Raw genomic sequence first — 57,671 nt, forward strand, 5'->3', positions numbered from 1 at the left:
TATCTGCGTTATTTTCCTTGTTTGACTGCAATTTATCTCATTTTAAGCCTCACAATCTAAATGATGACACGCCCTAGCTTACTTTACTTAGAATACTGCATTAATTTATATTTTACTTAGGCTATTACTCAGTAAAGCTTTGAAAGTTGGCTAAGCTCATTGCATTCAAACGATCCAAGTCTTCTTGAGTATCGACACCTGCTGGTAGCTGACAGGCTGCTGCTGCAATCGAGATATGTCCGCCATTTTCTAAAACACGTAACTGCTCTAGACTTTCGAGCATCTCAAGTGGTGTCTGCGGCCAATGTACAAATTTCTGTAATAGACTAACGCGATAAGCATATAAACCCAAATGGCGATAAGCGTTTTTTGGCGGTTGTTTGTCACTCTGATTAGCCAATACAACATCACGGTCGCAAGGAATTGGCGCTCGGCTAAAATACAGCGCACGCTGTTTGCCTTCAGAATATTGACTGACCACTTTTACCACAGAGGGACGCTGAAAAGTCTCATAATCCTCTATAGGCTCGCATAAGGTCGCCATGACGCTGTCATTATCTGCTATCAAAAGCGCCTTAACTTGCTCCAATAGTAACGGCGGCACGAGTGGTTCATCACCTTGCATATTAACCACAATATCGTGGTCAGCCCAGCCTTTGATAGCAGCCACTTCTGCCAATCGGTCAGTGCCTGATGCGTGCTCAGCGCTGGTCATAACGACGTCAAAACCTGCATCGATACAGACTTTTGCAATGCGTTCATCATCGGTCGCGATACACATATCGTCAGCAAATTGCGCTGCCTGCGCCTTTTCAGCAACCCAAAGAATCATTGGTTTGCCATGAATAGTCAATAACGGCTTGCCGGGTAGCCGCGTACTTTTAAAGCGTGCAGGAATGACAATATGAGTTTTGGCAGGTGTGATGATTGGCGACATGGTTTATTCCTATAGCATTTTTATATGGTTTAAAACATTATCCATGAGTGGCAGTTAATCTCATTTAAAAGTGATACCTAAGCTATTCAGTTGTTGCTGTAATTGTTGATAACAGCCATCAGAGAGTACAGCGGTTACGGGTAAGACCCATAAATTATTTATCAGCTTTTTATAATCATCGGTGAGCGCCTGCTCGGCTGTGTGTTTCAATAATAATGCTCTTATTTTTACCGCATCTTTAGTGGTTACGACAATTGGATGATCGCTATACTGAAACAGCTCAGCCAAGCTAAAGTAATAATGGTCAGGATAAGGATGCCCAATGACATCGAAGCCAAGCAAATCTAAGGTATCAAAAAAGCGTTGCGGGTAACCAATACCGCTCACTGCATGTACCCTACTACCTTTTTCAGGCGCTTCATTGTTTGTCCTGTTAAATGATACAGGTTGCCATAAGCGCTGCATTTCATCAGCTTTTAGGTGCATCGTCAGACGATGGGATTGAGACTGATTGGTATCATTTTTCTTATCAATTGAGACAGCCTCTAAACTTTCATGATAAATGACGTTTGCACCCTTTAACCGTGATATTGGCTCACGTAAGAAGCCCGTTGGCAGTAATTGCTGGTTACCGAAACCACGTGCGGCATCTACCACAATCCATTCTATGTCACGTTGTAGTGCATAATGCTGCAAGCCATCATCGGCAATAACCAATTGCAAATCAGGATGAGACGCCAATAGAATAGCAATGGCTTGCTCGCGATTGGGGCTTACGGCCATTGCCACTCCTGTCGTATTTACGATCAGACAGGGCTCATCCCCTACTACACTGGGCAAACTGGTGGCACTGACAAGCATTGGCATCTGACTGGTATCACCACCATAACCACGACTAATAACACCAATGTTGATGCCTTGGTCTTGCAAATGACCGACCAAAGCAATAATTAACGGGGTTTTACCGCTGCCACCAACACTGATATTGCCAATCACCATGACAGGTACAGTCGCGCGATAGCTTGATAATACACCAGTCCTATAAGCATGACGACGGATCATCGTAATGAGTCCGTATAACCAGCTAATAGGTAGCAGTAGCCATAACCAAACGGCTTGACGTTGCCATGCGCGCGTGACTGTCGTCTCAATGCTCATTAATATTGGTCACTTATCCTATCTGTTTAGCGATGCTTAAATATCAAAGTTGTCCCAAGATATCATTCAATAAAAAGTATCATTCAATAAAAGATGTTCTTGAATAAAAGACACCATTCAATAAAACTATGCAAAATCTCGGGCATACATTTGTGCATAATGACCTTGCCGCTGTATCAACTCATTATGCGTGCCAAGCTCAACTATCTGACCACCATCCAATACAGCGATACGATCGGCAGATTCAATAGTCGTCAGGCGGTGAGCAATGACCAATGTTGTACGGTCTTTCATCACATTATCAAGCGCTTGCTGAATATAATACTCTGATTCGTTATCAAGGGCGCTGGTCGCTTCATCCAAGATTAAAATAGGGGCGTCTTTTAGTAGAGCACGAGCAATCGATAAGCGCTGACGCTGTCCGCCAGACAATTGCAAACCTTCAGCTCCGATTTCACTTTGGTAGCCATTTGGCATCTTCATAATAAAATCATGGGCAAAAGCATCTTTCGCCGCTTTTTCGACTTCAGCTTGTGTCCTATTGGCCAAACCACCATAAGCGATATTGTTAAATACCGTGGTATTGAACAGAACCACTTGCTGGTTGACCATCGCAATTTGAGAACGTAAGCTCTCTAAAGTAATGTCTTCAATTGGCATTCCGTCTAGGGTAATGTGCCCTGAGGTGGTCGATAACGTACGGGTCAGTAAATTCACCAATGATGATTTACCAGCGCCACTTCGCCCGACCAATGCCACTGTCTCACCCGCTCGTACATCTAACGTAAAATCACTCAGTGCTACGGTCGAATCTGGATAAACCAAGCCAATATTGTCCAGACGAATCTCACCAGATAATGCGGGGCTAAGCACACCTGTATCTTTTTCTTCTGGCTCATCCAATAATGCAAATATCGATTCACCAGCGGCAATACCTTTTTGTAATTTTTGATTGATATCGGTAAGTGAGCGCACCGGCTTACTCAGCAAACCTGCGGCAGCAATGTAAGAGATAAACTCACCAGCGGAGATATTGTCTATCACTGCTGGACGCAAGGCGAGCCAAACCACAACCGACATTGCCACTGCCATTAACAGCTGCACGGCTGGCGTATTAATGCTGTTGGTGACCACTACCTTCATACCTTGACGTAAATTCTTTTTTGATGTTTTATCAAAACGCTTGGCTTCGTACGCTTGTCCGCCATAGTTTTTGACCACTTGATAGCCACCAATGACTTCATTGGTGATATGACTGACATCGCCCATCGTTTCTTGAATACCTTTGGATAGCTTTAGATAACGCTTAGAAGCCACCCGAATCAATACTAATATCGGCGGTAGTACGACAAATAAAATTAACGTCAAACGCCAATTGCTATAGAGTAAAAAACCGACCAACGCCACAACTGTCAAACCATCACGCAGTAAAGTTTTCATTGAATCCGTACTGGCAGCCGTGACTTGCTCAACATCAAATATCAGTTTGGACGAGATGGTACCAGCGGGATTGGCCAGATAAAATGAGCTTGGCAAGCGTAGTAATTTATTAAAAACTTGCACTCGTAGCTCATAAACCAAGTTACGTGACACCAAAGCGGAATAATAATTACCCAAAAAGCTACCGACACCGCGAATAAAAAATAGTCCAATAATTAATAAGGGAAACATATCTTGTTTGCTTTGATCGTTCTGATTAATGGCATCAGTGATGTATTGCAATAGCTTAGCAATCCAAATTTCTGTCCCCGCATTAATAGCGAAACCCAAAACTGTCAGCAGTAACGCCCACCAGTAGGGTTTCAGATAGCTCAGTAAGCGCAGTAACGTCGCACGCTTAGGTACGCTTAATGGCGCTGCTGATACTGTTTTAGCAGAAGTTTTTGTAGAGTCAGGTTGATATGCTTGGCTCATAAAAGCCTCAATTTAGGTGTCATAATATGAATGGGCTGCGCTTATTACACAGTTTGATGAGAGTATCTATAGCAAAATTTGCTATATATTATTGCGGTAACGGCTGACCAAGTGGCACGACCGTACTGATATTAAGGTTTAAAAAACCCAGTTTACCAGCGACATCCATCACTCGCATGACTGATTGATGTTTTTTTATAACTGACGAATTTGCACGCTCTCGCGATTCTACATGTGCATCGTCATCAACCAACCACCCGCTTTTACCAACTCCCACATACTAACTTCTCTTCTATGTTCTTGTAAAAACAGTGGTTGCCAAGATTATTTACAATAATGACCAAGATGACTTAACATTTGAAAAATTATCGTAAATCAATTCAGCGTTTTAAGCTTGTGCTTCTATATGCTTAATCAAGGCTGCTAACTGGTCTTGGCTATGGAAAAATATCTCAACGCTACCTTGTCCATCTTTTTTGTGCTTCAATTTTACTTCAGCGCCTAGCATGTCTGTCAATCGTTGCGTCAACTGCTCCGCATCGCGAGACTGCACTTGTTCGGTGCGATTGACTTTAGGAGCAGGCTGCAAAATTGATTTAACCAGCTTTTCAGCGTCGCGTACGGTCATACCGCCATCAATTATTTTTTGTGCGATGATAGGTTGCTGATCAGACGATAATGCCAAAAGTGTACGCGCGTGACCCATATCTAAAGCACTGTTTGCTAAATGGTCTTTTACCGTGTCATGCAACTGATTTAGGCGCAATAAATTAGACACGGTCGTGCGCGCTTTACCAACGACTTCAGCAATCATGGCGTGACTCATACCAAACTCTGTATGAAAGCGCTGTAGAGCCGCAGCCTGTTCAATCACGGATAAGTCTTCGCGTTGAATATTCTCAATCAGCGCTAGTGCAATCGCCAATTCATCAGATAAAGCACGTTCAATCGCTGGTATAACGGATTTTCCTGCCATTTTTGCCGCACGCCAGCGACGCTCACCCGCAATAATTTCATGAGTAACGAATGCTTCGCTTTTGTCTTCGTTAGCCAGTAATGGACGGATAACGATAGGCTGCATCACGCCATGCTGTTCTATAGAAGAGGCAAGCTCTGCCAAAGCCGTTTCGCTCATATCACGGCGCGGTTGATATTTGCCAGCTTGCAGGCGCGTGACATCAATTTGCACCAAGCTGATCTGGTCTTCTGTGCCGCTAGTATCTGATCCATTACCGCGCGATTTATTGATAGGTGCTTTATTAGTAGTACGTGGCAAGCGCGCTTTACGGCTGCTCACGTCATTGGTTTCTGGCGCAGCCGATTTTTCATCAGCTTTGGCACGACTAATCTTGGCTGATGCATTTGTCTTTGGCGTCTCAGCTGACAAAGTGTCGTCATGATTGTCACGCGCAGGCATATCGTCTTGCAAGGCAGAGGCGGTAATTTGCTTTTCTTTTTTGATTGACCCTAACAAGGCATCCAAACCTCGATTAGCAGCCAACCCTCTTTTCTTCGCCATGATTACCTATCCTCTAACGCTAAAATAAAAGCCAAATAATGATTAATGCGGCTTACTAAAAATACAATGTTAAGTGTTTTATCATCTGACTGGATATGCTTTTTTCTGACTAATCGATTTACTTCATGAACCATTTTCGTGAAATAAATTGACCGTTTTTCGTGACCAGTCATATTCGATTATAATCAGTACCACTAGCGGCTTTGTTTTATCACTTCTGCTGCTAGTTTTTGATAAGCGCGCGCACCTTTTGACCATCTCTCATAGGCGATAACCGGCAGACCATGCGCAGGTGCTTCCGCCAAACGAATATTTCTTGGAATGTGAGTTTTATACATAACATCACCGAAGTGCGCCTCAAGTTCGGCAGACACATCACGCGCTAGCGTATTGCGCGAATCGAATAACGTTCTCACGACGCCGCGAATATAAAGATTGGGATTGAGTTCCGTTAAACGCTCAATAGTTTGCGATAAATCCGCCAAACCTTCTAATGCATAGTACTCACACTGCATAGGAATGATGACGCTGTCAGTAGCCACCAACGCATTAATCGTTAACAAATTCAAACTGGGCGCGCAATCTATAATGACATAATCATAAGCAGACTTTTGAGCAGCGATTTGATCGTTTACCAGATCCGCCATCGCTGTTTTAAACAATTCATGACTGTCGGTTTTACTCATCAAAGTGATGTCCATACCAGCCAAATCGCGATTGGCACCGATCACATCAAACCCTGCTGGACTGGTAACGATAGTCTCCCATAGTGAGACGCCATCAAGCAGCACATCAGCTATCGTCAATGCCAATTCATTTTTGTCCACACCAGTACCACTGGTCGCATTACCTTGTGGGTCTAAGTCAATCAGCAGTACATGCTTTTGCTTAGCAGCCAAGCTGGCGGTCAAATTTACCGCCGTCGTAGTTTTACCCACGCCGCCTTTTTGATTCGCAATTGCTATGATTTCCATACACTCACTCAATTTTATTAAGGTCTATTACTGTTATTCTTGTTTGCTTTTTAAGGCAACTACCGTACTGTCTTACGCCAAGATTTTGATCATTGCCATACTTAAACTCTTAAGCGCAAGCCTAAGTGCATTGTAGATACAACGTGCTATATAGATATCATACGCATTCTAGATACTATGCCATTTAAATACTATGCGCCATGTAGATATTATGCCATTTAAGTGCAGAGGTAAACGTTGTTTCACAAAAAAATCGACTGTTTCATGAATACCATTTCATGAATATAGGACGCTCATCGTTCAGATATTTTTATTAGACAATTCAATTAAATGACGACTGTCATGCAAATAAGGTACTTCAAGCTTAATGGTTTTAATGTGCCAGTCATTCTCAAGCGCTTGTAGCTCATCATCACTAGGTGCTTTACCTTTCATGGCGCACAAATAACCGTCACTCGCCAGTCGCGGCTGTGATACTTCAACAAAATCTATCAAACTAGCAAACGCTCTAGATGTCACTACATCATAGCTCGCCTCATGCGCTTCAATACGAGAAGCAATCGGCTGCATATTACTCAAACCCAGTTCGCTACTGATTTGTTTAATGAAACGAATTTTTTTCTGATTACTATCAAGTGCGGTACACTGACGTTCAGGCTGACAAATCGCAATAATAACGGCAGGTAAACCAGCGCCAGTGCCAATATCAAGCAGTGATCCTGCAGGCAAATGCGTTATAATAGCCAAACAATCAATCACATGTTTGATCAGCGCTTCTTCTGGATCGGTAATGGCGGTCAGATTATACGCTTTATTCCATAATAAGAGCTGGTCTAAGTACAATAATAGCGTGCGCTGCTGTGTCTCATCTAAAGGTAGGCCCAGCTTGTCTATCGCTTGCGACAATGTGTTGGCGAGCGCAGGTAATTGTGAGCCAAGCTTTACAAAGCCAGTTGGATCAATACGCATATTGCCCGCGCTGGCAGAAGATGAAGAGGTTTGAGCGGAAGCTGACATACTACGAGTTATCCAGTTTTGACGTGTGAACCGCCTATTTTATCATGCAGTCTGCCTATTGAATAGTTGCAGATTGCGCCAATGTGAGACATCTTATACTATCTGCACCTATATTAAGTGCGTTATTCTTCTTTAATCGCTTCAAATTGACTATTAATTTTTACATACTTTATTCATCATGCCCAGTTATTGGTCTAATAATGATACAAAACTGCTTTTAATGACTTATCAAAAGCACTGCTATATCTTGTAAGATGTGTTTACTTACTATCAAAAATTTAGCATGAAAAACCAAGCCTAAAAGGCTAAGTACAAAATTAAACCGTAAAAAAACAACAATCATTTCACTATTTTAAGACGATTTACCATAATCTTATGACCAAAAAACCTCTCGCCCCTACTTATCAAGTATCAAAAGACACCAATAATATGGCAATACTCACTTCTGAATCAAAAGATATCGAACAAACAACATCAAATACACCACATCCTGTTTTTACTGACGTCGAGCAACGCTGCCTTATCAGCGCTGAACAATTAAAACGTTATAGCGAGCCAAATACGTTACCTACCGACACACGTACGGCACCTGATTTAGATGTAGGCTTTGGTCAGCAGCGCGCCCTTAAAGCATTGCAAACTGCTTTGGACATCAAAGCCAGTGGTTATCATGTGTTTGCTGCTGGTGAAAATGGCCTAGGTAAGCGTACTATTATTAGCCGCCTGCTCACTCGCATTGCAGCCGATGCCCCGACGCCTGATGATTGGGTTTATGTACACAATTTCACCGATCCACGCACACCATTAGCTTTACGCCTGCCTGCCGGTCAAGCAGCGCTGTTACAGCAGCAAGTCAATAACTTATGGCAACAAGCAAAGAAACGTCTGAGCCAGCGATTTCGTAGTGATCAATACCAAAGCAAAATCGAAGCCATCAAAAACAACACGCATCAAAAAGAGAGCCACGCTTATGACGTGCTCAATGCTGAAGGTAAGCAATATGATTTAGCACTGACGTTTCGATCATTTGATAACAAAGCGGTTTTTGTACATCCTAGCCAGCTACCAACAGAAAATGACCCTCATAAAAATAGCCATCATGAGAATAACGACAATACAGTCTCTGATAGCCGCAAAAACAAATCCACGATAGAGGATAGCAAAAAAGCAAACATTACTAGCGCAAATAATAGCGATACTGACTATAGTAATAATGAGTATGGTAATAGTGAGTACGAAGCTGAGCTGAATAATTTTGTACAAAAAAACCATATGCAAAAACGGCTGAGTCAGTTGACTATCGCCTTAGAACAACTAGAAGACGAAGCGAATGACGCTATAGAAGCGCTACATCGTAATATTGCACAACGTGCCCTACAGCCTTTGTTTGCGCCTGTTTATGAGCAATTTGCCAGTCATCCGCTCGTTATTGAGTATCTCAAAGCCGTGTTTGCCGATATGGTTACTCATGTAGAGCGTATCGTCAACGGCGATGATGAAGAGTTTGTGACGGCAGCGCTAGCCACAACGCCCAGCCGTTATGCGGTCAATGTCATTGTCAGTCACACGCCTGACAGTGGTGCGCCTGTCATATTTGAAGACTTGCCCACTCATTTAAATTTATTGGGTCATGTTGAGCAAATCACGCAATTGGGTACGGTGACGACTGATGTCAGTATGATTCGAGCGGGTGCTCTACATCGTGCCAATGGCGGCTATTTGCTGTTAGAGGCAAGCCATTTATTGGAGCATCCTTATGCATGGCAAGGACTCAAGCGCGCTCTACAATCACGCAAAATCAAGCTGTCTAGCCTTGAACAGATGCTAACTTTAACGGGTAGCTTATCGCTATCGCCTGCGCCGATTGACCTTGATATTAAGGTAATTTTATTAGGCGAAGCAGATTTGTATTATGAGCTGCTTGAGCTTGAGCCTGAGTTTGATGCTGTATTTAAAGTTCGCGCTGACTTTCACGATGATGTACCTCGTACCATCGAGCACGAATTGGCACTGGTCGCAAAAATGGCTGACATCATTGATTATGCCAACCTTTATCCATTTGATCGTCACGCGCAGGCTACTTTGCTTGAGTATTTAAGCTTACAGGCTGAAGAGCAAGACCGCTTGAGCCTACACAGCGATTTACTGATTAAACTGCTTCATGAATCAAATCGTCATGCGCGCTTAAATGATGAAAATATTGTTACATCTGAACATGTCACTCAAGCAATAAACGACATGGATGAACGCTCAGGATACTTGCGTGATCTGTATTGGGATGAGCTTAAAAACGGTCAGCAGCTGATTCAAACGCAAGGTAATGCTGTCGGACAAGTAAACGCTCTAACGGTGGTCAGCTATGCTGATAGCGAGTTTGGTATGCCAGCACGTCTAACGGCCGTTATCCAGCCGAATATTGGCGCTGGTGAAATTCTCGATATCGAGCGCGATGTAGATCTAGGTGGTAGCTTACACGCCAAAGGCATGCTGATTATGACCAGCTATTTGCGGGCATTATTTAGTCAACACCATGCATTGAACTTTAGCGCATCGCTCGCTTTTGAGCAAAGCTACGCGCATATAGATGGCGATAGTGCTACTGTTAGCGAGGGCTGTGCACTATTGTCCGCCTTAGCAAATGTACCGATTGATCAATCTTTTGCCATCACAGGTTCCATGAACCAATTGGGCGAAGTACAGGCAGTTGGCGGTATCAATGCTAAAATTGCAGGATTTTTTGATGCGTGCCGCGAGCAAGAGCTGACTGGACAGCAAGGGGTGGTCATTCCGATGGCCAATGTCAAACAACTCATGTTGCGTGACGATATTATTGACGCCGTTAGAGCTGGCAGCTTTCATATTTATGGCGTCCATACGCTCAGTGAAGCATTGACCTTGATGACGGGCATCCCTATCGACACGATGAATAAAAAAGGTCGCTACCGCAAAGACACATTATTTGGCAAAGTTTTGAGCCGTCTGATGTTGTGGGATGACAATCAAGATAGAGAAGATGACATTGATGATAAAAAGTCAAAGAAAAAAGACAAGAAGAAGCGTCAAGCCAAACGTCAAAAAAAGGAGGACAAAAAAAGAAAAGACAAACGTAAGAACGAGAAAAATGATGGCGAGATAGATATCGATCGTGAACAAAATATCAATGATCAATCAAGTATCGATAGCGACGAACATTCCTAGACGCTACGATGCTTTTCTGCGATGATAAACGGCTAATCATACGCTAAAACGTGTAAAAACTGACTGTGACTTCATAAAGGCTATCGCTTAATGACTGTACATCCTATTGATAACAATCCTCTGCAAGCTCAAACCAATCCTGACAAGCAGGCGACTCTAGCGGTTACGGATAATAATGCCTCAGGAGATACGAGCGATGATCGACATGGTGCAGCGACCACGGCGCGCCAATGGCAAGTACTGTCCCAACTACAACGCAATCGCTGGGTGGGCACCACTCATGTGTTCGAGCAGCTGATCATGGCAGGTTTTGATATCAGCCTACGTACGGTACAGCGTGATTTAAATGCACTGGCCAAACGCTTCCCTATTGAGAAGAACAATGCTAACCCGCAAGGCTGGCGCTGGAAGGAAGATGCCCCATTACAAAGCTTACCGCATATGAATCTATCGCAAGCCGTTGCTTTTAATATGGTTGAAGCCAATCTAACCCAACTGTTACCCCCTGTGATTTTAGATGAATTATTTCCTTGGTTTGATTTGGCAAGACGACAGCTTAAAAACAGTAAGGTGACGCATTCATGGATCGATAGAGTTCGTATCGAACCTGCTACTCAGCCGCTCATTGCACCGCATATTGATCTGCACAGTAAAGACAATATTTACCATTCCTTATTTTATCAATTGCAAATAAAGGCCAGTTACACGCGCGGCGATAAATCACAAGCCAGTGAATACACTTTAAACCCTATCGCTATTATTCAACGCGGCGTTATCATTTATTTAGTGGCCACCCGTACCGACGATCCAGAAGTCATCATTCGTACCTTTGCCTTGCATCGATTTGCCGACGTTGAGATTCTTGAAAGTGCAGCCAAAACGCCTGAGAATTTTCAACTCGATACTTATTTGGATGCAGGCGGCATGGGCTTTAGCCATCCGTTATTTAGTACGTTGCCTAACCATGGCAAAAATACCTCTGTTGAGCTACAATTTAACAAACAAGCTGGCAAGAGCCTCACTGAAAGTAAGTTAAGTGATGACCAAACTGTCACGTTGAATGACGATGACACCCTGACTATCCAAGCAACCGTTAATTTGACCTCACAGCTGGTTTGGTGGTTGCGTGGTTTTGGTAATGGTTTATTGGATGCCAAGCCTGCACTGTTATATCAAGCGGTATTGGATCAATCATCAAAATAAACAAAATAAACAAAATAAACAAAATAAACAAAATAAACAAAATAAACAAAATAAACAAAGATTGATGCTATAAAAAATACAGTAGTGCTAAGATAGTTTTTCGCAGCCTCTGTCAATAACCGCACAGCAAGCAAAAAAAATTGTCCTAGCGATACTTTATAATGAGTGTGCTTGTTTTATTTGAGATTAAGTTCAGTGAGCCATACTCGAATTACGATAATCGCTACCTACTAAGAATAAAAAAGGAATATTATGCCGACCACTGCCCCATCACCACTGCTTTCCGATAGTTTAAGAGGACTGGGCTTGGATACGGGAACCCTATTTTTTGCGCTAAATTATGAATTTACCAAAATTGAGCCAAAAGGTTTGCTTAAGCGTTTTAAAAAAGATCAAGGCGCGATTGATCTTGATTTGGCTTGCGTGCTATATGACGATCATTGCACTATTAGTGACATTGTTTGGTTCAAACAATTGCGTGACAAAGCTGAATCGGTGAAACATCAAGGAGACAGCTTGAATGGCAAAGATCGCGGTGAGCAAGCAATGTATCTAGCACCACTTGATCAAGAGCAAATCAGACTGTATTTGGAAAAGATTCCAGCACATATCACGCATATCGCTATGCTTGCTAACTCGTACCATGGTCATCCGTTTTCTAGAGTCCAAAAAGGCGAGATTCATCTAAGCGACGATGAAGGCAATCGTTGTTTTGAAGTCAATCTAAAGCAACTTCCACGTGATTGCACCACACTCTGGGTCGCGCATTTGCGCCGAGAAATAGATGATTGGCATTTAACATTGCAAAACCTACCACTTTCTGCTGAAGATCTGGCAGAGGCCGCCCAAGAAGTGGCACATGAATTGGCACGGGCGCTGCCTATACCTCAAGGAATGTAGGAACAACATATAGTTAACGAAAAGTTAAATCGATGCATCCATAGTCAGATACTACTGGTATAAATTTTTCTCGCTTGCTGTGTCGTTGCTGACAGAGGCTTCGAAAATTCATTCCAGTAGTACTGTAGTGATTTTATTGTTCTCTATCTATAATATGCAGTAGTAGCTTATAAAAAAGGGTGCGACGTTATCAAAGCGTCGCACCCTTCTCTTTGTTTAACGCGCCAAACAATCCACTAAAAAACTGGTCATACCGTCCATTTGTAAGACTGTCTTATTCTATATTACCTGTATATTTTTATTACATTTATAGTCAGTGAAAAGTAATATCGATATACCACGCCATGCTGATAACAGTTTTTCTTACTTGCTGCGCCGTTGCTGCCAGAGGCTACAAAAAATTGATATCAGCAGTATCCTAGCGTATGTTGAGTAAATTACAAACGCTCACCGCAATTCGGGCAGAAATTCTTTTGCCTGACTTCCACCTCTCTTTCACGGCGCTCAAGCTCTTGTTCCCGTAATACCTGTAATACAATATTCTGTGCCTGCTCTTTATCCAAACCCAATTCTCGGCGAATTTTATCTATCATCATCTGATTTTTTATCAAATCAAAATCACCATCGATTAATTGCTCTCGAAAATGCTGCTCAAGCTCTTCACGGCGTTGAGCAAGCTCATTTGCCAAGCCTGTCGCCAAAATACCCGCTGGCAATGCCGCTAGACCCACACCCAATATAGTAATCACCGCACCCAGTATCTTACCCGCATTGGTAATGGGCGTGACATCACCATAGCCCACCGTTGTTAACGTCACTACCGCCCACCACATGGCTTTAGGTATTGATTCAAACTCTTGTGGCTGGGCATGGTTTTCAACCAAATAAATACCACTAGAGGCCGTCACAATCATAATAATTAAGATAAAAAGAACTGCTTGAAATGAGCCTTTTTCCTTACTGATCACCACCAATAAAATGCGCAGAGAGGCAAAATATCGCGTTAATTTGAGGATACGAAATAGACGTAAAATGCGCAAGAAGCGCAAATCAATGTTGACAAAGAAGTTGAAGAACGCAGGCGCAATGGCAACCAAATCAATCAAAGCTGAAGGACTTTTTAGCCATTCCCAACGCTGACGCCAAGTTGTTTGACTCACCTTCGTTTCAACAACACTCCACAACCGTAGCAAATACTCGATAGAAAACACCACAATCGAGAAATTTTCAAACCAAGTAAAGTAATCTTGATAAGGGTAATACCAACTATCAACTGACTCAGCAATCACTGCCGCAACGTTGGTCATGATTAGAAATATTAAAAAATAATCAACGCAACGGCTGAATAGCGTGTCATGCTCATCATTTTGCAGAATATTGTAAACAAATAGACGCAAGCGCCGTATAAATTGGAATAGCATGCCGTCCCTATACGATGAAACACCGATCTTAGATTAATAGAATAAAGCCAGCACAAAATATAACACGAGTGCCCTTCACAAGAGATCACATATATCAGCAAGCACTCAGTATTATATCCTGCTACCAATGACGACACAGAGGTATTTGTTATTAGGGCATGTCCTCAATTCAATCGATCATATCCAAATGGTCATAAAAATGAGGACAAGCCCTAATAGATACTTATAAGAAATTTAAATAATAAACATAGGATAATATAAATAATATAAGGGCAATCATTAGAACAGCCAATCGTAAAAATTTTTCATCAGTGCGTAATTGCTGCTTTACATCTTGAGCGGGCAGCAAAAACAAGTGGCATTCTGGACAACAAGAATCTATTGAATTTAATACTTCCAAAGAACGTGCCTTTGTACAGCGTAGAGGAGAGTTACTACAATAGCCAAGCATAATATATTACGCCTTTTTTATACTATGATCATCAATCAGAGAAGTGATAAGTGGGCGATGACCAAATTTAAAACGTTAAAATCAATCATGCAATTTTAAAGTCTCTGAAGCATAAAATGGGTAATGATAAGTTTATTTATTAAGGTCACGATGTAACAGATAGCGTGATATTTACAACATTGTGTATCGAACGCTGATGACTTACACACAAACCAGTCGGTATATGAGGTGGTATTTAGTGAACTACTCTGATGTTGGTCATGTTGGATAAAATCTATTTCTCTTAAATATATAGTCAAAGAACAATAGATTAGCTACAGTACTGCTGGGATGAATTTTTTGAAGCCTCTGTCTGCTTAGGCACAGCAAGCGAGGAAGATTTATACCAGCAGTATCTGATGCATCGATTTAACTTTTAGATCACTATATAATTGCTAAAACGTTCGTTGAAAGCAATTATTAAAGATAACTCTTCATAATAGCTAGCCAAAAAAAAGACCATCCGTAGACAGTCTTTTTTGAATCAATACTTTATAAAGTAATATCTAAATCTATAGCAGAATACGACGCGGATCCGCCAGTAATGTTGCAACATAACGGGTAAATACCGCAGCATCTGCCCCATTAATCACACGGTGGTCATAAGACAATGATAATGGCAGCATCAAGCGCGGCTCAAAAGTCTGCTTAGCAGCATTCCAAACTGGCTGCATGGTAGCTTCTGACGCTCCCAATATGCCCACTTGTGGCCAGTTTACCAGTGGCGTAAAGGCAGTGCCGCCTAAGATACCTTGGCTTGATATGGTGAAACTCGCACCTTGTAAATCTTTGGTACTGAGTTTTTTATCACGAGCTTTAACGGCAAGCTCACCAATCTCGATAGCAATTTGCTTCAGACCTTTGTCTTGCACATTTTTAATAACGGGTACGATGAGACCATCATCAGTTGCAACCGCAATACCCATATTGACACTTTTTCGCAAGATAACTTGAGTATTATCATCGCTCAAATGACTGTTAAAACGTGGGTGCTGTGTCAAGGCATAGCCAGTTGCTTTGACTATAAATGCCAAAATAGTGAAGCCAATACCTTCTGCTTTCATGCCACCTTTTAGCTCACTACGCAGTTTCTCCGTTTCTGTGATGTCTGATAAATCAAACTGCGTCACTTGCGGCAACAACGTATTATAGTTGAGCTGTGGTATCGAGACTTTCTGTAGACGGCTAAGGTCTTGTGTTTCAGTCTCACCCCAAATCTCAGTATTACTCATATCAGGCAAGCTAGGCAGACTTGAGCTGGCCACATTACCAGTAGCAGGTGCCGCTTTTTGAGTAGTCAGACTGTCTTTGACATGCGCAAACAAGTCTTCTTTTAAGATACGGTCATTCAATGCCGACCCTTTCACTTGCGTGATGTCTACACCCAATTGACGTGCCAATTTACGTACGGCAGGACCTGCATAGACATCAGCTAACTTCTTATTTACTTGTGCTTCTGTCAGCTTGCCTTTTTGATTATCACTGCTAGCAGTATTGGGCGTTGTCGGTTTGGCTGCTTGCTTTGGTTCACCAGTGGTTTGCTTGTCAGCCTTAGCATCAGCTTTGGCTTTCGTCGGACTTGGAGACTCCGCTGTATCGGCCTTAGGCTCGCTCGCATCGTCTACATCACTGGAATCATCTGTGTCGTTACCAATGATGACAATGAAATCTTGACCATTGGCAACCATGTCACCCGCTTCGACCAATATTTTTTCAATCTTGCCTGCTACTGGTGCTGGCACTTCAACCGACGCTTTGTCAGACTCAATCAGCAAAATCGATTGCTCAGCAGTAACGATATCGCCAACACTGACCATGATTTCAGAAACTTGCGCTTCATCAACACCTAAATCAGGCAGTGCATGCGTGGTTGCCGCACCTGAGCTTTTCTTAGGGGCAGCAGACTCAGCATCACTAGCAGAATCAGAAGAGGCTTTCGGCTCTTGCTCTTTTTCTTGCTTTTGATTTTCATCGTCTTTGTTGTCTACGCTATCAGCACTGTCGTCATCAGCATTGTCGTCGCTGCTATCACTGCCACTGTCATCGCTTTCAAGCTCAATCAGCACCATGCCTTCACTCACATGATCACCAACAGCAACGCTGATTTTGGTGACTTTACCAGCAGCGGAGCTTGGTACTTCAACGGAGGCTTTATCAGACTCTAGTAGGATGATGTTGTCATCTTTTGCGATGACATCACCAACTTCTACCATAATTTCGCTGACTTCGGCACTGTCCACACCCAAATCTGGGGCTTTAATATCCATGATTTATCTCCTAGTCTTATGATTATTATTCTTTGACATCGCCATCATTGAGTAAAGTCGCATCGGCTTGATCTTCAGCACGACCTTCGTTGCTGATTTCTTCATCGTCTTCAGCGACAAACTCAGGCACAGGGATTGGATTTACTTTACCTGGTGCTGGTGCATCTGGAGAATGATCATAATAAGACTGCTGTTGCCATGCAGGTGGCTGATCCACATCAATGCCTAAGCTTGAAATGGCATCTTTAACCAAACGCATTTCTACTTCACCTTCATCCGCCAAGCGTTTAAGCGTTGCAACAACGATATGAGCGGCATCAACATTAAAGAAACTACGTAAGTTTTCGCGAGTATCAGAACGACCGTAACCATCCGTTCCTAGCGTCGTATAAGGGCGATTGTCTGGTAACCAAGCACGGATCTGCTCTGAGTAGTTACGCATATAATCGGTTGCTGCGACTACGATACCTTCATGAGGTGCTAGTTGTTCAGTTACCCAAGATACTTTTTCTTCTTCCATTGGGTGCAAGCGATTGTAATCATCACAAGCCATACCATCACGGGTTAGCTCGTTGAAGCTGGTTACGCTCCAAACGTTAGAGGTGATATTGAACTCGTCTTTTAGAATCTTAGACGCTTTTTGTACTTCGCGTAAGATCACGCCAGAACCCAATAGCTGTACTTGTGCTGAGCCATTGTCTTCTAACAAGTACATACCACGCTTGATACCTTCTTCCGCGCCTTCTGGCATAGCAGGCTGATCGTAGTTTTCATTCATCAAGGTCAAGTAATAATAAACGCGCTCGCCCTTTCCGTACATACGACGTAAACCATCATGCACGACAACCGCCAGCTCATAACCAAAGCAAGGATCGTAAGTCACACAGTTTGGTACTACGTTGAATAAAATCTGTGAATGACCATCTTGATGCTGTAAGCCTTCACCATTCAAAGTCGTACGGCCAGCAGTAGCACCTAACAAGAAGCCTTGTGCCTGACAGTCACCTGCCGCCCAAGCCAAATCACCGATGCGCTGGAAACCAAACATTGAGTAATATATGTACATTGGAATCATCGGTAGCGCGTTCACAGAATAGCTGGTCGCTAACGCAATCCAAGTACTCATCGCACCCGCTTCGTTGATACCTTCTTCTAACATATGACCATCGATGGCTTCTTTATAGCCCATCAACGCTTCGCTATCTTCTGGCGTATATTTTTGTCCGACCGCAGAGTAGATACCCAATTGACGGAACATACCTTCTAAACCGAAAGTACGCGCCTCATCTGGTACGATTGGCACAACGCGATCTTGGATGTCTTTGTTTTTTAGCATTGCTGATAATAAACGCACAAACACCATCGTCGTTGATTGCTCTTTGCCGTTACTGCCTTTTAATACCCGATCAAATATTGACAATTCAGGGATATTCAGTGGGATATGACCACTGCGGCGGTTTGGTAAGTGACCACCTAATGCCTCACGGCGACCTTTTAGATACTTCATCTCCGCCGAACCCTCTTCAGGACGGTAGAATGGTAGCGTCTCTAGTTGCTCATCGGTAAATGGCAAATCAAAGCGATCACGGAAGTAAACCAACGCTTCTTGATCAAGCTTCTTAATTTGATGTGACTTATTGACCGCTTGTGTTTGGCTTGATAAACCGTAACCTTTAACGGTTTTGACCAAGATAACCGTTGGCTGGCCTTTGGTTTTCATCGCCTCACTAAACGCCGCATAAACTTTTTGCGGATCATGACCACCACGATTTAGACGTGAAATGTCTTCATCAGTAAGCGCATCAGCCATCTCTTCTAACTCAGGATATTTACCAAAGAATTCTTTGCGAGTAAATTCAGCAGTACGAGCTTCGTATAGTTGATATTCACCATCGACGACTTCTTCCATACGGTGTTTTAGTACGCCTGTATGATCATTGGCAAGCAAGCTGTCCCACTTACCACCCCAAATGACTTTAATGACTCGCCAGCCTGCACCGCGAAAGACAGATTCTAGTTCTTGAATGATTTTACCATTACCACGTACTGGACCATCCAAACGCTGTAAATTACAGTTAACGACCCAAATTAGGTTATCTAGCTTCTCACGACCCGCCAAAGAAATTGCACCCAAGCTTTCTGGCTCATCTGTCTCGCCATCACCTAAAAATGCCCAAATCTTACGATCTTCTTTTTCTAGCAGTTTACGGTTTTCCATATAACGATGCACATGGGCATGATAGATCGACATAATCGGACCCAAACCCATTGAAACCGTTGGGAACTGCCAATAATCCGGCATTAGGTATGGATGCGGATAGCTTGATAAACCCTTGCCACCTACTTCACGACGAAAATTATCGAGCTGATCTTCAGTTAGGCGACCTTCTAAATAAGAGCGCGCATAGATGCCTGGGGCTGAGTGACCTTGATAATAAATCATGTCACCACCGAAATGGTCGCTCGCCGCACGGAAAAAATGGTTAAAACCCGTTTCATAAAGCGTAGCACTAGACGCAAATGACGCTAAATGACCACCCAAATCGTCATCATTTTTATTGGCACGCATTACCATTGCCAATGCATTATAACGAATCAACGCACGAATCTTACGCTCCATGCCTAGATCGCCTGGATACATAGGCTCATCTTCGACAGCGATACTATTAATATAGGCCGTATCCAAGCGATTGAATGGCAGCCCTTCTTGTACCGCCATGTTATACAACGCTTTTAATAAAAATTGAGCGCGATCTTTATCGGCATGTTTGAGAACAGACTCGAAGGCACTCAGCCACTCTTGGGTTTCGGTGCTATCAGCATCCTTATAATAACTCATCTTTTTACATCCTTTTTATCAGTCAGCCCTGCGTCATGACAGGGTATTGTTAAATCAAAGTATTCTTCAATACTGTCTTAAATAAGTAACTCTCTTGATTGCTTCCTTTTTAATATCAGGAAGTTACATCCAACATATTGCGTTTACACGGCTATATTTGACCACTTAATAATCTGTGGCAGCCAACATAGTTAAAATAATAATACTATCCACGCATACATCGTATGTGAATGGCATAATCAGATAGTAAAATGAGATTCCAACTTCACTCCTATAGTCAATTATCAATTGATAATAACTCTTCATTATAAACGCTTATGGAGTGGTTGTTTATAGCGATAAGAAAATGATGATATGACAAGTATTTCTGAAATAAATAGTGATTAGTTATTAGGTGAATATTTGCGGAGAATTTTACTACTTTAACAAAGCAAGATTGCTTTTTTTGCAAAAATTAGACTTTCGTCGATGTGGATACCACACTTTAGATCACTCACGAGAGAAGTAATCTATAAACATGATTATATTATACATAATCTGAAATAGTAATTGGTCGTAAAATATCTACCACTTATCGATTGCTTATGTAATTTTCTTAACAATTATATAATATATACGATACACGATTTGTACATCTACTTATTAAATAGTTAATAGTCGAGTTTTAAGTCAATCCAATTATCGAGATAAACTGAAGGTAATAATACCATGAACAAGGTTAAAGACGTTTTAGACTATAGAAATATGTATTTATCTCGACGTATTAGCTATTTATTCTCAATTTTTGCAGGCTTTATAACATTGTTGTTTATGAGCAATACAGTATTTGCACTTGCTCCCAATCCTGGTGCCATTTGTAACACCAATTTTTCTAAAGGCAGCTTAACCAATGCTGATTATTCAAGTTTAGCGTCTGCGGTAAATACCAATAACTATGTAACAGTCGCAGGTAATTCAGCAGGTAGTATTCCTCTACAAATCAAGATCAATACAGTTGAGTCTAGCTCTAGTACAACACTAAGCAATTTCGGTGTCATTACGGCGGGTAATAATAATGCTATCAATATTAGGCGGACGTTTCCCAACACCACTGCCTTTACAGATATCAATCTTGACTTTCGTAATAGCATAACCTCTCAACCCATTTTTCTTACTAATGTCGCACTCAGTGCATTTGACATCGATTACGCTAATGGTAACGGTAATGCGTTTGATGACTATATCAAGATCACAGGCACTAACGAGCAAGGCAATACAGTTTCAGGTACTTTTCAACAGATAACTGGCTCGAATATTATTGGTTTTGAACAAGGACTCCGTACAACTAGTACCACTAACTGCCCAGCTAAAGATCTAGGTACTCAGTGCCAAGGCTCTGTACAGTTCTCTCAACCTGTGAGTTCAGTCAAGATAAGTTATACCAACACAGGTAGACTTGCACAGAATCCGACCAATCAAGAGATTGATTTCCGTGTAGATAACTATTGCTATATTCCTCAGTATGTTTTTTCAGGTACGGTATTTGATGATAATGGCGGTATTACAGCTAATGAGGCGAGTGCCACTAATGCTGATATTACGAGTAGTGCTAGCCCATATACGAATAGACCTAATTATTTCAATGGTATATTCAATACGCCTCAAGAGTCAGGAATTAATGGCAGTACGGTTAATTTAGTTAATTGCGCCAATACTTCCACTGTTTACAACGCTCAATCAGTCATTAGAGACAATGCTTCTATAGGCGAGTATCAAATCAGCATACCTACTACTACTCTAGGTAATAATACCAATTTATGCTTATTAGAAAGTCGTACTGCTACGACTTATCCTATTCGGACTAACAATCAAAGTAAGAATGCTGGTTTCTCGGCGACTGTCTATAACTATCCAGACAACAACTTTGGTAGAGTCATTGCTGCAAATGCGGCTTTGGTATTAGAAAAAGAGCAAGCACCAAATAAATGTGATATCACCTCACTCACAGATACCTCGCTCAATTATAGTAAAGCCCCTTTATCAACCTCAGGCAACAATCCTGATATACGTCCAGGCCAATGTATTGCTTATAAAATCACAGCGACCAACCGCGCCAACATTACTATTGATAATTTTACTATGCAAGACATCCTACAGAAACAAGGGGTAAACAGCGCGACTGTGACTTCAGTCTTGACCAATCCTGCTCGTGCAACGGGAGTGTTTAGCGATACTCTTATTAATGGTCAAAATGGCACTATTACAACCATGTCCCAAACGTTGCCCAATAGACAGACACGCTCATTTTATTTCAATACTAAATATGGTAGTACTGTGAACCCTCAGTAGTTATTTTTTCTTGCAATATCCAATCATTATTAAACTCTTTTTTAATCACAAAAAGCCCTATCTATCCAGATAGGGCTTTCGCCGTTCGGTAACCTCGAAATACCCTTTGTCGTCTTTATGATGAATGTATGTAGGTTTTACGTGAAAATACGTTAAAGAATGTATGTATGGTTTTTATTGATACTGACTCTATATATTGCAACCGATTAGACCGCGATTCCACAGCAATACCACACTGATAACCATGATCCAAAAAGGATTTTATATGAGCCATTTCAAGCTATTACATAGTGTTTTGTTAGCAACTTTAGCGTCTACCTGCTTACTTAGTAATGCCTATGCTGACGATGCATTAAAGATGGAGTTAACTGCCAATAAAGCCGTTAAAAACGCAGAGGGTAAAGTGACCTATTCACCTGCCAGCACCGCTCCAACAGGTACGGTTATTCAGTATAAAGCGACTTATACCAATACCGTCAATCAAAATATAAACGATATCGCAGTGACTCTACCTATTCCTGCAAACATGTCTTTCAATGGTGAAGTATCACCTGCCAGCGCACAAGGCAGTACTGATGGCAAAAACTATGCGGACATGCCTCTAATGCGCAAAGTAGATGGCAAGGTAGTAAAAGTACCATTCTCTGAATACCGTAGCCTTCGTTGGAATATCAAGCTATTGCCAGCCAATAAGTCTGCCACCGTGTCACTCAATACGATAGTCAACTAACACTTACCTGATGCTTTTATCTTAAACTTTCTGGAGATTTACCGCATGAAACCTAATCTATTCAAATACTCAGTGTTGACCGTCGGTGTCGTTGCTGCTATGGGTATTACTAGTGCCAATGCCGCTACCCCAACAGGTGGCACATCTGGCTCATTCAATGTAAATAACAAAGCCACCGCTTCGTATACTGTTGCTGGTAATACGACCGTACAAAATGCAGAATCAAATGTAGTGACCGTTAATGTGTCTGAAACGGGTTCTTTTAGTTTAATTTCTACAGTTGTTGATGCTACTCCTAACGATGATTTTGGTAGAAATCGCGATATCAATGCACAGGCAAACTCAACGGTAGATTTCACTCATACCTTGGCCAACGGCGGTAACATTAACGATACTTATACGGTAAAAATTGCCAATGCCACTGGTGATGATTTTAATTACAATCTCACCAACAGTGTAATTAAGTATCAAAAAGTGAATGCTGCTGGTACCAATGTCGGTGGTGCAGTCATTATTGCTAACGGCAGTACTATTGCATTGGCGCCAAACGAAAAAGCGTTAATCACTGTGACAGCCCAAGCCGATACTAAACGTGTTGCGGATACAAATGGCATTCTAACCGTCACAGCCGAAAGTACTTATCTAAAGTCGCAAGCGGCTAATAGCGCTGCTACTACCTATACCGCCACTAACACTGATAATGCGTTAACCAAAACACCACTTTACGCTATTACAAAATCGGCTACTACCAATCTTGGTAATAAGAACTTTGATTTAAATAATACTGATGCTTATGTTGCTTACACTATTACTGTCAAAAACGAAGGTAATATCGATGGTACTGCGATCAGCATCTCAGATGACTTGCCATCAGGTTTAGTAGCAATAGCGTTGGGAGAAGCTAACTATCTAGCGCCCACTGTTGTAGCATCTAACGGTAGTACAGTAGGTACAGCCGTACTATCAGCCGCTAACAAAACAATAACGGTAGCTGGTCAAAACATCAAAATTGGCGAAACCATCACCGTCACTTTCCGTGCCAAAAAAGCCGCTGGCGCAACCGCTACTAGCTCATTCGTCAACTATGCAGTCGTCAGAGACAATACTAAAGATGATGCTACTGCTAATAATCCTGATATCGTCGATAGATCTGATAATGGCGTCAATCCAGGCGGTCCTACTGAAAGCACTTATGAAGACCCTGCTAAACCTCTAGCAGGTGCAGACAATAATAACAACGCAAGCATAAGCACGACCAATCAAACTCGTGCTATTGCTATCACTCCTGGTGTTAACAAGGAAATCGCTCTTGTTACCCCTGCCACTATTAATGACGTTACCAATACTTATACTTATACCATCACCAACAATGGTATTGACGTTACAGAAGCAGCGGGAACAGGCAATAATGCCAATGCGGTCAAACTGTCTATAAAACCAACAGCTACTAAAAATAACGGCATTATTGACGATCCTAATATCAGTATCACACGTGTGTACGTAGACGCGAATAACAATGGTAAGTTTGACGCAGGTGAAACTGAACTTACTGGCGTAAACGGCATCTATGATCTTAACGCTGCTACTCCTTTTGTGACAGGTAGTACTACCACTCGCAAAGGTTTAGCTGCTGGTGAGAGCGTCAAAATTGGCGTACAGGTTGCTTCAACAGGTAAAGGCAGCAACGATCCAAACTCTACAACAGATAATGTAAACAACATAGGTGACTTCGAAACGTTAACCGTCGCTGTACAGCCTAACGGTACAGTTGATGGTACTGCCGCACCTACTAGCACCGCTGGCAATCCACTGTCTACAGCATCTATCACAACCTTGCAGGGTATTAATCTGAAAAAATACCAGATAGCTGCTGATTGTGATGCTAAACCTGTTGTTACCGCTCCTGCGTGGTCAACTGGAAATGTAACGGCTAATGCGGATCAATGTGTATTCTATAAATTAGAAGCTAAAAACACCTTTACTGATAGTAATAAAGTCGTTAACAATCTTGTGGTTTCAGATACGTTAGACAACAAACTGACTTATCAAGCCAATAGCTTTTCAGCATCTCCAACTGCCACTAGTCAAACCCTTGGTCAGTCATTACAAGTTACCTTTGCAAGTATCGCTGCAAATACCACAGCCAACGTTGTATTTGCTGCAAAACCTTCGCAAACAGGTACTAATTAATAATTAAATAATCTATAAGCTTCACAAGATGCTTATAGACCAACTCTCTAGCTTGAACTAGCCACTTTTAACTGGTCAAGCTAGAGACGCTCTACCCTATTACCCCTTTATGTTTTATTGGATAAGCGACATATGACTCTATCTACCATGACACCGTCTAATCGTAACTCATTGCGTACAGCGAAGATATCTGCGTTGTCAGTAGCAATGTTGCTTATGCAGTCGAATATAGCATTCGCAGCACCCAACTCACTTGTGCAAATTATTGATAATTTAGCAAACGTTGCTTATGATGTAGAAGCGATCAAGCAGCTTGGTACATCAAACGTAGTGCAAGTAAAATCGTCTGCGCTTCCTGAATATGGGGTTAGTCTAAACCAAGAAACCTTGCGTACCGTCGCTCCCAATACGTTAGTCAACTGGACTAAAACACTGAGAAACACCAGCTTCAGTGATGAAACTATTGAGCTCACACTGGATGTACCCTCTTCGGTCTCCAATGTCAAAATCTATCAAGACCTCAACAACAATGGCATTGTTGATAGTGCCGATAACCAAATACTCTTTGATAATTTAAGTAATAAGATCAAACTTGGTCAGAATGAAAGTATGCAAATTATCATGCAAGTGTTGTCAGATCCCAATGGAAAAAACGGTGATACTGCCGATATCAAGCTTGATGCCGTCGTACTTGAAGATCCATCAAAGTCATTCGTGAACGTTGTTGAAAAGATAGTGATCGTTAAGCCTGAGATCAATTTTACAACACCTAAATTTGATGAAAATAAAACATCCTCACAAATCGACGAAGATGTTTATATTGAAACCAGCTATGCACAGTGTAATGTCCAAACAGACAAGCCAGATCAAGTATGGGTAACCATTAAATCGCTATTGACAGGCGATAAGTACTCATTGAAAGGTATTGAAACTGGTAATAATACGGGTAAATATCATCTATCAGCCCCCACGCAAAACAATGCAGATGCGGTCAACGACAAAAAAATCCAGACCTTGGCAGGTGATACATTGACTGCCAGTTTGGACGCTTGTATTTCTCCTTCTGTGGGTACAGGTGCTGAACAGTTACCGAGCGAATCAGACTTCACAGATCGTATTAACGATTTAGACACGCAAGCTAATATTGTCAATGACAATCCCAGCTTGGTTGTTACCAAAGAAAGTGACGTCAAGAGTGCTGAGCTTGGTGACTATGTTAATTACACGATTAATGTGACCAATAGCGGCAGCTCGACCGCTTATGATGTACAACTAAAAGACGCTTTACCACGTGGTTTCGATTACGTTGATGGTAGCGTGCGGATAGGAAAAACGGCTGATATCAATCCAGCACAAACCACTGAGTTTAAGGCTGAGGGTAAATATCAGGTGCTAAACCTAGGTAAGATGGCAAACGGCGAAAGTAAACAAATTACTTACCGTGTATTGGTCGGTGCCTCATCATTAGGCGGTGACGGTATCAATCGGGCAACTGCGGTGGCGAATAACAGTCAAGGCCAAAGCGTATCATCAAGAGAAGCACAATGGAAAATTGATGTGGAGCGCGGCGTCATGAATACCGACGGCATCATTGTCGGTAAGGTTTACCATGATATCAATCGTGACGGTATTCAACAAAAAGAAGATGGCGAGCTTGGGGTTGCGGGCGTGCGAATCTATATGGAAAACGGTAATTTCATCGTTACTGATCCTGAAGGTAAATATAACTTCTATGGTGTGAATGCCAAAACTCATGTTTTAAAAGTTGACCGCACCACGCTTCCTAACGCCACCGAAATGGTCACACAAAGCAATCGTAATGCTGGCGATGCTGGCAGCCGCTTTGTTGACTTAAAGTATGGCGAATTGCATCGTGCTGACTTCGGTATTGTCGGCGGTATGGGTGATAGTACTGAGCGCTTAAATGCAGAACTGGTTGCTCGCAGTAAATCAGTAAATGCGAAGAATGACACGCTTGAGCAAGCAGTAAAAACAGAACTAACGTTAGAACCTGACTACAATAAAAATTCTGATGATAACGTTGACGCCAACGGCTGTAATATCAATGGCGATCTAGACTTTGGTAACAACTGTGACTCCGCTATCGTCAACGAAATGGTCAGTCCAGCAGCCAATCGATTAGATATGGCCGTGACTACCATCGCCCCACCAGTAGAAAAAGAGCTTGAAGAATATTTAAAAGAAGTGGCTAATAATGAAGTTGCTTTTATCAACCTAAATGAAGGCCAGCAGCTAAGCACTTATAAGCAAATGGTACAGGTACAAGCGCCACTTGGCTCAGTATTTACACTTTATGCCAATGGTAAAGCCGTATCAGAGCAGCAAATCGGCAAAACTGCTGAACAAAAAAAGCAAAATGTGACTGCTTTTGATTACTACGCCGTTGACCTACAACGTGGCTCTAATACTTTGCGCGGTGTGGCTACTGATATTAATGGCAAAACTATCTCTGAGCAGACGATTAAAGTCTTGACGCCTGACAGATTGCAAACGATTGATTATCGTACTCAAGCAAAGTTAGTAGCAGCAGATGGCATTAGCGAATATCAGATCATTATCAGCTTAAAAGATCTTGATGGCCGCCCTTATATTGCTTCAACGCCGATTACGATTGATACTAATATCGGTCGTATCAACCTTAGTGATGGCAGTAAAGATCAAGCTGGCACCCAAGTCATCGTTTCTGGTGGCGAGTTACTGATACCAGTCACGGCCCCAATCGTACCGGGCAAAGGTGAGATGGTCATTAATACCGGCAATAGCAAGCAAGTCATTCCATTACAATTTACCGCCCAATTGCGTCCTTTAATAGCAGTCGGTATCGTTGAGGGTGCCATCTCCCTTAAAAAATTCGATGGTGGCAGCATCACTGACGCTCAAGGTGCATTCGAGCAAGAATTAAATGATGTTGCTGGCAATGATGCCTCTGGTCGTGCCGCTATGTTCCTAAAAGGCAAAGTACGCGGCGACTATTTATTGACCCTAGCTTATGACAGTGACAAAAAAGGCGAGCGTTTATTCCGTGATATCGATCCTGGCGAATACTATCCTGTGTACGGCGACTCATCGGCTAAAGGCTTCGATGCACAGTCTACCAGCAAACTTTATGTGCGCTTAGATAAAGGTCGCTCGTTTGCGATGTATGGCGATCTAAAGACTCAAATTGATAATGATGAAGGCATAAAACTTGGTCAATACAACCGTACTTTGACTGGTGCAAAAGCGCAATTTGAAGATAACAATACTCGAATTACTGCTTTTGTAGCAGAGACGAGTACTAGCCAGCGCGTCAATGAAACTCGGGGTTTAGGTATTTCAGGCCCTTATCCATTGGCAGAGAACTTTGATGCCGTACTAGAAAACTCAGAGATTATTGAAGTAATCACTCGTGATGCCAATAACCCCGGCTTGATCGTCAGCCGCAAAACGCTTACCCGTTTTGCCGATTATGAGATTGATCCTATTAGTCGCAGCTTATTCCTAAAAGCGCCTATTGCTAGCCAAGATTTTGATGGCAACCCTATCTATCTACGTGTCACTGTAGAAGTAGACGAAGGCGGCGAAGAGTATTTGGTTGGCGGTATCGCAGCTAAGCAGCAACTGACCAACAAAATCGCTATCGGTGGTAGTTATATCAATAGTGATGATCCATTGAACAAAGAAGAGTTGGCTAGTGTGAACAGCGTCATCAAGTTTAATGATCAGCTAAAACTAGTCGCAGAATATGCAATGAATAAAGCTGAAAACCCAAACTTTCAGCCAAGTAATCAAATTAACACGACAGAATTAGCAGGTAGTGACGTTAAAGGCAATGCGCTACGTCTTGAGCTTGAATTTGATAACCAGAAAAATACTCGCGCCAAAGCTTATTATAAAGACACGGACCAAGGTTTCGTGACTGGCGCCTCACCGCAAACGGCTGGCCGTGAAGAATCTGGTGCTGAGCTTACTCATTTAATTAATGATAAAAAAACCGCCCTAAAACTTGAAGGCGTACGTACTAAAGATCATACGACAGATGCTAGCCGCGAAGGTGTCTTAGCCAGTATTGAACAGCGCTTGAGTACCAATATCGTTGGCGAAATTGGCGTACGCTACTACAAGCAAGAAGCCACTGCTGCCTCACGCAATATCCAAGCTGCAACAGATGTCGTAGATATTACAGATAACACTATCTTTAACGATGATATCATCAACCAGTCAGCGCTTAATAATGTCAACAATGCTGAAAAAGATCTCGAAGGCACCACAGCTCGCGCTCGTATTACTGCACGTTTACCCAAGCTCAATAATTCTCTAGTATTTGCAGAGTATGAGCAAGATATAGACAACGGTAATCGTAATGCAACCTCTATTGGCGGCGAGACGCCATTAGGTGATTTAGGTCGTTTGTATGCTCGCCATGATTTGATCAATAGCTTATCTGGCAGCTACGGTTTGGATGATACTGAAGAGCGTCAACGTACGGTATTTGGTTTTGATGCCAATTACATGAAAGACGGTAAAGTCTATAGCGAATACCGTATGCGTGATGCGATTAGCGCCCGCGAAGCTGAAGCAGCTATTGGTCTAAAAAATAAATGGTACGTTCAGAAAGGCCTAACGGTAAATACCTTATTAGAGCGTGTTGAATCGCTGGAAGGTGAGGAAGATAGTACGGCAACTGCAGCTGGCGTTGGTGTCGAATATCTAGCAAAAGAAGATTACAAAGCCTCTGCCCGTCTTGAGAAGCGTTGGGGTGAAACCAGTGATACGGTATTAGGCAGCGCTGGTATTGCTTATCGCTATACCAATGAAGTCACGTTGCTGGCCAAAGACATCTATTCTCAAGTAGCCTATGATGATGGCGATCGCACTATTAACCGTTTTCAACTTGGCGCCGCTTATCGTGATTACGATAGCAATCGATTAGACATGCTAACGAAACTTGAATATCGCTTGGATGACAACAATACCGGCGATGATGCTTATCAAAAAGACACGGTTGTTTGGTCATTAAGTGGTAACTATCACCCAACACGTCCATTGACCTTGTCTGGTCACTATGCTGGTAAGTACACGCAGTTTGATGCCGATAATACCAGTAGCGATAATACGGCTCATGCGCTTTATACACGCGGTCTTTATGATATCAGTGAGCGCTGGGATGTAGGCTTGCAAGCAGGTACTTATTGGAACAAGCAGGCAGAGGATATGTCTTATATGCTTGGTGCTGAAGTGGGTTATAGTCCGATGACCAACCTTTGGTTATCATTAGGTTATAACTTTATGGGCTTTGAAGACGAGGACATCGCTTATGATGACACCACGCAACAAGGCGCTTACTTTAGATTACGCTTTAAATTTGATGAAGATTTATTCAAGCGTGCAAACCTGCGTAAAGATAAAGGTCTGACGACTGATCCTGAGTTATAATATCGCCTTTATGACAATGCAAGCGTCCTGTGCACTTGCATTGTCATTCGGTGAAAAGCAATATCGATACATCACGCATTGATAGAAGCAGTACCGTAGCGTTTTTAGGGCATTTTGACTGTATCGCTTGGTACGACAGACACATTTCAATAAATCATCATATTCAACGCCATCATATTAACCTTCATCTGCTTAATACAAGGTTTTTACCTCATGTCTCATTCTATTCTCAAAGCAGGTATTTATAAACAATCTGCTTCTACCTTGTTATCAGCCGTTTTTTTACTGACATCAACGCTACTCACACCTGCTTTTGCTAAAAGCAACGATATAGCGCAAATGACAAATGTAAAGAATGACACTTATCACTGTGCTGACTCTCAAGCATTGTCTCACCGCTCAAAAAATCAACGCACGATGACGTGCATGCTGACACATTTACAAGATTATCAGCAAAAAAACATGACTGCTCGTCAACAATATTTTGCCTATAAAGCCCAAGCTTGGCTGAACTATGCCATTCATAAAGAAAGTATGAATAGTCGCTCCTCTACGAGTTTATATGCCGCAAAAAATGCAGAAACTATCTTGGTAGCATTAAAAAATGGTACAGAGCAAGATCTGACTCTTATTCAAGATATACCATCAGACTCTGCTCTAATGCGGCCTGATCTATGGGCGACCTTGAGTGCGCTTAAGGATAGTAATGGTATAGAATCGGCACCACGTGAGATTGCCTTTAGCGAGGTTGCTCTCATTTGGGCAGCGACTAACCAGTGTGAACGTGGTCGGTATGAATCTGGTATTCATTTTCGCATGGCAGATCGCTGGCTTGAACAAGCGCGCGAAGCTTACGTCAATGCGCATGATTCGCAGACCAACGTCAATTTAGAACAGTTAATCGTCCGCTACTACGAGCAATACGCTCCTTTAAGTGCAAGCGACGATGTTTGTCACGGGCAAGTATTAATGCGAAATCTTTGAACGCTTTAAAAAACCAATAAAAAATCCGACATTATATGTCGGATTTTTATTGGCTACACGCTTGTAAGAAATCTAAATTAACGATTTTTACGTGGCAGCTTCTCTGGTAAATAACAACGTAAATAAGCGATGAAGGCGGTATTCGCTTCTTGAATATAGTCATTAGTGATACTTTGATGACGGCGATAAGACAAGGTGAATATAGCGTTAACAATACTATAAGCAACTAACAAAGTGTCTTGAACGTCTTCAAAGTTTGGCATCTCATAGCGCTCTGACAAACGTTTGTAGACCAAGTCAACAATCTGATGGTCCATATCTTCCCCAAAGCTATCACCTTCAAAGTCAGGTGTATTGGTATCATAAATGAGCTTTGCTTTGGTTTCGTCTTTATGGAATATCGTCACGCATTGGTCGATAAGCGCCGTTAAGTACCCCTGCCATCTGTCATAATTTCCGACATCAACTGTTTCTACCATCTCCAATATTTCAATAGCATTCAAAAAGCGTAATGCTAAAAATATTGCTTCGATGTTAGGGAAAAAGTGATAAGCAGAAGCTCTTGGGATGCCCGCCTCTTCGCAGACAGCAGCCAAGGTAATGTCATTAATAGGTTGTGTTTCACTTAACTTTTTGGCACCGGCCAAAAGTTTTTGACGACGCGCACGACCTTGTTGGCTGGTAAATTTAAACTTATTCGGTACCAGTTTTTTTGCCAGCTCAGAGTCTACTAACACATCTTCAATTTTTTCGTCTTTATTTTCGCTCATTATAAGTCTCTTATTATTACACCCTATTTTATAAAAACAATCTTCACTAGAGAGTACTCCTCCTAAACCGAAGGATTACTTCCTATTATCCAGTAGTGTAGAGTTGATACTAACGCTACTAAAATCCATGAAGAGGCATCATAAACGCTTATATACTATCAAGCAAGGGAGATAAATGGGTTAAAAATAACGTACCGATCAACACTTTAATAGCATTGATCATGCAATGTAATAAAACTAATCATTCAATTTAATTTTCGCTCTTATAATACCATGATCAATGACTCTATCTGCATAATCCCACTTTAAATGGTCATTAAAATAGTCGACACGTTCAACCCGACCGAGCGAAAACTTGCTATCAGGCAAAAACTCTTCTGACACAAACAATTGATCAATTACTTCTGGCATACCTTGATATATATGGGTATAGGCCACATCTTTCATCCAACCATAATGCGATTGTATACGAGCCGCGTCAAATAATGCGACGTCACGCATACTCTTATCATAGTTGATTTCACCAGTTTCAGTCATTAGTTGCGTGGTCACGCTACCAGTGACGTCATTCATATCACCTAACAAAATCAATGGTTCACGAGTATGGTGTAAGCGCTCAATAATAGACAGGCGTATAGATGCTGCTTCTGCGGCGCGCATACACAAACTGCGAAGTTTGGCACGGACTCGAATGTTTGGATCAGCCATGTCTTCTAGTAGATTGCCATTGTCATCACGCAAGAAAAAAGCGCGTTTGCTTTTTAGGTGAGCGGTAACAATCGTAATTGGCTGGCCATATGCATCAACACGTAGAACCAATGGCGGACGATTAAAACGCTGATAAGCACCAATATCAGGGATATCAATCACAGCGCTTGGCACAATATCTTCCAATAAACTGGTTTCTAATTGCTCAAAGCGACTAATAATCCCGACAGCAGGCGTACCCTGTGCTCCCATCCCTTGCGTATACGGACTCGCACTATCATTGCTGGCCAACGGCACCACAACCTGCTCAGCCTTGAATCCTAACGATACAGCAAGTGCTTCAAGCGACTCGCTGTCCCATACTTCTTGTACTGCAATGATATCAGCATGTGCCTTTGCTAATAAATCAGTAATGCCATGCAGTTTATGCTCATATTCATGCTGACTGTAAGCAGGCGCATTTTTATAATAAATACGATTCGGATTAGCAAAGTTGAGTAAATTGGCAGTCGCAATATAAAACTGTTTTTGACTGCTGCTATTAACATTACTAGTCATAGATAACCTATTATTATTTTTGACGATCGATTGTATTCTAGAAGTTAAATATACAGCAAAAAGCTCCCAAAGGCATCTTTGGAAGCTTTAAAATAGCATAAATATGGTCTATTTTATCTAGTAACAAGACAATATCTACAATCAAAATAATTCTAGTGATAAGACAGTAATATTTTGTATTATTAAATTACCTAAAATACATTAATCATTATCTCTGCTTAATTATTTTGAGACGAATCCTCATTACGATAAACGGTTCCATGCATCAGCAGATGCTCTACGTGCCTCATTCCATTCCATCCGTGATTCACCTTTCACTTCATGCCAAGAACGCTCTAGTTCTGCTTCATGATCTTCAAAACGTGCATCAGCAGGATAGCGTGCGCGATTGGCGTAACCTACCGCATAGGCAGGATGTAGATCTCGATCGAAGTCATGACCTTCTTTATAGTAATCAGCATTTGCATGCTGTGCGCGCCAATAGGCTTCTTCACGTGTTGGGTCAATAGCTTCCGCTGCTGCATGTCCTGCGCCGCCGCCAACGATTGCGCCAATAGCGCCACCAATTAAAGTCCCTAATGGACCTGCCATCGTACCGATAGCGGCACCTGCTGCTGCCCCGCCTAAACCACCGATACCAGTACCTACTGGATGCGAACCTGGTTCACCTGTGATAATATCAGCATTTAGATCTTTTTTTGTCTCTTTAGACATATGCTTTACATCATTGCGATCAATAGCATCATGGTCATTAATCATGTTGTCATCATCGTGTCTAACCACTCTATTGCCATCAATTATCTCATTATTACCCGTTACTCGGCGTTCGTTATCGTCAATAATGCGCTCTCTATCGCCTACTTCAAGATAATCGTCAGCAATTATACGGTCTTTAGGATCTGTAATACGGCCATCGTTATTCATAATATTATCCTTAAATTATTGTTATATATTGGAATTGCTTAAAGCCAGTTAATTAGCCAATCAAATAGCTAAATAATTGGAAGTGTTGCTTAATTCATCTAAAGTATAAGAATTTATCGGTAAGGACAGATAGACCGATTATGTAAGCTGTGTCCGAATTACGATTATCTTGCGTTACAACCTGTATCTTTCTGAAAATTTTGTGAGATAGGCGGATACTTTAGGTAATTTTTAATTGAGTTATCATAATATTCAGGCGAATTTTCTCCAGCTTTTATGTCGTTCTCAGCGCTCTATCAATGGCTCGTTGCCACTTATCAAGGTGCTTTTCACGCCTATCAGCAGACATCGTAGGTTCAAAAATTCGATCAACTTGCCATGAGGATTGTAGGGTTGTTTCATCGTATAGACCTGACTTTAAACCAGCAAGTAACGCGGCTCCCTTTGCAGTGACTTCGGTATCTCTCGGACGCAGTACTGGCACATTGAGCAAGTCTGCTTGAAACTGCATCAGTAAATCGTTGTTCGCCGCACCGCCATCTACTCTTAATTCTGTGAGTGGATGAGGGCTGTCTTTTTGCATAGCGATTAGTACGTCATAAGTCTGGTAAGCAACGGCCTCTAAAGCTGCTCGGGCAATATGCGCTTTGGTCGTACCACGGCTCATTCCTGTAATACTCGCGCTGATATCCGAGCGCCAATAAGGCGCGCCAAGCCCTGTGAATGCAGGCAACAATACCACCTCGCCACTATCATCGACTTGCCGTGCTAAATCCTCGACTTCACCGCTTTGTTGAATCATACCCAAATTATCACGCAGCCATTGGACAATGGCGCCTGCCATAAACACACTGCCCTCCAAAGCATAAGTCACTTCTTTTTTGGGTGGCTGTAGCATGCGTCGGCCTGACTGTACAATTTTATCAAACGATAGGTTTTCTGGACGAGACGATACCGACTTTCTTTGCCAAGCGATGGTAGTCAGTAGTTTGTGCTCACTGAGCTTGGGTTCTTTACCGATATTCATTAGCATAAAACAACCCGTACCATAAGTGTTTTTTGCCATGCCCACATCAAGGCAACCTTGGCCAAAAAGCGATGCCTGCTGGTCGCCTAATACCGCATGAATCGGGATTTGTTTGGCAAACAGCCCTTTTTTGGTTTTACCAAAGTCACCATCGGACGGTAAAACTTTGGGTAAGATATTCATGGGTATCGCAAAACGCTCACACAGCGCCTCTGACCACGCCATTTTATGAATGTCATACAATAAGGTGCGAGATGCATTGGTCACATCAATCACATGCTCGCCGCCTGTCAAATTGTATATGAGCCAACTGTCTATCGTACCAAAAGCGATTTCCCCTTTATCGATACGCGCCCGCCATTTAGGGTTATGCTCTAGCAACCAAGCTATTTTGCTCGCGCTAAAATACGGATCCAAGCGTAATCCTGTGATACGCTGCACTTCGCTTGCCATGTCATCCTGCTTGCCATTGGCTAGACTGCTGGCACGCTCCATAGCAAATTTTTTACAGTAGCTCGCGGTACGTCTGTCTTGCCAAATGATTGCAGGAGCTAAGGGCTTGCCTGTTTGCTTATCCCAAACGACAATAGACTCACGCTGATTGGTAATCGCAATACTGGTGACATCGGTGGCGAGTAGCCCTGCCTGATTAATAACATCATGCGCACAACTGATCTGCGTCTGCCAAATTTGTCTGGCGTCTTGTTCGACAAAATCAGCTTGGGGCGTTTTTAGCGTCGTCGGCTGTTGTGCCATTTTTATCGGACGAGCACGATCATCGTACAATATCGCTCGACTCGACGTTGTGCCTTGGTCTAAAGCCAAAATATATCCTGCCATCACTCACATCCCATCTTATGTCATTTGCGTTTCATAACCATCTATTTATGAATAGCGCCCTAAGTCTTTTTTATCTGCTGATTGAGATTGCACTTCATTTGTTCATCTAAGCATCTAAAACGATTACTGCGAACAATGGTATCTCTCAATAATATAAACCATATATAATACTGAAATATAGCACAGGTCACTATTATCTATGGTTTATAAACGGTGTCATAGGTAATCCATCAAACCTAAGAATCTTTAATCATCATAGCGCTTCGCACTTGATAACCGTCTATTATTGATTAATAGTGGATACTATCATCTGTCTTATATCGGAACGCATAACATAAAATTACCGCTCATTCAATGCAAAACAAGCAAATACTGAGTATTGACCCGTCACCTTTGTGGTACTACAGTGTACGCCTTATTACTAGTAACAAAATTCTAGTTCTTGTTAATCATCTATAATATTGCTCTCGCATAACGAGCTATAACGGTTATTATTTTTGATACTTTTAACGCTAGATGCTGCTCTAAAAACCCTTGCTTTCCAATTAATGGCTTATGTGAATTATGAAACTTGCTTTATCGACGCGGTCTACTGCTGTGATGACGGTTACACTCATGGCTTTAACGACGTCTACGCACGCTCAAGAAAATAATAGCGAATTGCAAAATGACATAACGCCTGTCGCCGTGACGCAAATTATTGATGCAGATAATCAGAGTAACGCTCAAAATGAGAGAACAACTGCTGCCGACAATATTAAACAAGATAACCTTCATAACCCTCAGCAGCAGACTGGTTTGACGACGCTTATCGATCCTATCACTCATAAAAGCATTAATAACAGTTATCCATTAGAAGTGTCTAGCCTGTTAAGCCTTGAGCAAGCTCAAAATATCTTGTTGAAAGTTTCTCCAAAAATTGCTGCCAATCAAGCAGCGATTGCCGCCAGTGAATATCAAACCGATGCGCTCAAGACCATAGATTACCCTTTGGTGTTCGCACAAGTATCAGCCAACGCCTACAATGTAGATGCAGATATTGATTTATCGACGATCAAAAATGGGATTATTAATGATGTGAATGGTAGTGCTGGCAACATTGTGCCGTCTATTCCCCCGCTACCCGAGTTACCAAATTTTGGTGAATTGATTGGTGAGCGTATCCCTGATTCATACGAATTAAAGCGTTCAGGTTCAACGACTGGTGCAGGTCTTGGTGTGGTATGGCCAATCTATACCGCTGGACGCACAGCCGCATTAACAGGTGCTTCCAATGCCCGTACTCAAGAAGCCGTAGCAAACAGTTTATTGGATACAAACGAGCTTTATAATACTTTAATTGAGCGGTACTTTAAGGCACAACTGGCCATCATTGCCGCCTACTTACGTGAAGATGCATATGATACGTTGCAGCAGACCGACCACATGGCACAGCGGCTTTTTGAAGAAGGTTTTATCTCGCGTGTTGATCGCCTAGAAGCACAATCTGCACTTGCCGATGCAAAAAGCGAATCGGTAAATGCAAATAATGATGCGCGTCTTGCTATGATGGCTTTACAGCGTTTATTGCGTACCGATTACCGTATCAAACCCACGACGCCTTTATTTGTCTCGAGCCGCCCTTTACCCGATGTAAATTACTTTCAGAATTTAGCACTCAGCAATCATCCGGGCTTACAAAAAGTCGCTGCCAAACGTGCACAGGCTGAGCAGCTACATGCGCTATCAGATACAGGCTACAAGCCTACTGTTATGCTATATGGTTATGGACAAGTCGAAAAAGATCCCAGTTGGGTAGCGGGTGTTTCTGCCAGCTGGAAACTGTGGGGCGGCCTCGATAAAACCGCACTACTGGCCTCGAGTAATGCCAAAATACGCCAAGCCGATTTGTCTGAAATTGAAGTCAGCGACAATCTATTATTATTGGTCGAAAAAAACTGGCACGATGTCAATAACGCTCAATCACGTTATCAGGCCCTGCAAAGTAATGTAGATTTGGCCGCTGAGGTCTTGCGTTTACGTCAATTGGGACTACAAGAGGGCTTGAATACGCCTATCGATGTGGTGCAAGCACAGACACAGTCTCTCAAGGCGCGTACCGAACAAGCTCAAGCGGCAAATAGCTATGTACAATCACTGGCAGCTCTGATGCAAAGCTGCGGTACGCCCCTCGCTTTCAACGCTTACCTCAATGCTGCCGACATTCGATTGCCAACTTTGTATACTAAATAATGATTTTATATTAAAAATCATTGGGTAGGTTGACGAGCATTTGTAGTGATTATCATGTAGCTGCTAATAACCATATTATTACTAATACTATTGTGAATAAACGTTTTATGAAAAAAATGACTTTTAAATTGGCAAATTGGCTACCTTCCTTAATAGACACGTGGCGTATCGCCAATCGCTCTAATATTTGGGCGCATTGTGCCAGCGTGGGATTTTTTGGTTTTCTATCTATTTTTCCCGTAATGGCCGTATTTGTGCTGCTTTATGGTCTCGCATTTTCACCTGTTCAAATGCAAGAACAGATCTCACTCTTACAGTCTTTTATACCCGATACTGTCTATGAAGTTCTTAATTCACGCTTAAGCGAACTGCTTTCTAATACCGCATCCGCACTGACCTTTAGCCTTATTGTATCGACCTTGCTCGCCCTTTATGCAGGCTCTAAAGGTATAAAATCTCTAATCATTCTTATTAATCTCGCCTTTCATATCACCCAAGAGCGCAGCTTCATACAGGGTACGATTCGGGCGCTTGGTTTAACCTTTGGGGCGGTAGTGGTATTGATAATAGCAATCTCCTCTATCGCTATCATTCCTTTAGGGGCGACTTATCTCCCGCTTCCTCAAGTCGCTAAGACGATTGCGCTTTGGAGCCGGTGGCCGATATTGGCTGGTATCATATTCTTAAGCTTTTTAAGCCTATATCGCCTAGCGCCAAACCGTGACGCTATCGCACTGAAAAAACTAATACCAGGAGCCGCTCTGGCGACCATTCTTTGGATTGTATTGTCTGTGCTGTTTTCGATTTATGTACAAAACTTTAATAACTACAGTGCTGAGTTTGGCGCGCTTTCCTCTGCTGTGGTCATCATGCTATGGCTTTATTATTCGGCATTTATCATCGCCCTTGGCGCTATTTTTAATTCTGAAACCATAGAAAATGCCAAACCTTATGCGGTTCGTATGTATTAGTCATAAACCTTTTACTTTTAACTTTGTTGCTCTAGGAATCTCACTGTCATGACTGAATCTACAAACGGGTCAGACGACTCACGCAAATTAAACGACTCAGACCCATCAATGTCATCAAATAGCAGTCAAAATGAGCGAACCCCCGTTGAGCCTATCATCGACAGTATAGAGACGGAACAAAAGCAAGAACAAGCAGTGCCTAACTATAAGCGCGAGCCAGCAAAAGCGAATAAATCCGCCATCATAAAAAAGGGAATGATCGCATTATTGGTTCTGATCGTATTGGCTGTGATTGCTTATGGTCTCTATAAAAGTAATCAAGATAGCGAGCCTAAAGTCGTTACCTTACAAGGTCAGATGCAAATGCAGCAAACGTCCATCGCCGCAAAAGTATCAGGGCGTATTGCTCAAATTTTAGTGACAGAAGGTGATGCAGTGACAGTCGGTCAGCAGCTGATTGAAATGGACTCACCAGAAATTAACGCCAAAATCAGTCAAGCGCGTGCTGGCAAGCAAATGGCACAAAGTCAATTAGATAAAGCCGAAAACGGCGCTCGCCCGCAAGAGATCGCTCAAGCAAAAGCGGCATGGCAAGCCAATAAAGCCGCCTCTGATTTGGCAGAAAACACATATCAGCGTGTCAATCGTCTTTATGAAGAAGGGCTTATGGCACGGCAAAAGCGCGACGAGGCGTATGCGCAATATCTGGCCACTCAAGATCAAACTGAAGCGGCTCGCTTGCAATACAATTTGGCGATGGAAGGGACGCGCAGTGAAGATAAGTCAGCTGCCACAGCACAAGTCGCACAGGTCGATGCTCAAGTGGAAGAAGCACTAGTAGCAAAAGAAGAAGCCAATTTAAAGAGTCCTATCGCTGGTATCGTTGACAATGTCATTGTCAGTGCTGGTGAAGTTATCGGTCAAGGCGTTCCTCTTTTGACGTTGGTCAATACGAATGACCAATGGGTAGTGCTTAACGTCACTGAATCATATTTGAATCAATTTGCTATTGGTCAGCAGTTTACTGGTACGATTCCAGCGCTGTCATCAGCCAATAAACCTTATACCAAGACGTTTACCGTCTATGCCACGTCAACGCTGTCTGACTTTGCGACTTGGCGTTCAACCAATAATGATGATGGCTTCGATGTACGTACTTTTGAGGTAAAAGCGCGACCGACCAATCCTGACGCACGTATTCGCTCGGGTATGAGCGTCATTGTCCGTATTGATCCCACTATTGTTCCTCAGACCCAAGAGTAAGCCATGCGCCTGACCAAGCTAAGTACGGCTTTTGTACGTAGTGCTGCCTATGAGCGACGATTTTTAGCCAATAATACTTGGGATTTTAGCATGGTCGTTTGGATACCGTTGATGACGGTATTGACAGTTTGGTGGATATTTTCACAAACTCAGGTGACAGATTTGCCCATTGGCGTCATAGATCAAGACAATAGCCCTTCTGCCAACACTGCTGTGCGTTACTTAGACGCCAGCCCTACTCTGAAAGTAAGACAGCTTTATTACTCAGAAGCCGAGGCAGAAGCCGCAATCTTACAACGTGATATTTATGCTGTCGTCATTATTCCTAATGATTTTTCTCGCAATATTTTATCTGGCAAGCCAGCGCCATTGATTTTGCAAGTGAACGCTCAGTACGGTACGCATTCAGGCATTATTCAAACCAGCGTACAGGCCGTCGCTGGTACGTTGTCAGCAGGCGTTGAGATACAGCGTTTGGTCAAAAAAGGCATGGCACCGTCACAAGCCGCGATTGCTTACTCGCCGATTAAAATACAACGTATCAGCTTATTCAATGCGGCAACCAACTATCAACAGTTTTTAGCATCAACCGTCATTCCTGCCTTGTTGCACATTTTGGCAATGGTCATCGGTGCAACGACGATTGGCCGTGAGCTGCGTGATAAAAATCTTGGTCATTGGTATCGTTTTATCAGTACTGATGATCCTAGTTTACCGACGCACAGTGAATCCAACTCAGTATTAAAAACCGAAAACAGCTCAGTATTAAAAATGGACAACAATTTAATATTAGAGACGGACAACAGCCATGCCTTGAATGGTAAAAATAAAGTGATGAGTAAAGCGGTCGAACCCGTCAGTATTTTAGTCTTATTATTTGGGTTATTGGGCAAATATTTTTGGCCGATATTGGCCTATAGTATCTGGGCGATGTTGGCGTTATGGCTCGCCACGCCTCAAGAGTCCGTTGCCATAAGCTCACTCGTCATCACTTATATCGGCTTAGTACTACTGATAATGCTATCGTTTTGGCTCGGTGCAATCTTTACCTTAGGCTCATTTTCATTACGTATGGGCTTGTCTTCTACTGCCTTTATTTCTGCGCCTTCTTATGCTTTTGCTGGTGTCACTTTCCCTTATATCGCCATTAGTGACAGCGCCAAACATTGGTCAGATGCCTTGCCACTCACTCATTATCTAAAGTTGCATATTGCACAATTACAGATGCAAGCGCCTGTTGCCGTATCATTGCCAATTGTTTATGGGCTGACGCTTGCGACAACGCTTGCGATGATGTTGACTGCCTTGTTGACTAAACGCGCGCTGGCGCATCCTGAACGTTGGGGAGCACGCTAATGTCATTATCCTCAAAAAACAATTCATCTACCAAAACGGCTGATTCAAATTCAAAAGAAAACGTATCGTCACAAACTGTTTTTGGCGGTTTTTTACAGACCATTAAAGACATCTTTTCTGATAAAGGTGTGCTCTTATTATTGATAATTGCCCCCATCATTTATGGATTTTTTTATCCTTGGCCTTATTCAACGGAAGTGGTCAATCATGTGCCCGTTGGCATTATTGACGAAGACAATAGCAATCTATCACGGACGATTGCTCGTTATGCGAGTGCCAGCCCGCAGTTAGATACCAAGCTTTTTCTCAATGAGCAAGCGGCTAAAGAAGCCATTTGGTCAGATGAAATTGCGGGCTATATGGTTATCCCAAGTGGGCTTGAGCAGCAAGTATTGTCTGGAAAGGCAGCGAGCGTCAGTGTTCTTGGCAACGGCGGTTATTTTTTATTAAATAAAAACGTACAAATGGGATTTTTAAAAGCCGTCAGTACGGTATCCGCAGGTATTGAGATCAAAAAAAACGTGGCTCAAGGCGCCTATTCAGCGACCGCAGCAGCCAATACCCAAGCGGTGCCATTAAAGATTGTTCCTTTGTATAATAAAACAGAAGGTTATGGCGCTTATGTCGTGCCAGCGGTGTCTATTCTCATTTTGCAACAGACGCTTTTGATGTCGACAGCCATGCTGATTGGTACTTGGTATGAGCAACGTCGTCATAGAACGAGTATCCGCGGCTGGCTTGGTCGTATTGGTGCGCTTAGTATGTTTGGTTTTATAACTGGCTGCTTTTATTATGGCTGGGCGTTTGAGCTGCATCACTATTCTCGTGGACAAAACATGCTCGGTAGCCTACTGTTTCTATTATTATTTTGTCCCACAGTGGCGACGCTCGGCTGTGTGCTTGGACTTTGGTTTCGTCAGCGTGAACGCAGTATGCAAATTTTGATTTTTAGCTCATTGCCGATGTTCTTTATCAGTGGCTATCCTTGGCCCGCCGATCAACTTCCACAGCTCATCCAAATCATCCGCTGGCTCATACCGACGACGCCTGCCATCAATACATCCGTCCAGCTTAACCAAATGGGCGCCAGTGTCTCACAAGTTGCAGTTGGATTTTATGCATTGGCAGGATTGTTGGCTTTTTACTTCGCTCTGCTTATGTTAATACGCTGGCATCACTCCACAAAACAAAATAAAGCATTGTTATAAAGAAGAGTCCATTCACTATAAAAAAAATACAGTAGTGCTAGGATAAGTTTTCGCAGCCTCTGTCAGCAACGACACAGCAAGCAAGAAAAAATTATCCGAGCACTACTTTATAATGAGTGTGCTTGTTTTATTGGAGATCAACTATATAGAGGATTTTAGTCAGCTGAATATAAAAGAAGCGCCGCTATAAGCGAACTATGCTGATAGAAATCTGATCAATAAAAAGCAAACCAAAAAAAGCACCTGCTAATATGGCAGACGCTTTTGATGTTGCTTAAAAGTGCTACAGCTTGAAAGTGCTACGACTTAAAAGATTCGATTCAAACCATTTAATGCAGCAACGCGATAAGCTTCCGCCATCGTTGGATAGTTAAAGGTCGTATTGACAAAGTACTCAAGCGTATTGTTGCTCTTACACTTCATCACCGCTTGCCCAATGTGAATAATCTCTGACGCGTGATTACCGTAACAATGAATACCCAATATCTCTAAAGTCTCACGGTGGAATAATATTTTCAGTACGCCGCTACGCTCACCGATGATTTGGGCGCGTGCAAGGTGTTTAAAGAATGCTTGTCCCACTTCATAAGGCACTTTTTCATCCGTCAGCTCTTGCTCTGTTTTACCAATACAGGAAACTTCAGGAATCGTATAAATACCGGTCGGTACACTAGATACTGGCTCAGCATTGCTATCACCAACCATAAAGGCGGCAGCACAGCGCCCTTGGTCATAAGCGGCAGAAGCCAGCGATGGCCAACCGATAACATCACCAGCCGCATAAATATTTTCGATCTCAGTGCGATACGAATCGTCAACTTTTAGTTGGCCACGGCTGTTTGCCTTGAGACCAATGGCTTCTAAATTCAGACCTTCGGTATTACCTGAGCGTCCATTTGACCAAAGAATCGCATCAGATTTGATTTTTTTACCACTCTTGAGATGCAAAACCACATAATCGTCGTGAGTTTCTAAATAATCGATCTCTTCGTTACTACGAATAAGCACACCAAATTGTCTAAAATCATGAGCAATGGCATCACTGATTTCGCTGTCTAGATAGCTGAGTAGCTGATCTTGGTTATTAATTAAATCTACTTTATAACCAAGGCCTGTAAAGATAGACGCATACTCGCAACCAATGACTCCAGCACCATAAATAATGATTTTTTTGACAATATAATCCATTTGTAGAATTTTATCAGAGTCAAAAACACGCGGATGATTAAAATCTAGAATGTCAGGACGGTATGGGCGGCTACCGACCGTCACAATGGCTTTATTAAAGGTAATGGTTTCAAAAACATTTTCATCGACTTCAATACGCAAAGTATGAGTATCAACAAAGCTTGCCCAACCGTGGATAACTTCAATACGGTTTCGCTCATAAAAACGTGTATGGGTACTGACTTGACGGCGTATCACTTGGCGGGCATTAGCCAGTACGCTATTGAGTGGTACTTGATGAGAATCCATGGCTTTGGTAAACAACGGATCACGGCGAAAGTTAATCAAGTTAAATACTGATTGGCGTAATGCTTTACTCGGAATTGTCCCTACATGTGTACAGTTACCACCAACTTGATCACGCGGATCAATGACGACCACTCTTTTGCCAGATTTACTCATCTTCATGGCAGCTGCTTCACCAGCAGGGCCTGCGCCTAAGATAACCGCATCATATTCGTATTCGTGATCATCGCTTTTTAGACGTTTTGAGTCTTTAGCAAAACCAGATTTGATATCGATCCGCGTATCATCGAGCGGGTTAATGAGATCAGGATGATGCATGACATCATCAGTGACTTGCTCGTGGGTTTGTTCAATCCTTTGTTTTTTATTCTGGCCTTCAGTGTGCTCAGGATTAGGCACGCGACCGCTTGCTTTATTTGATACTTCAGTATGAATATCTTCACCGATATCATTCGTCGCATCGCTTGATTTTTTACTTACCATCATGTCCTCTTTATCTTTACTGATTTAATATTTAGACTATGAATGAACCCATACATAGGTGGGTCAGGGTCATCATATCAAGCTCAAGTACTAAGGCATGCTTACCATACGTTGTGACACTATGTTTTGCAATGTCCAATACCCTGTAGGGCTTTGCTTGGCTTCATCAATCTGTGGTCGCGCACTAATCACATACTCTGTGCCAAGGCTTGGTTTAAAGTCATCAATCCAATCATAAGGAACTTGAAACACGCTACCATCTTTATTTGATTTGGCCAGCAAGCACTGCATTGGCAATGCTGAGGCACAAGCAACACGATTTGGCATAATCGTTAGCGTTTGCGCTTCGCCCAATACGATGGTTGGAATATAGCGTGGCTCAGGCACAGGATCACGCGAAAAAGGCGATGTCTGACAGGCACTAAGTAAAGTCGCCATACTTAATAAGCTGGCCAATAATAAAGGAGTCTTACTCGACTTATAAGATGCACTCATAATTTTCTCTATGTGATAATGACATTATAGTGAATGACGTGTATTAATAATTATATTTATGTTTAAAGCTATCGTTTTTGGAACGAACACATTATCAACCAATGCGGCGCTTAAGACCTGTCTTTTGCAAGATACGAGTGGCGATTTCTTCAACGGACATCTCAGACACATCTAAGCTTGGAATACCGTGAGTAATATAAATTCCTTGTATCGCACGCTGCTCTTGCTGACATTGCTGATAGCTAGAATAACGACTGCCCGCGCGGCGTTCTTGGCGAATTTTCACCAAGCGATCAGTATCAATCAGCAAACCAAACAGTTTGTCTTTATGGTCGCGTAATGATTTTGGTAATTGATTGTCATACAAATCATCTTCGGTCAAAGGATAGTTGGCTGCCCGAATACCAAACTGTAATGCAAGATATAATGAAGTCGGCGTTTTACCCGAACGTGAGACACCAATGAGAATAATGTCTGCCGCATCATAATGACGAGTACGCGCGCCATCGTCATTATCTAACGCAAAATGAACCGCATCGATACGTTCTTTATACGTCTCAGAGTCTACATCATCGTGTGCATGACCTGAATGTCCATCTGGCTCCACACCCGTCTCTTCGGCAACACGTCCGATCAAGCCTTCGTACATATCTAGATTACAACTTTGAGCAGAATTGATTTTTTCACGAATCTCAGGGTTAACAATAGTATCAAACACCAAGGGCAAAAAACCGTCTCGTTGATAAGCCATATTGATTTGCTCAACCGCATCTTCAGCGCGCTCCAAGCTATCGACATATGGCAAAACGCGGGTCTCAAACGGTACTGAAGCAAATTGACTTAAAATAGCCCGTCCCAGCGTCTCTGCGGTAATCGCTGTGCCATCTGAGATAAAAAATGCGGTTCTAACACCTTGTGAGCTTTCTAAGTTTAGCGCGTGGCGATTTTGAATAGTGGATCTAACTTGTTCATCTGGATTGCTTGAGTACATAACTTTGGCACCTTGATTGAAAGCACGATAGTAATCTTCATTTAGCGTTTGGTTTTTATCTATTTTTTAGCGGAGTTCGCCCTTAATTTGGTGCTTTATATAAGTACCAATATTGCAAACCACATAAGTACTGATATTGCATTCTTATATAATGACAAATTTTAGTATTTATGTCCTGCATTATACGCATAATAGCGCCTTAATAGAAATCGATGTTACAGGTGTCCCTCTAGAAACCAACACTGTTTTTAGTCTTGTTCACCTAATTGACTGAGTTTGTTATGAGGTTTTATCACTCCTATTCAGTTAGTATTGTCAGACCTATATAAAGGTATGAATCATAAGGGCATACTTATTCGGTCTTTCCCCTATTTTAATCACCTTATTTATAAGCATAGTCACTGATAAATTCGATGGTATTAGCTTTTAATGACATTTTATGAGCGTTATAAGATATTTTATGAGCGTTATAAATAGGCATTCTAAAAATATAAAACGGAGTCTACGGCTATTAACTATGTGTCAAACCCTACAATTTGTATCTTTTTAACAAATTTTTTGGTTCAACCCCTCGAAATTGTCAGAATATAGCGGTATAATTTACCATTATAATCTTTACTAAATAACCTTATTTTCTGGAGTTATCATGGCAGCGCAATCTACAGCACTTGTAATCAATCTTGATCAGCTAGGAAAAGACGACATTGAAATGGTCGGTGGTAAGAATGCTTCTCTTGGCGAGATGATTAGCCATCTTTCTGATTTAGGCGTTAGTGTTCCAGGTGGTTTTGCTACCACGTCAAACGCGTTCAACCGTTTTTTGACAGAAACAGGTTTACTTGACAAAATCAACGACGAGCTAAAAACATTAGACGTGAATGATGTCAACAAGCTTGCTGCCACTGGTAAAAAAATCCGTACGTGGATTATTGAACAAGAGCTGCCAAAAGATCTTGAGCAAGAAGTACGTCAATCGTTTGAAACGATGAGTGGCGGCGATGATATCGCGGTTGCTGTTCGCTCTTCTGCCACTGCCGAAGATTTGCCAGATGCGTCATTTGCTGGTCAGCAAGAGACATTCTTGAACATTCGCGGTATTGATAACGTTCTAATTGCGATTAAAGAAGTATTTGCTTCTTTATATAACGACCGTGCTATCTCTTATCGTGTTCACAAAGGCTTTGAGCACGAAGGCGTTGCCTTATCTGCTGCTGTACAGCGCATGGTACGCTCAGAAACTGGCGCAGCGGGCGTGATGTTCACCCTAGATACCGAAAGTGGTTTTGATCAAGTGGTATTCATTACATCAAGCTACGGTCTAGGAGAAATGGTCGTTCAAGGTGCTGTGAATCCAGATGAATTTTACATCTCAAAAAGATTGCTCGCCAATGGTAAGCCCGCGGTTATTCGCCGTAACCTAGGCAGCAAGCATAAGAAAATGATCTATGGTGATGAAGGCAGCACGACCAAATCAGTAAAAACAGTCGATGTCGAAAAACAAGATCGCATGCAGTTCTCATTGTCTACTGAAGAGCTGACCTCTTTAGCCAAACAAGCGGTAACGATTGAAAAGCATTATGGCCAAGCGATGGACATCGAGTGGGCAAAAGACGGCGATACCAATGAAATCTTCATTGTTCAAGCCCGTCCAGAAACAGTTAAAAGCCGCCAAGACAGCAATGTCATGGAACGTTATATCATCGACACCACCAACGCTAAAATATTGTGCGAAGGTCGCTCAATCGGTCAACGTATCGGTTCAGGTAAAGTCCGTATCGTTAGCAATCTAAACGAGATGGATAAAGTACAAGAAGGCGACGTATTGGTATCAGATATGACTGATCCTGATTGGGAACCAGTTATGAAGCGTGCTTCTGCCATTATTACCAATCGCGGCGGTCGTACTTGTCACGCGGCGATTATCGCTCGTGAGCTAGGCGTACCAGCCATCGTTGGTTGTGGTAATGCCACTGAATTATTGGTTGATGGTCAAGACGTCACGGCTTCTTGTGCTGAAGGTGATACTGGCTTTATTTATGAGAGTCAAATTGATTTTGAAGTGCAGACCAATTCTGTAGAATCTATGCCAGAGCTTGCATTCAAAATTATGATGAACGTTGGTAACCCAGATCGTGCATTCTCATTCACCCAAATGCCTAACGAAGGTATTGGTCTTGCGCGTCTTGAATTTATTATCAACCGTATGATTGGTGTGCATCCAAAAGCTTTACTCAACATGAATAGCTTACCACGTGAAATAGCACAAGCCATTCAAGAGCGTATTGCAGGTTATGCCTCACCAGTTGACTTCTACGTTGACAAATTGGTCGAAGGTATCTCAACCCTAGCGGTCGCTTTCATGGATCAACCCGTTATCGTTCGTATGTCAGATTTCAAATCAAACGAATATGCTAACTTGCTCGGCGGTAAGTTATATGAGCCGTCAGAAGAAAACCCAATGCTTGGTTTCCGTGGTGCTAGCCGCTATGTTTCTGACAACTTCCGTGATTGCTTTGAGCTTGAGTGTAAAGCGCTAAAGCGTGTACGTGACGAGATGGGCTTGACCAATGTCGAAATCATGATTCCATTTGTACGTACGGTGGGTGAAGCCAAAGAAGTCATCGAACTCCTTGGCAAGAACGGCCTAAAACGTGGTGAGAACGGCCTACGTGTCATCATGATGTGTGAGCTACCAACCAATGCGCTACTAGCAGAAGAGTTCCTAGAACACTTCGATGGTTTCTCAATCGGCTCTAACGATTTAACTCAGTTAACGCTTGGCCTAGACCGTGACTCAGGTATCGTCTCACATCTATTTGATGAGCGTGACCCTGCTGTTAAGAAGCTCTTGTCTATGGCAATCGACGCTTGCCGCAAGCAAAACAAATACGTCGGCATCTGTGGTCAAGGCCCTTCAGATCATCCAGATCTTGCTTATTGGCTCATGGAGCAAGGCATCGATTCAGTGTCATTGAACCCTGACTCAGTACTTGATACTTGGTTCTTCTTAGCTGGTGAAGAAACAAAATAAGCCATAATGTTAAGTCACAGCAGCAATTCACACAGTCGTTAGAGAAGCAATTATTAGGGTCTATTTGATGGTATTATCAGTTTAAGACATCAAATAGATCCCAAATGCTATTTTTTAAAATAACGACTTAAGATATGACTAACTATGCAGGCAATTATGCAGATTTTCCTTGCTCGAAATAACGTACAAGCAGGTCCATATAGTTTGGAGCAGCTTAATATCATGTTGGCATCTAGTGAAGTTTCACTGGATGATTTGATTTGGCACGAAGGCTTAGATCAATGGCAACGCTTGGGTCATTTAACCAACAATCAGACTGTTTATAGCCCAGCGATTATTAGCAGCCCTGAGGTTAATGATTCTATCATTAACAATGTCACGGTCTTTCCTGACGAACAAGACAACAATGACCCAAATAGCAAGTCGGTATCGCTAGATCGATTGTATGGCAAACCTGAGCGCTCAAAAGACACGGGTAAAAACGTGAAAGGTGACATGACAACCAATCGTCATCAAACCCCTCATAACAATGTATCCTTGAATAAGTCTAGCATCAATAAGGCTGCCAATAGCAAAGACAAAACCGTTGGCAATGTGGTACTTGCGCCTATCATGTCGCGAGTATTGGCGACTGCGATTAATGGTCTATTGTATTTATTGGCCATTTTTCCGCTAGTGATGGCATTGACTAAAATGGATGTGGATTATAGTAAATTCCAAAATATCCAAAATATGGACGTCGCCTATCAATACTCGATGAAGCTGATGGAAAGCCTTCCTAGCAGCACGTTGATGATGTCACAAGTCATGGTTTTTGGTTTATTTGCACTGCAACTGATCTTTATTACGTTACGAGGTCAGTCATTAGGTAAACTGCTTACGGGTATTCGTGTTGTGGATCAAACCACTCATCGTCTGCCCTCGTTTACCAAACTGATCGGTGTGCGTACTTTACTGATTTTTATTATCTATAATTTATTATTTTCGTTCACTAGTATTTTAGGCTTTGTCATTGTTGCTATTCATTATTATATGGCTTCAAAAAGCCCTGAAAATATTGGCTGGCATGACAAATTGGCTAAGACTTTGGTAGTGAAAGCTGATAACAGTCAATTGATAAAAGAGCCTAAAGTAAAATAGGCATATTTTTTACTTTTGAGGTTTTATTAAAATAAATTCTTAGATGATAATAAAAAAGCAGCGTTTCAGCGTTGCTTTTTTATTGCATATAAAATTACTACTTTTATGTTTTATTCACGGTGCCTCAGCGATTAACCTTTGTGTTAATGGTTAAGTACTGTTATAATACGGCGCTTTATAAACTAAGCTTATCCTTTGTTATATTAACTGAGAATTAGGCTTACCTTATAAATCTCCTTGCTATTAACATAGGGTTAATAGCTACTAATCCGTAAGGAGTCATAATGCGACATTACGAACTGGTGTTACTTGTACACCCAGACCAAAGCGACCAAGTGGTTGGCATGGTCGAGCGCTACATTAAGTTAGTGCAAGACAACAACGGTGTTATTCATCGTTTAGAAGATTGGGGCCGCCGTCAATTGGCTTACCCAATCAACAAGATTCACAAAGCCCATTACGTTCTTTTCAATATTGAAACTGACGGTGAGACTTTGGCTGAACTTGAAGAATTATTCCGTTATAACGACGCGATCATTCGTAGTCTAGTTATGCGCCGTGACGAAGCTGTCACTGAAGAGTCGCAGTTAGCCAAGAATGCCGATGAAAAACGCGCACGCAAAGCAACTACTCGTCGTCCAGACAGTCGTGAAAACGATAATGACGACAACGACAACAGTGAAGACTAATTAAAGGAGAATACTCATGGCACGTTTCTATCGCCGTCGCAAATTCTGCCGTTTCACTGCTGAAGGCATCACTCACATCGATTATAAAGATGTTGAATTGCTAAAACAGTACATCAGTGATAATGGTAAAATCGTACCAAGCCGCATTACCGGTACGTCTACTAAATATCAGCGTCAACTAGCGACTGCTATCAAGCAAGCTCGTTATTTATCGCTACTTCCATACACTGATAACCATCAGGGTTAACCGTTAACTAGGAATGACTCATGCAAATTATTTTGTTACAGCGTATCGTCAACCTTGGTAAACTCGGTGAAACTGTCGATGTAAAACCAGGTTACGGACGTAACTTTCTTGTCCCACAGGGCAAAGCACTACCTGCAACTAAAGCTAACATTGAAAAGTTCGAAACACGTCGTGCCGAGCTTGAAGCTGAAGAAGCTAAAGAAGTTAGTGTTGCTAAAGAACGTGCTGAAGCATTAACTGATGTTAATGTCATCATGCGCGCTAAATCAGGTGATGAAGGCAAGCTATTTGGCTCTATCGGTACTCGCGATATCGCTGAAGCATTGACTAACTCAGGTCTAGAAGTTGACCGTGCTGAAATCAAGCTTCCTGAAGGCACTTTACGTCAAGTTGGCGAATACAATGTTGATATTCAGCTACACCATGACGTTACTGCTAGCATCTTAGTGACTATCCTATCTGAAGATGGTGATAACGAAGATCTAGCTGAAGAAGCAGTTGAAGACGAAAACGAAGACTATTCTGAAGAGTAATCTTTTGAACATCTAAGTTCAGTCTAAAAAAAGCCAGTAACGTCATGTTGCTGGCTTTTTTTATCGTTTATAGTCAGTGAAAAGTCAAATCGATACATTAATCGTCAGATACTACTGGTATAAACTTTCCTCGCTTGCTGTGTCGTTGCAGACAGAGGCTTCAAAACAATCATTCCAGCAGTACTGGCGCGTTTTTGTTGTTTTTTGACTATATGTTCAGAGAAATCCTTCCTAAATCAGTTATCTAGCCTTTATTCATATAATGATATATTATAGTAACTATCTGCAACAACTCAATTAAAAACATCATACCAAACAATAAGATAGTATCTATTATAATCTAATCCTATTTATTATCATGGGCAGAATTAAAACGCTGCTCTATATTATCTACTGAGAGGAGGCAATAATATGACTAACGCTAATGGGATATGCACCAACGATAAACTATTATGTATTCAAGGTAATGATTTCTACTCCGAAGGTGAAGTTTATACGGTAGGTAGGATTGTTAATGATAAATACTTTCAGCTTCTGACGAGTGGTAATGATGATCACTGGTATGCAACCTTAGACAATGAAGGCATTTATGTTAGTTTTGATTCTTTGACCGCCAAAGGTGATAAAGCTTGGTTTGATAAAATAGCGTAGCTGTCAGCTAAATGACAAATACTAATTCAAAACATACATTTAGTTTATGTATCAGCAAATACTATTTTCTAAAATTAATGGTCATTATAAATGGCCATTTTTTTAGCTCAAAATATAGCCAACTATACATTATGCATTCCTCTATCTAAGACGAATAGATTTCCTAGAGGCCTGTATTTACGATAGAATATGCCCCTTGAAAAATACATATCACTATTGATGCCAGCTAAATGACAGCTGCGTGAATAGTTAACTAAGATATCAACGATACAGAGGCAACAATGATCGTATTTTGGCTTGTGCTGACCATTCTTTTTATTATTTTTGCCACAGCAAAACTCAAGTGGCATCCTTTTTTAGTATTGATCTTGTCAGCTTTTTTGGTCGCATTATTTTACCAAGTACCGCTTGATACTGTCGCTAAGACGATCTCTGATGGCTTTGGTGGTATTTTAGGCTACATCGGTTTGGTGATTGTATTTGGTACTATTATAGGCTTGATTCTCGAAAAAACAGGTGCCGCCATTGTGATGGCAGAAACGGTCATCAAAATATTAGGGCCACGCTTCCCTACTTTGACCATGTCTATCGTTGGTGCCGTGGTATCAGTACCGGTGTTCTGTGACTCTGGTTATATCATTTTAAACTCTTTAAAAGAGTCGTTGGCTGAGCGTTTACAAGTATCAAGTGTGGCGATGAGTATTGCGCTAGCAACGGGTTTATATGCGACTCATACCTTTGTACCACCAACACCAGGCCCGATTGCAGCAGCGGGGAATTTGGGACTAGAGTCAAATTTAGGCTTGGTCATCATGGTTGGTGTGGTCGTAACGGCTGTTGCCGTATTGGCAGGCTGGTGGTGGTCAAATCGTTTTCTTAATGTGACGCCTGACAATATAGAGGCAACAGACGCACCAGCGGCGACTTTGCCTGAGAACATGAAAACTCGCGACGACTATAGCACTCTACCTTCAGCAACAATGGCGTTTTTACCCATCATTGTCCCTATCGTATTGATTTGCCTATCTTCCGTTGCCAACCTTCCAAGCGCGCCATTTGGTAGCGGTATGGTCACAGATATTATAATATTCATTGGTAACCCTCTCACTGCATTGCTCATTGGTTTATTTTTATCGTTTTTACTCATCAATACTGATCAAAAAACGCAGCAAATTAGTGACAGCATCGCACAAGGTTTAGTGGTAGCGGCTCCTATTCTATTGATCACTGGTGCTGGTGGCGCATTTGGTGCCATGCTAAAAGTCACCCCAATCGGCGATTATTTGGGTACGACTTTATCGGCGTTAGGAATGGGTATTTTTATGCCATTTATCGTGTCTGCAGCCCTAAAAACAGCACAAGGCTCGACCACGGTCGCCTTGGTCACGACATCTGCGATGATTGCTCCTTTATTAGATCAAATTGGTCTCGATAGCGAGCTTGGCCGCGTATTTTGTGTGATGGCTGTTGGTGCGGGCGCGATGACTGTCTCACATGCTAATGACAGCTTTTTTTGGATTGTCAGCCAGTTTAGCCGTATGAGTGTGGCACAGGCTTATAAAGCCCATTCAGTGGCGACTGGTATCCAAGGGGTGACCAGCATCATATTTATCTGGTTATTAACCTTAGTATTTATTTAAGATGTTTATTTAACGTATTAGCTGAAATATTCAAAGGAACTTCATGAAAATTCTCATCGCTCCCGACTCGTTCAAAGAAAGCTTAGAAGCATTGGATGTTTGCCATGCCATTCAGTCTGGATTTAGTCAGGTTTTCCCAAATGCTGACTATACGTTACTCCCTATGGCTGATGGCGGCGAAGGTACTTCTGCGGTGTTGTCTTATGTGTTGGGTGGACGCTGGAAAGAAGTGAGCGTACACGATCCATTGATGAGACCCATTACGGCAAAATACTTGTTATTACCTGATGCCACTGCGGTCATCGAAATCGCCCAAGCTTGCGGGTTGCATCTACTGACAGCAGCAGAGCGCAATCCTATTATTGCTAGCAGTTATGGTGTTGGCGAGCTTATTGCCGATGCTTTAGATGAAGGTGTCAAGCGCATCATTATCGGTTTAGGTGGTAGCGCCACCAATGACGCAGGTCTTGGTATGCTAATGGCGTTAGGCATGACGTTCTATGATGTGAACGACAGTCTACTCACTCACGGTGGTGGCGCACTTGCGAGCCTATACCGATTAGATAACACCAACCTTCATACAACAGTGTTAGACACAGTATTTGAAGTGGCTTGCGATGTGACCAATCCCCTATGTGGCCTTTTGGGTGCAAGCGCGGTCTTTGGTCCACAAAAAGGCGCCTGCCCACAAAAAGTCGCTGACTTAGACAAAGCGTTGAGTCACTTTGCCTCCATATGTGAACAACAGGGTTATAAAGAGTGTCAAGAAGTGGCGGGTGCTGGGGCTGCGGGCGGTCTTGGTTATGCGTTAATGACGTTTTTTCAAGCTCAATTGAAATCAGGTTTTGACACAGTGGCTGAGGCGGCTCAGTTATCACAGCATATCGCCGATGCTGATCTCGTTATTACTGGTGAAGGTAAACTTGACGCTCAAACCGCAATGGGTAAAGTCGCTGGCGGCATCAGCCTGCTCGCCAAAGCCACGCATACGCCAGTCATTGCTATTTGCGGTAGTGTAGATGGGCTAAAACCTGCTCAAACCACTCAATTCGACGTCGTAATGCCAAGCATTCAAAAAGTAGATTCTATCGACAAGGTGCTCAGCACTGCTTATGACAATATCGAAACCACGGCTGTCAATATCGCCGCTGCTATGCGATTGGGTCAAAGCATGAGATAAAAAACAGTCCTTTGGGGCATTTTTATCACCCTTGAGCTCCCCTTTATAACTCGCTATCTTTTGCAATATGATAGCCAAGACATCATCCAGTTTTTCTTTAGTTTTTATTAATACCTAGACCAATAGCACCTTCATAACGTGATGGTGCTATTTTTTATTGGTGAATATCTAAGATCAGCCATTTTTCGATAAGACATGCTACTATTTAGAGCACGATCGATAGCATTGTATAAATGTTATTTTAGAGTTAAATTCTTTTTATCAAGGATGATAAATGATGACATCTAGCCTAAATAAAACTGAATCCATCTTGACGGTAGACATAAACGAGCCGTTGGTTATTAGAGAGAAAAATAATGATTCAAGCGGCGTTGTTACCCTGATCCTAAATCGCCTAAAACAATTTAACGCATTATCCGTTGAGCTGCTTTCTGCTATACAAACTGAGTTGGACAGCATCGCGCAAGATAGCAACATTCAAATCGTAATCATTGCTGCAAATGGTAAGGCGTTTTGTGCTGGTCATAATCTAAAAGAGATGCGCGAAAATACGGATGAAGCATTTCATAGGGCCCTATTCCAGCAATGTAGTCGAATGATGTTAGCCATCAATGACATGCCGCAAGTGGTAATCGCAAAAGTACAAGGAATAGCCACCGCCGCTGGCTGTCAGCTTGTCGCAGCTTGCGACTTAGCCGTTGCCTCTGATAATGCCAAGTTTGCTACCTCCGGAATAAACGTTGGGTTATTTTGTTCCACGCCTGCTGTTGCCATCAGTCGAAACTTATCCCGTAAGCAAGCATTCGAGATGCTGATTACTGGAGAGTTCATTGACGCGCACACGGCCTTACAATATGGTTTGCTGAATCGAGTTGTGCCAGTGGATCAACTAGATCAAGCACTGCAATCTTTAATCAATGCCATTACTGCCAAATCCTCGATCGCCGTTAGAACAGGTAAGAATATGTTTTATAAGCAATTAGATATGCCATTAGCAGATGCTTATGAGTATGCCAGTGAAGTGATGACCTGCAATATGATGGCAGAGGATGTCAGCGAAGGCATCGACGCTTTTATCGAAAAGCGCCATGCGGTATGGAAAGGGCGTTAACTATAGTCGATACTGAATAAAATGGATACACAACATTATACTTCGTGACTGGGACAAGTTTTTCTTGCTTGCTGTGCCTGCGCAGACAGAGGCGACAAAAAATTTATCCCAGCCCCGTTGTCTCTTTTCTATATTGACCTGACTATATTATATAAATATATTCAAGTCATAGAATGCACGTCTGTGAAGTTCACTGAGCCTAAGATAATATTTAATCTAGGGCGTGTATCTGAATACATTATAAAAAAGGACACGATATCGCTATCATGTCCTTTTTTATTTTATACAGATATTATAACCAGTCTATTATTCCGCAGCGATGGCTATCATTTCAACCAATAGCTCAGGACGTGCTAACGCTGATTCACCACAAGCACGGGCTGGCGGCTGCACACCTTCAAACCATTTATCCCAAACTTCATTCATAGCAGCAAAGTCTGCCATATCTTTTATCCAAACCGTCACTGATAATAGCTTTGATTTATCGCTACCCACTTCCTCTAATAAAGTCTGTATCTTCTCTAAACAAGTCAAAGTTTGGGCTTGAATATCGTCTTCAGCATTACCCACTTGACCACACAAATAAACGGTCTGATTATGGACAACAATTTTACTCATACGTTGATTGCTGTGTAGCTTTTTCAT

Annotated in this window: 40 protein-coding genes; 22 read left to right on the forward strand and 18 right to left on the reverse strand. The window is 42.2% G+C overall.

Features of this window, described 5'->3' with window-relative positions; genetic code table 11:
• Positions 1-124: 124 nt before the first annotated feature.
• The 7 genes from kdsB to rsmG all read right to left on the reverse strand — a co-directional run bounded on the left by kdsB (position 125) and on the right by rsmG (position 7,471).
• On the reverse strand, positions 125-937 hold the full coding sequence (kdsB, locus tag JMX48_RS02985) for a 3-deoxy-manno-octulosonate cytidylyltransferase (RefSeq protein WP_201534153.1): 813 nt from the start codon (positions 935-937) through the stop codon (positions 125-127).
• Positions 938-997: 60 nt separating this feature from the next.
• Positions 998-2,095 carry a tetraacyldisaccharide 4'-kinase gene (gene lpxK, locus JMX48_RS02990; protein ID WP_201534155.1) on the reverse strand — a complete coding sequence of 366 codons (1,098 nt, stop codon included), beginning with the start codon at positions 2,093-2,095 and terminating at the stop codon, positions 998-1,000.
• 126 nt (positions 2,096-2,221) lie between these two features.
• On the reverse strand, positions 2,222-4,009 hold the full coding sequence (msbA, locus tag JMX48_RS02995; RefSeq protein WP_227687872.1) for a lipid A export permease/ATP-binding protein MsbA: 1,788 nt from the start codon (positions 4,007-4,009) through the stop codon (positions 2,222-2,224).
• An 88-nt stretch (positions 4,010-4,097) separates the two neighbouring features.
• Positions 4,098-4,286: a hypothetical protein gene (locus JMX48_RS14225; protein ID WP_413786341.1), complete on the reverse strand. Its 189-nt coding sequence runs from the start codon at positions 4,284-4,286 to the stop codon at positions 4,098-4,100.
• 111 nt (positions 4,287-4,397) lie between these two features.
• On the reverse strand, positions 4,398-5,528 hold the full coding sequence (locus JMX48_RS03005; RefSeq protein ID WP_201534157.1) for a ParB/RepB/Spo0J family partition protein: 1,131 nt from the start codon (positions 5,526-5,528) through the stop codon (positions 4,398-4,400).
• 194 nt (positions 5,529-5,722) lie between these two features.
• Complete coding sequence (locus tag JMX48_RS03010) at positions 5,723-6,502, reverse strand: ParA family protein (RefSeq protein ID WP_201534159.1); 780 nt, start codon at positions 6,500-6,502, stop codon at positions 5,723-5,725.
• A 300-nt stretch (positions 6,503-6,802) separates the two neighbouring features.
• Positions 6,803-7,471 (reverse strand): 16S rRNA (guanine(527)-N(7))-methyltransferase RsmG, encoded by a 669-nt coding sequence (rsmG, locus tag JMX48_RS03015; RefSeq protein ID WP_413786343.1) that lies wholly within the window; start codon positions 7,469-7,471, stop codon positions 6,803-6,805.
• Between the two features lie 423 nt (positions 7,472-7,894).
• On the opposite strand from rsmG, the gene JMX48_RS03020 reads away from it, so the two are divergent.
• The 3 genes from JMX48_RS03020 (at position 7,895) to JMX48_RS03030 (ending at position 12,820) form a co-directional block, all read left to right on the forward strand.
• The gene (locus JMX48_RS03020; protein WP_201534163.1) at positions 7,895-10,717 is read left to right on the forward strand and encodes an ATP-binding protein; all 2,823 of its coding nucleotides are present in this window, start codon (positions 7,895-7,897) and stop codon (positions 10,715-10,717) included.
• A 90-nt stretch (positions 10,718-10,807) separates the two neighbouring features.
• On the forward strand, positions 10,808-11,920 hold the full coding sequence (locus JMX48_RS03025) for a helix-turn-helix transcriptional regulator (protein WP_201534165.1): 1,113 nt from the start codon (positions 10,808-10,810) through the stop codon (positions 11,918-11,920).
• A gap of 252 nt (positions 11,921-12,172) precedes the next feature.
• Positions 12,173-12,820: a TerD family protein gene (locus JMX48_RS03030; RefSeq protein WP_201534168.1), complete on the forward strand. Its 648-nt coding sequence runs from the start codon at positions 12,173-12,175 to the stop codon at positions 12,818-12,820.
• A gap of 437 nt (positions 12,821-13,257) precedes the next feature.
• Here JMX48_RS03030 and JMX48_RS03035 read toward each other — a convergent pair whose 3' ends face one another.
• The 3 genes from JMX48_RS03035 to aceE all read right to left on the reverse strand — a co-directional run bounded on the left by JMX48_RS03035 (position 13,258) and on the right by aceE (position 19,837).
• Complete coding sequence (locus JMX48_RS03035) at positions 13,258-14,241, reverse strand: ion transporter (protein WP_201534171.1); 984 nt, start codon at positions 14,239-14,241, stop codon at positions 13,258-13,260.
• Between the two features lie 1,002 nt (positions 14,242-15,243).
• Positions 15,244-16,998, reverse strand: coding sequence for a 2-oxo acid dehydrogenase subunit E2 (locus JMX48_RS03040; RefSeq protein WP_201534174.1), 1,755 nt, complete (start codon positions 16,996-16,998; stop codon positions 15,244-15,246).
• 25 nt (positions 16,999-17,023) lie between these two features.
• Entirely contained in the window at positions 17,024-19,837 is a 2,814-nt protein-coding gene (aceE, locus tag JMX48_RS03045; RefSeq protein ID WP_201534177.1) for a pyruvate dehydrogenase (acetyl-transferring), homodimeric type, read from the reverse strand.
• Positions 19,838-20,545: 708 nt separating this feature from the next.
• Between aceE and JMX48_RS03050 the strand changes: the two genes are divergently transcribed.
• The 5 genes from JMX48_RS03050 to JMX48_RS03070 all read left to right on the forward strand — a co-directional run bounded on the left by JMX48_RS03050 (position 20,546) and on the right by JMX48_RS03070 (position 31,505).
• Complete coding sequence (locus JMX48_RS03050) at positions 20,546-22,165, forward strand: hypothetical protein (RefSeq protein WP_201534180.1); 1,620 nt, start codon at positions 20,546-20,548, stop codon at positions 22,163-22,165.
• A 265-nt stretch (positions 22,166-22,430) separates the two neighbouring features.
• Positions 22,431-22,895 carry a hypothetical protein gene (locus JMX48_RS03055; RefSeq protein ID WP_201534183.1) on the forward strand — a complete coding sequence of 155 codons (465 nt, stop codon included), beginning with the start codon at positions 22,431-22,433 and terminating at the stop codon, positions 22,893-22,895.
• Between the two features lie 45 nt (positions 22,896-22,940).
• Positions 22,941-25,085, forward strand: a complete 2,145-nt coding sequence (locus tag JMX48_RS03060; RefSeq protein WP_201534186.1) for a beta strand repeat-containing protein — start codon at positions 22,941-22,943, stop codon at positions 25,083-25,085.
• A gap of 132 nt (positions 25,086-25,217) precedes the next feature.
• The gene (locus JMX48_RS03065) at positions 25,218-30,521 is read left to right on the forward strand and encodes an SdrD B-like domain-containing protein (protein ID WP_201534188.1); all 5,304 of its coding nucleotides are present in this window, start codon (positions 25,218-25,220) and stop codon (positions 30,519-30,521) included.
• Between the two features lie 213 nt (positions 30,522-30,734).
• Positions 30,735-31,505 (forward strand): hypothetical protein, encoded by a 771-nt coding sequence (locus JMX48_RS03070; protein WP_201534190.1) that lies wholly within the window; start codon positions 30,735-30,737, stop codon positions 31,503-31,505.
• A gap of 77 nt (positions 31,506-31,582) precedes the next feature.
• On the opposite strand, the gene JMX48_RS03075 is transcribed toward JMX48_RS03070, so the two are convergent.
• The 4 genes from JMX48_RS03075 to glpK form a co-directional block, all read right to left on the reverse strand.
• Positions 31,583-32,275: a TetR/AcrR family transcriptional regulator gene (locus tag JMX48_RS03075; RefSeq protein ID WP_201534192.1), complete on the reverse strand. Its 693-nt coding sequence runs from the start codon at positions 32,273-32,275 to the stop codon at positions 31,583-31,585.
• A 237-nt stretch (positions 32,276-32,512) separates the two neighbouring features.
• Positions 32,513-33,541 (reverse strand): endonuclease/exonuclease/phosphatase family protein, encoded by a 1,029-nt coding sequence (locus tag JMX48_RS03080; protein ID WP_201534194.1) that lies wholly within the window; start codon positions 33,539-33,541, stop codon positions 32,513-32,515.
• 243 nt (positions 33,542-33,784) lie between these two features.
• On the reverse strand, positions 33,785-34,300 hold the full coding sequence (locus tag JMX48_RS03085; RefSeq protein WP_201534622.1) for a hypothetical protein: 516 nt from the start codon (positions 34,298-34,300) through the stop codon (positions 33,785-33,787).
• A 439-nt stretch (positions 34,301-34,739) separates the two neighbouring features.
• Complete coding sequence (gene glpK, locus JMX48_RS03090) at positions 34,740-36,332, reverse strand: glycerol kinase GlpK (RefSeq protein ID WP_201534196.1); 1,593 nt, start codon at positions 36,330-36,332, stop codon at positions 34,740-34,742.
• Positions 36,333-36,896: 564 nt separating this feature from the next.
• Here glpK and JMX48_RS03095 point away from each other — a divergent pair.
• The 5 genes from JMX48_RS03095 (at position 36,897) to JMX48_RS03115 (ending at position 43,362) form a co-directional block, all read left to right on the forward strand.
• Positions 36,897-38,564, forward strand: coding sequence for a TolC family protein (locus JMX48_RS03095; RefSeq protein WP_201534198.1), 1,668 nt, complete (start codon positions 36,897-36,899; stop codon positions 38,562-38,564).
• 107 nt (positions 38,565-38,671) lie between these two features.
• Positions 38,672-39,535, forward strand: coding sequence for a YihY/virulence factor BrkB family protein (locus JMX48_RS03100; protein WP_201534201.1), 864 nt, complete (start codon positions 38,672-38,674; stop codon positions 39,533-39,535).
• 48 nt (positions 39,536-39,583) lie between these two features.
• Positions 39,584-40,798, forward strand: coding sequence for an HlyD family secretion protein (locus JMX48_RS03105; RefSeq protein WP_201534204.1), 1,215 nt, complete (start codon positions 39,584-39,586; stop codon positions 40,796-40,798).
• Positions 40,799-40,801: 3 nt separating this feature from the next.
• Positions 40,802-42,154 carry an ABC transporter permease gene (locus tag JMX48_RS03110; RefSeq protein ID WP_201534207.1) on the forward strand — a complete coding sequence of 451 codons (1,353 nt, stop codon included), beginning with the start codon at positions 40,802-40,804 and terminating at the stop codon, positions 42,152-42,154.
• Positions 42,154-43,362 carry an ABC transporter permease gene (locus JMX48_RS03115; protein WP_201534210.1) on the forward strand — a complete coding sequence of 403 codons (1,209 nt, stop codon included), beginning with the start codon at positions 42,154-42,156 and terminating at the stop codon, positions 43,360-43,362. Before JMX48_RS03110 ends, JMX48_RS03115 begins: the two co-directional genes overlap by 1 nt.
• Positions 43,363-43,668: 306 nt before the next feature.
• Here JMX48_RS03115 and sthA read toward each other — a convergent pair whose 3' ends face one another.
• From sthA to JMX48_RS03130, 3 genes are all read right to left on the reverse strand, one after another.
• Positions 43,669-45,318 (reverse strand): Si-specific NAD(P)(+) transhydrogenase, encoded by a 1,650-nt coding sequence (gene sthA / locus JMX48_RS03120; RefSeq protein ID WP_227687873.1) that lies wholly within the window; start codon positions 45,316-45,318, stop codon positions 43,669-43,671.
• 90 nt (positions 45,319-45,408) lie between these two features.
• Complete coding sequence (locus tag JMX48_RS03125; protein ID WP_201534212.1) at positions 45,409-45,813, reverse strand: DUF4377 domain-containing protein; 405 nt, start codon at positions 45,811-45,813, stop codon at positions 45,409-45,411.
• Positions 45,814-45,907: 94 nt separating this feature from the next.
• Entirely contained in the window at positions 45,908-46,804 is an 897-nt protein-coding gene (locus tag JMX48_RS03130; protein WP_227687874.1) for a pyruvate, water dikinase regulatory protein, read from the reverse strand.
• A 646-nt stretch (positions 46,805-47,450) separates the two neighbouring features.
• Between JMX48_RS03130 and ppsA the strand changes: the two genes are divergently transcribed.
• From ppsA to JMX48_RS03175, 9 genes are all read left to right on the forward strand, one after another.
• Positions 47,451-49,835 carry a phosphoenolpyruvate synthase gene (ppsA, locus tag JMX48_RS03135; RefSeq protein ID WP_201534214.1) on the forward strand — a complete coding sequence of 795 codons (2,385 nt, stop codon included), beginning with the start codon at positions 47,451-47,453 and terminating at the stop codon, positions 49,833-49,835.
• Positions 49,836-49,991: 156 nt separating this feature from the next.
• On the forward strand, positions 49,992-50,975 hold the full coding sequence (locus JMX48_RS03140; RefSeq protein WP_413786344.1) for an RDD family protein: 984 nt from the start codon (positions 49,992-49,994) through the stop codon (positions 50,973-50,975).
• Between the two features lie 284 nt (positions 50,976-51,259).
• Positions 51,260-51,664: a 30S ribosomal protein S6 gene (gene rpsF, locus JMX48_RS03145; RefSeq protein ID WP_201534218.1), complete on the forward strand. Its 405-nt coding sequence runs from the start codon at positions 51,260-51,262 to the stop codon at positions 51,662-51,664.
• Positions 51,665-51,680: 16 nt separating this feature from the next.
• Positions 51,681-51,911 (forward strand): 30S ribosomal protein S18, encoded by a 231-nt coding sequence (rpsR, locus tag JMX48_RS03150; RefSeq protein WP_010198808.1) that lies wholly within the window; start codon positions 51,681-51,683, stop codon positions 51,909-51,911.
• A 20-nt stretch (positions 51,912-51,931) separates the two neighbouring features.
• Positions 51,932-52,444 (forward strand): 50S ribosomal protein L9, encoded by a 513-nt coding sequence (gene rplI / locus JMX48_RS03155; protein WP_201534220.1) that lies wholly within the window; start codon positions 51,932-51,934, stop codon positions 52,442-52,444.
• Between the two features lie 411 nt (positions 52,445-52,855).
• Complete coding sequence (locus JMX48_RS03160) at positions 52,856-53,095, forward strand: hypothetical protein (protein WP_201534222.1); 240 nt, start codon at positions 52,856-52,858, stop codon at positions 53,093-53,095.
• A 281-nt stretch (positions 53,096-53,376) separates the two neighbouring features.
• Complete coding sequence (locus tag JMX48_RS03165; RefSeq protein WP_201534225.1) at positions 53,377-54,735, forward strand: GntP family permease; 1,359 nt, start codon at positions 53,377-53,379, stop codon at positions 54,733-54,735.
• Between the two features lie 43 nt (positions 54,736-54,778).
• The gene (locus JMX48_RS03170; protein WP_201534228.1) at positions 54,779-55,915 is read left to right on the forward strand and encodes a glycerate kinase; all 1,137 of its coding nucleotides are present in this window, start codon (positions 54,779-54,781) and stop codon (positions 55,913-55,915) included.
• 274 nt (positions 55,916-56,189) lie between these two features.
• Positions 56,190-57,026 (forward strand): enoyl-CoA hydratase, encoded by an 837-nt coding sequence (locus tag JMX48_RS03175; RefSeq protein WP_227687875.1) that lies wholly within the window; start codon positions 56,190-56,192, stop codon positions 57,024-57,026.
• Between the two features lie 306 nt (positions 57,027-57,332).
• Here the strand turns inward: JMX48_RS03175 and JMX48_RS03180 are convergent, their stop codons facing one another.
• Complete coding sequence (locus JMX48_RS03180) at positions 57,333-57,671, reverse strand: RidA family protein (protein WP_201534231.1); 339 nt, start codon at positions 57,669-57,671, stop codon at positions 57,333-57,335.

Origin of the sequence: Psychrobacter immobilis (assembly GCF_904846225.1) — a bacterium.
Taxonomy (GTDB): Bacteria; Pseudomonadota; Gammaproteobacteria; order Pseudomonadales; family Moraxellaceae; genus Psychrobacter; species Psychrobacter immobilis_F.

Excerpts from the sequence above, each read along its gene's own strand:
- kdsB (WP_201534153.1), bottom strand. The coding sequence starts at position 937 with ATGTCGCCAATCATCACACCTGCCAAAACTCATATTGTCATTCCTGCA.
- lpxK (WP_201534155.1), bottom strand. The coding sequence starts at position 2,095 with ATGAGCATTGAGACGACAGTCACGCGCGCATGGCAACGTCAAGCCGTT.
- msbA (WP_227687872.1), bottom strand. The coding sequence starts at position 4,009 with ATGAGCCAAGCATATCAACCTGACTCTACAAAAACTTCTGCTAAAACA.
- JMX48_RS03005 (WP_201534157.1), bottom strand. The coding sequence starts at position 5,528 with ATGGCGAAGAAAAGAGGGTTGGCTGCTAATCGAGGTTTGGATGCCTTG.
- JMX48_RS03010 (WP_201534159.1), bottom strand. The coding sequence starts at position 6,502 with ATGGAAATCATAGCAATTGCGAATCAAAAAGGCGGCGTGGGTAAAACT.
- rsmG (WP_413786343.1), bottom strand. The coding sequence starts at position 7,471 with ATGCGTATTGATCCAACTGGCTTTGTAAAGCTTGGCTCACAATTACCT.
- JMX48_RS03020 (WP_201534163.1), top strand. The coding sequence starts at position 7,895 with ATGACCAAAAAACCTCTCGCCCCTACTTATCAAGTATCAAAAGACACC.
- JMX48_RS03025 (WP_201534165.1), top strand. The coding sequence starts at position 10,808 with ATGACTGTACATCCTATTGATAACAATCCTCTGCAAGCTCAAACCAAT.
- JMX48_RS03030 (WP_201534168.1), top strand. The coding sequence starts at position 12,173 with ATGCCGACCACTGCCCCATCACCACTGCTTTCCGATAGTTTAAGAGGA.
- JMX48_RS03035 (WP_201534171.1), bottom strand. The coding sequence starts at position 14,241 with ATGCTATTCCAATTTATACGGCGCTTGCGTCTATTTGTTTACAATATT.
- JMX48_RS03040 (WP_201534174.1), bottom strand. The coding sequence starts at position 16,998 with ATGGATATTAAAGCCCCAGATTTGGGTGTGGACAGTGCCGAAGTCAGC.
- aceE (WP_201534177.1), bottom strand. The coding sequence starts at position 19,837 with ATGAGTTATTATAAGGATGCTGATAGCACCGAAACCCAAGAGTGGCTG.
- JMX48_RS03050 (WP_201534180.1), top strand. The coding sequence starts at position 20,546 with ATGAACAAGGTTAAAGACGTTTTAGACTATAGAAATATGTATTTATCT.
- JMX48_RS03055 (WP_201534183.1), top strand. The coding sequence starts at position 22,431 with ATGAGCCATTTCAAGCTATTACATAGTGTTTTGTTAGCAACTTTAGCG.
- JMX48_RS03060 (WP_201534186.1), top strand. The coding sequence starts at position 22,941 with ATGAAACCTAATCTATTCAAATACTCAGTGTTGACCGTCGGTGTCGTT.
- JMX48_RS03065 (WP_201534188.1), top strand. The coding sequence starts at position 25,218 with ATGACTCTATCTACCATGACACCGTCTAATCGTAACTCATTGCGTACA.
- JMX48_RS03070 (WP_201534190.1), top strand. The coding sequence starts at position 30,735 with ATGTCTCATTCTATTCTCAAAGCAGGTATTTATAAACAATCTGCTTCT.
- JMX48_RS03075 (WP_201534192.1), bottom strand. The coding sequence starts at position 32,275 with ATGAGCGAAAATAAAGACGAAAAAATTGAAGATGTGTTAGTAGACTCT.
- JMX48_RS03080 (WP_201534194.1), bottom strand. The coding sequence starts at position 33,541 with ATGACTAGTAATGTTAATAGCAGCAGTCAAAAACAGTTTTATATTGCG.
- JMX48_RS03085 (WP_201534622.1), bottom strand. The coding sequence starts at position 34,300 with ATGATTAATGACCATGATGCTATTGATCGCAATGATGTAAAGCATATG.
- glpK (WP_201534196.1), bottom strand. The coding sequence starts at position 36,332 with ATGGCAGGATATATTTTGGCTTTAGACCAAGGCACAACGTCGAGTCGA.
- JMX48_RS03095 (WP_201534198.1), top strand. The coding sequence starts at position 36,897 with ATGAAACTTGCTTTATCGACGCGGTCTACTGCTGTGATGACGGTTACA.
- JMX48_RS03100 (WP_201534201.1), top strand. The coding sequence starts at position 38,672 with ATGAAAAAAATGACTTTTAAATTGGCAAATTGGCTACCTTCCTTAATA.
- JMX48_RS03105 (WP_201534204.1), top strand. The coding sequence starts at position 39,584 with ATGACTGAATCTACAAACGGGTCAGACGACTCACGCAAATTAAACGAC.
- JMX48_RS03110 (WP_201534207.1), top strand. The coding sequence starts at position 40,802 with ATGCGCCTGACCAAGCTAAGTACGGCTTTTGTACGTAGTGCTGCCTAT.
- JMX48_RS03115 (WP_201534210.1), top strand. The coding sequence starts at position 42,154 with ATGTCATTATCCTCAAAAAACAATTCATCTACCAAAACGGCTGATTCA.
- sthA (WP_227687873.1), bottom strand. The coding sequence starts at position 45,318 with ATGGTAAGTAAAAAATCAAGCGATGCGACGAATGATATCGGTGAAGAT.
- JMX48_RS03125 (WP_201534212.1), bottom strand. The coding sequence starts at position 45,813 with ATGAGTGCATCTTATAAGTCGAGTAAGACTCCTTTATTATTGGCCAGC.
- JMX48_RS03130 (WP_227687874.1), bottom strand. The coding sequence starts at position 46,804 with ATGTACTCAAGCAATCCAGATGAACAAGTTAGATCCACTATTCAAAAT.
- ppsA (WP_201534214.1), top strand. The coding sequence starts at position 47,451 with ATGGCAGCGCAATCTACAGCACTTGTAATCAATCTTGATCAGCTAGGA.
- JMX48_RS03140 (WP_413786344.1), top strand. The coding sequence starts at position 49,992 with ATGCAGATTTTCCTTGCTCGAAATAACGTACAAGCAGGTCCATATAGT.
- rpsF (WP_201534218.1), top strand. The coding sequence starts at position 51,260 with ATGCGACATTACGAACTGGTGTTACTTGTACACCCAGACCAAAGCGAC.
- rpsR (WP_010198808.1), top strand. The coding sequence starts at position 51,681 with ATGGCACGTTTCTATCGCCGTCGCAAATTCTGCCGTTTCACTGCTGAA.
- rplI (WP_201534220.1), top strand. The coding sequence starts at position 51,932 with ATGCAAATTATTTTGTTACAGCGTATCGTCAACCTTGGTAAACTCGGT.
- JMX48_RS03160 (WP_201534222.1), top strand. The coding sequence starts at position 52,856 with ATGACTAACGCTAATGGGATATGCACCAACGATAAACTATTATGTATT.
- JMX48_RS03165 (WP_201534225.1), top strand. The coding sequence starts at position 53,377 with ATGATCGTATTTTGGCTTGTGCTGACCATTCTTTTTATTATTTTTGCC.
- JMX48_RS03170 (WP_201534228.1), top strand. The coding sequence starts at position 54,779 with ATGAAAATTCTCATCGCTCCCGACTCGTTCAAAGAAAGCTTAGAAGCA.
- JMX48_RS03175 (WP_227687875.1), top strand. The coding sequence starts at position 56,190 with ATGATGACATCTAGCCTAAATAAAACTGAATCCATCTTGACGGTAGAC.
- JMX48_RS03180 (WP_201534231.1), bottom strand. The coding sequence starts at position 57,671 with ATGAAAAAGCTACACAGCAATCAACGTATGAGTAAAATTGTTGTCCAT.